At 71.6% G+C, this 54,897-nt stretch carries 44 protein-coding genes and 3 pseudogenes (1 of these 47 cut by a window edge); 22 read left to right on the forward strand and 25 right to left on the reverse strand.

Features of this window, described 5'->3' with window-relative positions; translation table 11 throughout:
* The 3 genes from ACFYNS_RS18240 to ACFYNS_RS18250 form a co-directional block, all read right to left on the reverse strand.
* On the reverse strand, positions 1–279 hold the beginning of the coding sequence (locus tag ACFYNS_RS18240) for a hydroxymethylglutaryl-CoA lyase (protein WP_388603911.1). The gene continues 756 nt to the left of window position 1, outside the view; the window shows 279 of its 1,035 coding nt (coding positions 1–279); its start codon is at positions 277–279; its stop codon lies beyond the left edge, outside the window.
* 98 nt (positions 280–377) lie between these two features.
* The gene (locus ACFYNS_RS18245; RefSeq protein ID WP_388603808.1) at positions 378–2,564 is read right to left on the reverse strand and encodes a biotin carboxylase N-terminal domain-containing protein; all 2,187 of its coding nucleotides are present in this window, start codon (positions 2,562–2,564) and stop codon (positions 378–380) included.
* Between the two features lie 118 nt (positions 2,565–2,682).
* Positions 2,683–4,359, reverse strand: a complete 1,677-nt coding sequence (locus ACFYNS_RS18250; RefSeq protein ID WP_388603810.1) for a carboxyl transferase domain-containing protein — start codon at positions 4,357–4,359, stop codon at positions 2,683–2,685.
* 192 nt (positions 4,360–4,551) lie between these two features.
* Here ACFYNS_RS18250 and ACFYNS_RS18255 point away from each other — a divergent pair, with 192 nt between their 5' ends.
* The 3 genes from ACFYNS_RS18255 (at position 4,552) to tesB (ending at position 7,566) form a co-directional block, all read left to right on the forward strand.
* On the forward strand, positions 4,552–5,241 hold the full coding sequence (locus tag ACFYNS_RS18255) for a TetR/AcrR family transcriptional regulator (protein ID WP_388603812.1): 690 nt from the start codon (positions 4,552–4,554) through the stop codon (positions 5,239–5,241).
* Between the two features lie 164 nt (positions 5,242–5,405).
* A complete protein-coding gene (locus tag ACFYNS_RS18260; protein ID WP_388603814.1) occupies positions 5,406–6,563 on the forward strand; it encodes an acyl-CoA dehydrogenase family protein in 1,158 nt (385 codons plus the stop codon).
* Positions 6,564–6,606: 43 nt separating this feature from the next.
* Positions 6,607–7,566 (forward strand): acyl-CoA thioesterase II, encoded by a 960-nt coding sequence (gene tesB, locus ACFYNS_RS18265; RefSeq protein ID WP_360300488.1) that lies wholly within the window; start codon positions 6,607–6,609, stop codon positions 7,564–7,566.
* Here tesB and ACFYNS_RS18270 read toward each other — a convergent pair.
* Entirely contained in the window at positions 7,533–8,357 is an 825-nt protein-coding gene (locus ACFYNS_RS18270; RefSeq protein ID WP_360300485.1) for a phosphatase, read from the reverse strand. The genes tesB and ACFYNS_RS18270 overlap by 34 nt on opposite strands.
* Positions 8,358–8,469: 112 nt before the next feature.
* On the opposite strand from ACFYNS_RS18270, the gene speB reads away from it, so the two are divergent.
* Positions 8,470–9,462, forward strand: a complete 993-nt coding sequence (gene speB / locus ACFYNS_RS18275) for an agmatinase (protein WP_360300482.1) — start codon at positions 8,470–8,472, stop codon at positions 9,460–9,462.
* 554 nt (positions 9,463–10,016) lie between these two features.
* Positions 10,017–13,811 carry an ABC transporter ATP-binding protein gene (locus tag ACFYNS_RS18280; RefSeq protein ID WP_360300479.1) on the forward strand — a complete coding sequence of 1,265 codons (3,795 nt, stop codon included), beginning with the start codon at positions 10,017–10,019 and terminating at the stop codon, positions 13,809–13,811.
* A 90-nt stretch (positions 13,812–13,901) separates the two neighbouring features.
* Here the strand turns inward: ACFYNS_RS18280 and ACFYNS_RS18285 are convergent, their stop codons facing one another.
* Positions 13,902–14,129, reverse strand: a complete 228-nt coding sequence (locus ACFYNS_RS18285; protein WP_360300476.1) for a hypothetical protein — start codon at positions 14,127–14,129, stop codon at positions 13,902–13,904.
* A 16-nt stretch (positions 14,130–14,145) separates the two neighbouring features.
* Positions 14,146–14,643: an NUDIX domain-containing protein gene (locus ACFYNS_RS18290; protein WP_360300473.1), complete on the reverse strand. Its 498-nt coding sequence runs from the start codon at positions 14,641–14,643 to the stop codon at positions 14,146–14,148.
* Positions 14,644–14,800: 157 nt separating this feature from the next.
* On the opposite strand from ACFYNS_RS18290, the gene ACFYNS_RS18295 reads away from it, so the two are divergent.
* Entirely contained in the window at positions 14,801–16,228 is a 1,428-nt protein-coding gene (locus tag ACFYNS_RS18295) for a S28 family serine protease (RefSeq protein WP_360300471.1), read from the forward strand.
* A gap of 126 nt (positions 16,229–16,354) precedes the next feature.
* Here the strand turns inward: ACFYNS_RS18295 and ACFYNS_RS18300 are convergent, their stop codons facing one another.
* A complete protein-coding gene (locus ACFYNS_RS18300) occupies positions 16,355–17,167 on the reverse strand; it encodes a sugar phosphate isomerase/epimerase family protein (RefSeq protein WP_360300468.1) in 813 nt (270 codons plus the stop codon).
* A 148-nt stretch (positions 17,168–17,315) separates the two neighbouring features.
* Entirely contained in the window at positions 17,316–18,533 is a 1,218-nt protein-coding gene (locus ACFYNS_RS18305) for a LacI family DNA-binding transcriptional regulator (RefSeq protein ID WP_388603818.1), read from the reverse strand.
* Between the two features lie 215 nt (positions 18,534–18,748).
* On the opposite strand from ACFYNS_RS18305, the gene ACFYNS_RS18310 reads away from it, so the two are divergent.
* The 3 genes from ACFYNS_RS18310 to ACFYNS_RS18320 are packed head-to-tail and all read left to right on the forward strand — an operon-like array spanning position 18,749 to position 22,043.
* Positions 18,749–19,987, forward strand: coding sequence for a Gfo/Idh/MocA family protein (locus ACFYNS_RS18310; protein ID WP_388603821.1), 1,239 nt, complete (start codon positions 18,749–18,751; stop codon positions 19,985–19,987).
* Complete coding sequence (locus tag ACFYNS_RS18315; protein WP_388603824.1) at positions 19,984–21,195, forward strand: dihydrodipicolinate synthase family protein; 1,212 nt, start codon at positions 19,984–19,986, stop codon at positions 21,193–21,195. The genes ACFYNS_RS18310 and ACFYNS_RS18315 overlap by 4 nt, the downstream gene beginning before the upstream one ends.
* Positions 21,192–22,043: a sugar phosphate isomerase/epimerase family protein gene (locus ACFYNS_RS18320; RefSeq protein ID WP_360300263.1), complete on the forward strand. Its 852-nt coding sequence runs from the start codon at positions 21,192–21,194 to the stop codon at positions 22,041–22,043. The genes ACFYNS_RS18315 and ACFYNS_RS18320 overlap by 4 nt, the downstream gene beginning before the upstream one ends.
* A 182-nt stretch (positions 22,044–22,225) precedes the next feature.
* Here the strand turns inward: ACFYNS_RS18320 and rbsD are convergent, their stop codons facing one another.
* From rbsD to ACFYNS_RS18345, 5 genes and pseudogenes are all read right to left on the reverse strand, one after another.
* On the reverse strand, positions 22,226–22,615 hold the full coding sequence (rbsD, locus tag ACFYNS_RS18325; RefSeq protein ID WP_360300266.1) for a D-ribose pyranase: 390 nt from the start codon (positions 22,613–22,615) through the stop codon (positions 22,226–22,228).
* Positions 22,612–23,661, reverse strand: a complete 1,050-nt coding sequence (locus tag ACFYNS_RS18330; RefSeq protein ID WP_360300269.1) for a ribokinase — start codon at positions 23,659–23,661, stop codon at positions 22,612–22,614. Before ACFYNS_RS18330 ends, rbsD begins: the two co-directional genes overlap by 4 nt.
* Positions 23,662–23,740: 79 nt before the next feature.
* Positions 23,741–25,673 (reverse strand): annotated as a pseudogene (locus ACFYNS_RS18335) (substrate-binding domain-containing protein).
* Between the two features lie 70 nt (positions 25,674–25,743).
* The gene (locus tag ACFYNS_RS18340) at positions 25,744–27,312 is read right to left on the reverse strand and encodes a sugar ABC transporter ATP-binding protein (protein WP_360300272.1); all 1,569 of its coding nucleotides are present in this window, start codon (positions 27,310–27,312) and stop codon (positions 25,744–25,746) included.
* Positions 27,309–28,316 carry a LacI family DNA-binding transcriptional regulator gene (locus tag ACFYNS_RS18345; protein WP_360300275.1) on the reverse strand — a complete coding sequence of 336 codons (1,008 nt, stop codon included), beginning with the start codon at positions 28,314–28,316 and terminating at the stop codon, positions 27,309–27,311. The genes ACFYNS_RS18340 and ACFYNS_RS18345 overlap by 4 nt, the downstream gene beginning before the upstream one ends.
* A gap of 364 nt (positions 28,317–28,680) precedes the next feature.
* On the opposite strand from ACFYNS_RS18345, the gene ACFYNS_RS18350 reads away from it, so the two are divergent.
* Both ACFYNS_RS18350 and ACFYNS_RS18355 read left to right on the forward strand, forming a co-directional pair.
* Positions 28,681–30,933: an ATP-dependent RecD-like DNA helicase gene (locus tag ACFYNS_RS18350; protein WP_388603828.1), complete on the forward strand. Its 2,253-nt coding sequence runs from the start codon at positions 28,681–28,683 to the stop codon at positions 30,931–30,933.
* A 149-nt stretch (positions 30,934–31,082) separates the two neighbouring features.
* Positions 31,083–32,399, forward strand: a complete 1,317-nt coding sequence (locus tag ACFYNS_RS18355; protein ID WP_360300281.1) for a citrate synthase — start codon at positions 31,083–31,085, stop codon at positions 32,397–32,399.
* Between the two features lie 699 nt (positions 32,400–33,098).
* Here the strand turns inward: ACFYNS_RS18355 and ACFYNS_RS18360 are convergent.
* Positions 33,099–33,422, reverse strand: a complete 324-nt coding sequence (locus tag ACFYNS_RS18360) for a heavy-metal-associated domain-containing protein (RefSeq protein ID WP_388603914.1) — start codon at positions 33,420–33,422, stop codon at positions 33,099–33,101.
* 196 nt (positions 33,423–33,618) lie between these two features.
* Between ACFYNS_RS18360 and ACFYNS_RS18365 the strand changes: the two genes are divergently transcribed.
* Complete coding sequence (locus ACFYNS_RS18365; RefSeq protein WP_388603830.1) at positions 33,619–34,536, forward strand: DedA family protein; 918 nt, start codon at positions 33,619–33,621, stop codon at positions 34,534–34,536.
* Between the two features lie 236 nt (positions 34,537–34,772).
* Here the strand turns inward: ACFYNS_RS18365 and ACFYNS_RS18370 are convergent, their stop codons facing one another.
* The gene (locus tag ACFYNS_RS18370) at positions 34,773–35,696 is read right to left on the reverse strand and encodes a sugar phosphate isomerase/epimerase (RefSeq protein ID WP_360303515.1); all 924 of its coding nucleotides are present in this window, start codon (positions 35,694–35,696) and stop codon (positions 34,773–34,775) included.
* A gap of 275 nt (positions 35,697–35,971) precedes the next feature.
* On the opposite strand from ACFYNS_RS18370, the gene iolC reads away from it, so the two are divergent.
* The 6 genes from iolC (at position 35,972) to ACFYNS_RS18400 (ending at position 44,846) form a co-directional block, all read left to right on the forward strand.
* Positions 35,972–36,955 (forward strand): 5-dehydro-2-deoxygluconokinase, encoded by a 984-nt coding sequence (gene iolC / locus ACFYNS_RS18375; RefSeq protein WP_388603833.1) that lies wholly within the window; start codon positions 35,972–35,974, stop codon positions 36,953–36,955.
* A gap of 93 nt (positions 36,956–37,048) precedes the next feature.
* Positions 37,049–37,936 (forward strand): deoxyribose-phosphate aldolase, encoded by an 888-nt coding sequence (locus ACFYNS_RS18380; protein ID WP_388603835.1) that lies wholly within the window; start codon positions 37,049–37,051, stop codon positions 37,934–37,936.
* Between the two features lie 15 nt (positions 37,937–37,951).
* Complete coding sequence (gene iolB / locus ACFYNS_RS18385) at positions 37,952–38,884, forward strand: 5-deoxy-glucuronate isomerase (protein ID WP_360297762.1); 933 nt, start codon at positions 37,952–37,954, stop codon at positions 38,882–38,884.
* Complete coding sequence (gene iolD / locus ACFYNS_RS18390; protein WP_388603837.1) at positions 38,881–40,776, forward strand: 3D-(3,5/4)-trihydroxycyclohexane-1,2-dione acylhydrolase (decyclizing); 1,896 nt, start codon at positions 38,881–38,883, stop codon at positions 40,774–40,776. The genes iolB and iolD overlap by 4 nt, the downstream gene beginning before the upstream one ends.
* Before the next feature lie 79 nt (positions 40,777–40,855).
* Positions 40,856–42,352: a CoA-acylating methylmalonate-semialdehyde dehydrogenase gene (locus ACFYNS_RS18395; protein WP_360297768.1), complete on the forward strand. Its 1,497-nt coding sequence runs from the start codon at positions 40,856–40,858 to the stop codon at positions 42,350–42,352.
* A 175-nt stretch (positions 42,353–42,527) separates the two neighbouring features.
* Positions 42,528–44,846, forward strand: coding sequence for an FUSC family protein (locus tag ACFYNS_RS18400; protein WP_388603839.1), 2,319 nt, complete (start codon positions 42,528–42,530; stop codon positions 44,844–44,846).
* Between the two features lie 41 nt (positions 44,847–44,887).
* Here ACFYNS_RS18400 and ACFYNS_RS18405 read toward each other — a convergent pair.
* From ACFYNS_RS18405 to ACFYNS_RS18420, 4 genes and pseudogenes are all read right to left on the reverse strand, one after another.
* Positions 44,888–45,580: pseudogene (locus ACFYNS_RS18405) on the reverse strand (contact-dependent growth inhibition system immunity protein).
* 33 nt (positions 45,581–45,613) lie between these two features.
* Positions 45,614–45,928, reverse strand: a complete 315-nt coding sequence (locus tag ACFYNS_RS18410; RefSeq protein ID WP_388603916.1) for an RNase A-like domain-containing protein — start codon at positions 45,926–45,928, stop codon at positions 45,614–45,616.
* The gene (locus ACFYNS_RS18415) at positions 45,925–46,479 is read right to left on the reverse strand and encodes a hypothetical protein (RefSeq protein WP_388603841.1); all 555 of its coding nucleotides are present in this window, start codon (positions 46,477–46,479) and stop codon (positions 45,925–45,927) included. Before ACFYNS_RS18415 ends, ACFYNS_RS18410 begins: the two co-directional genes overlap by 4 nt.
* A 2,039-nt stretch (positions 46,480–48,518) precedes the next feature.
* A complete protein-coding gene (locus ACFYNS_RS18420; protein WP_388603918.1) occupies positions 48,519–49,289 on the reverse strand; it encodes an IS5 family transposase in 771 nt (256 codons plus the stop codon).
* A gap of 332 nt (positions 49,290–49,621) precedes the next feature.
* Here ACFYNS_RS18420 and ACFYNS_RS18425 point away from each other — a divergent pair.
* A pseudogene (locus tag ACFYNS_RS18425) lies at positions 49,622–49,843 on the forward strand (transposase family protein); the annotation flags it as partial.
* A 59-nt stretch (positions 49,844–49,902) separates the two neighbouring features.
* On the opposite strand, the gene ACFYNS_RS18430 reads toward ACFYNS_RS18425, so the two are convergent.
* The gene (locus tag ACFYNS_RS18430) at positions 49,903–50,127 is read right to left on the reverse strand and encodes a hypothetical protein (protein WP_388603844.1); all 225 of its coding nucleotides are present in this window, start codon (positions 50,125–50,127) and stop codon (positions 49,903–49,905) included.
* Positions 50,124–50,321: a hypothetical protein gene (locus ACFYNS_RS18435; protein WP_360297774.1), complete on the reverse strand. Its 198-nt coding sequence runs from the start codon at positions 50,319–50,321 to the stop codon at positions 50,124–50,126. The genes ACFYNS_RS18430 and ACFYNS_RS18435 overlap by 4 nt, the downstream gene beginning before the upstream one ends.
* Before the next feature lie 115 nt (positions 50,322–50,436).
* Between ACFYNS_RS18435 and ACFYNS_RS18440 the strand changes: the two genes are divergently transcribed.
* Complete coding sequence (locus ACFYNS_RS18440; protein WP_388603846.1) at positions 50,437–51,363, forward strand: helix-turn-helix domain-containing protein; 927 nt, start codon at positions 50,437–50,439, stop codon at positions 51,361–51,363.
* Positions 51,254–51,502 (forward strand): DUF397 domain-containing protein, encoded by a 249-nt coding sequence (locus ACFYNS_RS18445; protein WP_388603848.1) that lies wholly within the window; start codon positions 51,254–51,256, stop codon positions 51,500–51,502. The genes ACFYNS_RS18440 and ACFYNS_RS18445 overlap by 110 nt, the downstream gene beginning before the upstream one ends.
* Here ACFYNS_RS18445 and ACFYNS_RS18450 read toward each other — a convergent pair.
* Positions 51,432–52,229 carry a DUF1963 domain-containing protein gene (locus ACFYNS_RS18450; protein WP_388603850.1) on the reverse strand — a complete coding sequence of 266 codons (798 nt, stop codon included), beginning with the start codon at positions 52,227–52,229 and terminating at the stop codon, positions 51,432–51,434. The genes ACFYNS_RS18445 and ACFYNS_RS18450 overlap by 71 nt on opposite strands.
* 133 nt (positions 52,230–52,362) lie before the next feature.
* Here ACFYNS_RS18450 and ACFYNS_RS18455 point away from each other — a divergent pair, with 133 nt between their 5' ends.
* Positions 52,363–52,809 (forward strand): DUF3592 domain-containing protein, encoded by a 447-nt coding sequence (locus ACFYNS_RS18455; RefSeq protein ID WP_388603920.1) that lies wholly within the window; start codon positions 52,363–52,365, stop codon positions 52,807–52,809.
* Positions 52,810–52,889: 80 nt separating this feature from the next.
* Here ACFYNS_RS18455 and ACFYNS_RS18460 read toward each other — a convergent pair whose 3' ends face one another.
* The 3 genes from ACFYNS_RS18460 to ACFYNS_RS18470 form a co-directional block, all read right to left on the reverse strand.
* The gene (locus tag ACFYNS_RS18460; RefSeq protein ID WP_360297788.1) at positions 52,890–53,276 is read right to left on the reverse strand and encodes a hypothetical protein; all 387 of its coding nucleotides are present in this window, start codon (positions 53,274–53,276) and stop codon (positions 52,890–52,892) included.
* 91 nt (positions 53,277–53,367) lie between these two features.
* Positions 53,368–54,171 carry a MerR family transcriptional regulator gene (locus ACFYNS_RS18465; protein ID WP_388603852.1) on the reverse strand — a complete coding sequence of 268 codons (804 nt, stop codon included), beginning with the start codon at positions 54,169–54,171 and terminating at the stop codon, positions 53,368–53,370.
* Positions 54,164–54,700, reverse strand: a complete 537-nt coding sequence (locus ACFYNS_RS18470; protein ID WP_360297794.1) for a VOC family protein — start codon at positions 54,698–54,700, stop codon at positions 54,164–54,166. Before ACFYNS_RS18470 ends, ACFYNS_RS18465 begins: the two co-directional genes overlap by 8 nt.
* Positions 54,701–54,897: the final 197 nt, after the last annotated feature.

Raw genomic sequence — 54,897 nt, forward strand, 5'->3', positions numbered from 1 at the left:
CTCCAGGCCGCGTGCGTTGGGCACCAGCACCGGCAGCCGCACCCCCTCCAGGTCCGCCAGGCGCGGATACAGCTCCTCCGCGTCGGCGAGCTGGGGAACCCACTTGGGGTGCACGAAGCTGGTGGCCTCCACGGTGCTCAGCCCGGCGGCGGCGAGCCGCCGGATGAACTCCGCCTTCACCTCGACCGGGACGAGCGCCGACTCGTTCTGCAGCCCGTCCCGCGGCCCCACCTCGTGGATCCGCACCCGGGCGGGCAGCCCTTCCATGGGGAAGACCATCGGCAGCTCACCCGGGGTGCCGCTCCCTTCCGCCGGGCCGGCGGCCGGAGCCGGGGGGCGCCCCGGAGGGGTGTGTGCCGAGGAGTTCGTCGCGTCCGTCATCCCGTCGCCTCCGTCGCCGCTTCCGTGCCGGCCTCCGGTGCGTCGCCGAGGGCCGGGTCCACGACCGCGAGCACCTGGTCCATCGCCACGGTGCTGCCCGCCGTGACCTCCAGTTCGGCCACCCGGCCCGCGTGCGGTGCCGTGATCACGTGCTCCATCTTCATGGCCTCCACCACCAGCAGGCTCTGGCCCGCGGCGACCTCGTCGCCGACGGCAGCCTTGACCACCGTGACGGTGCCCGGCATGGGCGCGGTCAGCGCGTCGGCGCCGTGTGCGCCACCGGCCCGCCGCAACGCGTCCGCCACCGGGTCGTGGTCGCGCACCTGCCAGGCTTCGCCGTCCCTGCCCAGCCACACGCCCGGGGTGTCACCGTCCCCGCATCGGACGCGGCTGAGGGTGCGGCTCATGCCGTCCCAGTCGAGCCGGACGGTCGGGCCGCCGGTCTCGGTGCCCGGTGCCAGCCGCGCCCGCACCGGGGTGGCGCCGTCGACGCTGACCTCCATCTCGCCCGGGGCCGGGAGTTCCTCGGGGCGCCTGCCGTCCGGTGCGGTGGGCCGGACCCGGACCGCCACGGGGTCGCGGCCCGGTACCCGCAGCGAGTGCACTGTCCAGGCCCGCTGCCCGCCGAGCCGCCACCCGGACGGCACCGAGAACGGACTGACCCAGCCGCCGGTCGCGGGGGAGGCGGCGGCCGCGGGCTGCGGCGGGCCGCCCGGGGTCTGTGCCGTCCCGGTCTCCGGAGTGAGCTCCGCCTGCCGCAGCAGCGCTGCCGCGCCGTACACCTCGTCGGGCACGTTCTCGGGCAGCAGTTCGGTCGCCACGCGATCCACCAGGCCGGTGTCCAGCTCGCCGGAGGCGACCTCGGGGTGGCCGAGCAGGGCGCGCAGGAACGCCGTGTTGGTGTCCACCCCGAGCACCGTCGTGCGGGCGAGTGCCGCGCGCAGTCCGCGCAGCGCGGCGGCCCGGTCGGGGCCCCAGGCGATGACCTTGGAGAGCATCGGGTCGTAGGTCGTGCCCACTTCGGTGCCCTCGGTGAGCCCGGAGTCGGTGCGCACCCCCTCGCCCTGCGGCTCCTCCAGCAGCAGCACCCGTCCGGCCGAGGGCAGGAAGTCCACGTGCCCGTCCTCGGCACCGGGCGTGCGCCGCGCCGTCTCCGCGCAGATCCGGGCCTCCACCGCGTGACCGTCGAGGGCGATCTCCTCCTGCCCGAAGGGCAGCGGCTCCCCGGCGGCCACCCGCACCTGCCACTCCACCAGGTCCAGCCCGGTGATCAGTTCGGTGACCGGGTGCTCCACCTGGAGTCGGGTGTTCATCTCCATGAAGTAGTAGGACCCGGAGCCGTCGCCCGGCACGATGAACTCGACCGTGCCCGCGCCCCGGTAGCCGCACGAGCGGGCCGCGTTCACCGCTGCCTGCCCCATCGCCTCGCGGGTCGCCGCGTCGAGCAGCGGGCTGGGCGCCTCTTCGATGATCTTCTGGTGGCGGCGCTGGAGCGAGCATTCGCGCTCTCCCAGGTGCAGGACGTTGCCGTGGCCGTCCGCCAGCACCTGGATCTCGATGTGCCGCGGCCGGTCGATCCACCGCTCGACGAGCAGCCCGTCGTCGCCGAAGGCGCCCTTGGCCTCGCGCCGCGCCGCGGCGATCTCGTCGGGCAGTGCCGTCTCGTCCCGCACCAGCCGCATGCCTTTGCCGCCGCCGCCCGCCGAGGGCTTGAGCAGCACCGGCAGACCCGTCTGCCGGGCTGCGGCGGCCAGTTCGGCGTCGGTCAGCCCGGTGCCCGAGGAGCCGGGCACCACCGGCACGTCCGCCGCGGACACCGTCTCCTTGGCGCGGATCTTGTCGCCCATCAGCTCGATGGCCTCCGCGGGCGGACCGATGAAGACGAGGCCGGCCTCGGTGCAGCGCTGGGCGAACGCCGCGTTCTCGGCGAGGAATCCGTACCCCGGATGGACGGCTTGCGCACCGCTGCGGTGGGCCGCCTCCAGCAGCCGGTCCGCGCTCAGATAGCTGTGGACCGCCGCCGCGGGGCCGATCCGCACGGCCGTGTCGGCCTCGCGCACATGGCGGGCGTCGGCGTCCGCGTCGCTGTGCACCGCGACGGAGCGGATGCCGAGCCTGCGCAGCGTCCGGATCACCCGCACCGCGATCTCGCCGCGGTTGGCGACCAGCACCGTGTCGAACATCGGCCCTCTCCTCGTCCTCACGACCCCGTGGCTTCCGGTCCCGGGGCGCTCCGCTCCGGTCGTGCTTCCGGCCGCGTCCGCGGCCCCCTTCGCGTTCGGCTGTGTCACGTCCGGCCCCTCACATCCGGAAGACGCCGAAGCGCGGCGCCTCGGGATCGCGTCCGGGCAGCGGGGCGTTGGCACAGGCGGTCAGGGCCAGCCCCAGCACCTGACGGGTCTCCAGGGGGTCGATCACCCCGTCGTCCCACAGCCGGGCCGTGGCGTAGTAGGCGTTGCCCTGGGATTCGTACTGCGCACGGACCGGTGCGCGGAAATCCTCTTCCTCCTCGGCGCTCCACTCCTCGCCGCGTGCCTCCAGCTGGTCCCGCTTGACGGTGGCCAGCACCGAGGCCGCCTGCTCCCCGCCCATCACGGAGATCTTGGCGTTCGGCCACATCCACAGGAAGCGGGGGCTGTAGGCCCGGCCGCACATCGAGTAGTTGCCGGCGCCGTAGGAGCCGCCGATCACGACCGTCAGCTTCGGCACCCGGGCGCAGGCCACCGCGGTGACCATCTTGGCGCCGTGCTTGGCGATGCCGCCCGCCTCGTAGTCCTTGCCGACCATGAAGCCGGAGATGTTCTGCAGGAAGAGCAGCGGGATGCCGCGCTGGTCGCACAGCTCGATGAAGTGGGCGCCCTTCTGGGCCGATTCGGAGAAGAGGATGCCGTTGTTGGCGACCACACCGACCGGATGGCCGTGTACGTGGGCGAAGCCGGTGACCAGGGTGGTGCCGTACTCCGCCTTGAACTCCTGGAACCGCGAGCCGTCCACCACGCGGGCGATGACCTCGCGCACGTCGTAGGGGGTGCGGGAGTCGGCGGGGACCGCGTCGTAGAGCCCGGCCGGGTCCAGGGCGGGCTCCTCGGCGGGGCGCACGCTCCAGGGCAGGGCCGCGGCGTCGGGGGGTGCGGGCAGGGTGGCGACGATGTGCCGGACGATGCGCAGCGCGTGCGCGTCGTCCTCCGCCAGGTGGTCGGTGACTCCGGAGATCCGGGAGTGGGTCTCGCCGCCGCCCAGTTCCTCGGCTGTCACGACCTCACCGGTCGCCGCTTTCACCAGCGGCGGCCCGCCGAGGAAGATCGTGCCCTGCCCGCGCACGATCACCGCCTCGTCGCTCATCGCGGGGACGTAGGCGCCGCCCGCGGTGCAGGAGCCGAGGACCGCGGCGATCTGCGGGACACCGGCGGCGGACATCCGGGCCTGGTTGTAGAAGATCCGGCCGAAGTGGTCCCGGTCGGGGAAGACGTCGTCCTGCATCGGCAGGAACGCGCCGCCGGAGTCGACCAGATAGAGGCACGGCAGCCGGTTCTCCAGGGCGATCTCCTGCGCACGCAGGTGCTTCTTGACCGTCATGGGGTAGTAGGTGCCGCCCTTGACGGTGGCGTCGTTGGCGACGACGACCACCTCGCGGCCGGCGACCCGGCCGATCCCCGCGATCACCCCGGCGGCGGGCGCCGCGTCGTCGTACATCCCGTCGGCCGCCAGCGGCGCGATCTCCAGGAAGGGGGAGCCGGGGTCCAGCAGCGCGTCCACGCGCTCCCGCGGCAGCAGCTTTCCCCGCGCCGTGTGCCGCTCGCGTGCCCGGGCACCGCCGCCGAGCCGGGCGCGCGCGAGTTTCTCCCGGAGCTGTCCGGCCAGCTCGCGATGGGCTCTGCGGTTCTCCGCGGCGGCGTCCGAACCGGGGTCGAGGGCGCTGCTCAGGCGCGGCGCCGCGGGCCCGTGCCCGCTCACGTCCCGCACTGTTCGCTCGTTCATCCGACCGGCCCCCTCGCTCGCACGACACCACGCCCTTCCCGCCGCACCACCTCATGTCCGGCGCGGCGCACCACGAGCCGACGCCGGCACCGCGATGACCGCGAGCAGCGCGGTCGGCGAACGCGGTTAGTCAGCGTTAACTCGATGTCTCAAGGTTAACGCTGACTAACGCGGCTGTCTAGAATGGTCCGCATGAGCACGAAGACGGCAGGCACGGCCGCACCCAGCCGACGGGAGCAGATCCTGCGGGAGGCCGCACGGCTCTTCGCCGAGCGTGGCTTCCACGGGGTGGGCGTCGACGAGATAGGGGCGGCGGTCGGCATCAGCGGCCCCGGCCTCTACCGCCACTTCGCGGGCAAGGACGCGATGCTGGCCGAGCTGCTGGTCGGGATCAGCCGGCGGCTCTACGACGGGGGGCGCCGGCGGGCCGAGGAGTCGGCGGCGGCGGATCTGCCGCCGGGCGCCGCGCTGGACGCGCTGATCGAGGGGCACATCGACTTCGCGCTGGACGACCGCGAACTGATCACCCTGCACGACCGGGAGCTGGACCGGCTGCGGGAGGCCGACCGCAAGCAGGTCCGCAAGCTCCAGCGGCAGTACGTCGAGCTGTGGGTCTCGGCCGTCCGTGCGCTGTACCCGGGGCTGACCGAGCTGGAGGCCCGGGTCTCGGTGCACACCGTCTTCGGGCTGCTGAACTCGACGCCGCACCTGAGCGGCCCCTCGGCGCTGCCGGACCGGGAGACGACGGCGGCGCTGCTGCACCGCCTGGCCCGCGGTGCGCTCTCCTCCGCCGCGCCCCCGCCGGAGGGGCCGGGCGGCGGCTCCGCGGTGCGGGCCGAGTACCCGCCCGCCGGGCACGAGGGGTCGGGCGCCCCGGTCTGACGGGCGGGCGCCCCGGAGCGGTACCTCCTTCCGGGGGGCGAAGCGGGTCGCGGACCCGCTCCCGTCCCTGTTCGCCCTGGACAGCTGAGGTGACTGCTCGGTAGCTTTGACGTGTGTAGGCTGAGCAAGCGCTTAGCCATGCCGAGGCGACGAGGAGGCGTGCTGTGCGCCGCACGGTGTTCAACGAGGACCACGAAGCGTTCCGCCGGACGATCCGCGACTTCATCGCGGCGGAGGTCGTGCCCCACTACCCGCAGTGGGCCGAGCAGGGCTACGTCCCCAAGGACTTCTACAAGAAGCTCGGCGAGCTGGGCGTCTTCGGCATCGAGGTCCCCGAGGAGTACGGCGGTGCGGGGGAGACGAGCTTCAAGTACAACGCGGTGATCACCGAGGAGTGCGCCCGCGCCGGGGTCAGCTTCGGCGGCTCCAGTGTGCACACCGCGCTCTGCCTCCCCTATCTGCTCAAGTACGGCTCCGAGGAGCAGAAGAAGCGCTGGCTCCCCGCCTTCGTCTCCGGCGAGATGATGACCGCGATCGCCATGACCGAGCCGGGCACCGGTTCGGACCTGGCGGGGATGAAGACCACCGCCAAGCTGTCCGAGGACGGCACGCACTACATCCTCAACGGCGCCAAGACCTTCATCACCGGCGGTGTCCAGGCCGACCGGGTGCTGGTCTGCGCCCGCACCGCTGCCCCGGACCCGGCCGACCGGCGCGGCGGCATCTCCATCCTCGTGGTGGACGCCGGGAGCGAGGGCTACGCGGTCGGCCGCAAGCTGGAGAAGCTCGGGCTGCGCTCCTCCGACACCGCCGAGCTGTCCTTCACCGACGTCAAGGTGCCGGTCGAGGACCTGCTGGGCGAGGAGGGCAAGGCGTTCTCCTACCTCACCCACAACCTGCCCCAGGAGCGGCTGGGCATCGCGCTGGGCGCCTACGCGATGTCGTCGGCGGCGGTGCGCTTCGCCCACGAGTACGTCAAGGAGCGGACGGTCTTCGGCAAGGAGGTGGCCTCCTTCCAGAACACCAAGTTCGTGCTCGCCGACTGCAAGTCCGACGTGGACGCGATGCAGGCCGTCGTGGACCGCGCGCTGGAGGCGCTGGACGCGGGTGAGCTGACCCCCGCGGACGCCGCCTCGGCCAAGCTGTTCACCACCGAGACCGCGGCCCGGGTCATCGACAAGTGCCTCCAGCTGCACGGTGGGTACGGCTACATGCTGGAGTACCCGATCGCCAACCTGTACGCCGACACCCGCGTCTCGCGCATCTACGGCGGCACCAGCGAGGTCATGCGTTCCATCGTCGCGAAGTCGATGGGCCTGTGAGCGGCCCGGCCCCGGCACGGCTCCACCGGGCGGCCGCAGCGACATGAGCCAGGAACTGACCGACCTGCTCGATCTGCTCGACCTGGAGCGGATCGAGCAGGACATCTTCCGGGGCGGCAGCCGCGCCTCCCTGGTGCCCCGGGTCTTCGGCGGGCAGGTCGCGGCGCAGGCGCTGGTCGCCGCCTGCCGCACCGTCCCTGCCGGGCGGCTGCCGCACTCCCTGCACGCGTACTTCCTGCGCCCGGGGGACCCCGGGGCGCACATCGTCTACACCGTGGACCGGATACGCGACGGCCGCTCCTTCACCACGCGCCGGGTGGTGGCGGTGCAGCACGGGCAGCCGATCTTCCATCTGTCCGCTTCGTTCCAGACGCACGAGGAGGGGATGGAGCACCAGGAGCCGATGCCCTCGGCGCCGGATCCGGAGACGCTGCCGACCGCGGAGGAGAAGGTGCCGCGCTACCGGGAGCTGTTCGTCGACCCGCAGGTGCCCGAGCGCCTGCTGCGGGCGCGGGCCGCCGTCGATCTGCGGTACGTCGAGGAGCCGCCGTTCGCCCGGGTCGGCAGCCGGAGCGAGCCGCGCTCCCAGGTGTGGTTCCGCACCAACGGGAAGCTGGACGGCGAGCTGGACGACCCGATGCTGCACATCTGCCTGGCGACCTATGTCTCGGACATGACGCTGCTGGACTCCGTGCTGCTCGCGCACGGCCGGGGCGGTTGGGCCGTCGGTGACGTGGTCGGGGCCTCCCTGGACCACGCGATGTGGTTCCACCGCCCGTTCCGCGCGGACGAGTGGCTGCTCTACGACCAGGAGTCGCCCACGGCGCAGGGCGGCCGGGGGCTCGGCAAGGGGCGGATCTTCACCCGGGACGGGCGGCTGGTCGTCTCCGTCATCCAGGAGGGCGTCGTCCGGGTTCCCCGGGCGCGGCGTGCGGAGGCGCCGGGTGCCGCGGTGGGGCAGGCGGCGGATCAGCCCGCGAGCCCCGCGGCGGACAGCAGGTAGGCGGTCATCGGCTCGTAGTAGCGCGGGTCGACCACGTGGTCGTCCAGGGGTACGGCGACCTCCAGCGTGCCCTCCGCCTCGCCCAGGAAGAGTGCGGGGTCGTTGCAGTCGGCGAATCCGACGGTGGTCAGCCCCTGTTGTGCGGCCCGGCCCGCCCAGCCGTGGTCGGCCACGACCAGGTCGGGCAGCGGTTCGCCGGCCTGCTCCAGGCCCAGCAGCACGCCCGCCATCGGCTGGGGGGAGTGCGTGTGCCACAGGGAGGCGCCCCGTTCGTAGACGGCGACGCCCTGGAACTGGACGATGACGCCCTCGTCGGCGAAGACCCGCAGCGGGGTGCGGACGATGTCGCAGCCGGCGGCGCGCAGCGCGGTGGCGAGGGTGCCGTGCATGTCCAGCAGGGCACCGGGGTGCCCGGTGGCGAACAGCACCCGGGCGCGTGCCTCCGCCGCCTTGCGGAGTTCGGCGGCGGCCCGGTCCAGGGCCGCCACGGTCAGCTCCGGGTCGATGGTGTCCTGGCCGCTGCGGTAGTCCGGGTCGTCGTTGACGCCGCAGCGCTCGGCCATCACCGCGAGGACGTCCTGCTCGTCCGCCCAGCGCTCGCCCAGTTCCAGGCCGAGCCAGTAGTGGCGGTCGCCGTTGGCGAGCTTGCGGTAGTGGGAGAGGTTGTTCTCCCGCGGCGTGGCGACGTCCCCCGCGATCCGGGCGCGCACCAGGTGGCTGGTCAGCTCGGCACGGGAGGGCGCCGGGGGAAGCGGCAGGGCCAGGGGCACGGGCGAGAGCGGCTGCGACATGTACCCATTGTGGCTCGTACTGTCGCTCGATGGACGGAGTGTCCAAAAGGCGGGGAGGGCTCCTGCGGACCGTCCAACGGCGGACGGGCGTATTCCGCCTAGGCTCGACGGTATGACCAGCAGCGACATACCCACTCCCGACAGCGCTCCGACCCCCCGCGGCCCCGTCGACTCCTCGCGGGTTCCCCGCTACGCCGGTCCGGCGACCTTCGCGCGGCTGCCGCGGATCGACGAGACGGGCGGCCGTGCCGACGTCGCCGTGGTCGGCGTCCCCTTCGACACCGGTGTCTCCTACCGGCCGGGTGCCCGCTTCGGCGGCAACGCGATCCGGGAGGCGTCCCGGCTGCTGCGGCCCTACAACCCGGCACAGGACGCCTCGCCGTTCGCGCTGGCGCAGGTCGCGGACGCCGGGGACATCGCCGTCAACCCGTTCGACATCGGCGAGGCCGTCGAGACGGTGGAGGAGGCGGCGGGCTCCCTGCTGGACTCCGGCGCCCGGCTGATGACGCTCGGCGGCGACCACACCATCGCCCTGCCGCTGCTGCGGGCGATGGCGCGCAAGCACGGCCCCGTCGCGCTGCTGCACTTCGACGCGCACCTGGACACCTGGGACACCTACTTCGGCGCCGCCTACACGCACGGCACTCCCTTCCGGCGGGCGGCCGAGGAGGGGCTGCTGGACACCTCGGCGCTCTCCCACGTGGGCACCAGGGGGCCGCTGTACGGGAAGCGCGACCTGGACGACGACGCGAAGATGGGCTTCGGCATCGTCACCTCCGCCGACGTGATGCGCCGGGGGGTGGACGAGGTGACCGACCAGCTCCGGCAGCGCATCGGCTCCCGCCCGCTGTATGTGTCGGTGGACATCGATGTGCTCGATCCGGCGCACGCTCCGGGTACGGGCACGCCGGAGGCGGGCGGGATCACCTCGCGGGAGCTGCTGGAGATCCTGCGCGGGCTGTCCGACTGCCATCTCGTCTCGGCCGACCTGGTGGAGGTCGCTCCCGCCTACGACCACGCGGAGATCACGTCGGTCGCGGCTTCCCACACGGCGTACGAGCTGACGACGCTGATGACGCGGCAGATCGCGGCCGCTCGCGGCTGAGGGAAGCGTCCCGGATGAGTGGGTTCCGGCCGTGTTGCGGGCGCGGCCCCTCCGGCCCTTCGTACGTGTGCGGACGGTCGCCGCGCCCGGCGGGCGGACCGCACCCGTTCGGGACGCCGAACGGTCCAGGTCGGCGGGGGCTTGACGGGGTGCCGGAAAACATCCGCTCAGTCACGGAGCGCCACTGGTTTAATACGGGACGTTACTGAATTTGATCGGTCGATGTGCATTTCGTAGAAGTTATCGACAGACTGCACAAGCGATCCCGCGGGAAGACGGCGCGGAGCGGTCGCGGAGCTGGCCTCGTGGGGGGTGCCGGCCCGCACGCACCCAGGGACGCGCCGTCGGGTGGCCGGGGCGGCCATGGTGGAGCCACGCGCTCACCTGGCCGCCTTCGGCCACTCTTCGTCCCCTCCCGACCCCCCCTTCGTCCCCCACCGGCACCCGGTTTCCCCCCGCCCCGGCGCGGTCCGGAATGAAAGCCCGCTCTCCCGATGTTGGGCACTCGGCAGGAACGGTAGGGCGCAGGCCGACGTGAAGGGACTGGGGACGCGGTGACGGAGGAGAGTGCGGGTACGCCGGGCTGGGCCCGGCGGCTGGCCGGGTACTGCTGGCGGTACAGGCGTGCGGTGGTGCTCGCGCTGGGCGCCTCGCTCGGCGGCATGGCCGTCATGGCGCTCGTCCCGCTGCTGACCAAGGTCATCATCGATGACGTGGTGGTCGGCGGACAGGACGGCCTGTGGGCCTGGATCGGACTGCTCGTCGCCGCGGCAGCCGTCATCTACGTGCTGACCTACGCCCGCCGCTACTACGGCGGGCGGCTCGCGCTGGACGTCCAGCACGACCTGCGCACCGAGATGTACCGCTCGATCGTCCGGCTGGACGGCCGCAGTCAGGACGAGCTGTCCACCGGTCAGGTGGTCGGCCGCGGCACCAGCGACCTCCAGCTCGTGCAGAGCCTGCTGTTCATGCTGCCGATGATGATCGGCAACGTGCTGCTGTTCCTGGTGGCGCTCGTCGTGATGCTGCTCCTCTCGCCCCTGCTGACCCTGGTGTCGATCGCGGTCTTCCCGCTGCTGTGGTGGGTCGCCGACCTGAGCCGCAAGCGGCTCTTCCCCGCCACCTGGTACGCGCAGCAGCAGGCCGGAGCGGTCGCCTCGGTGGTGGACGGCTCGGTCAGCGGCGTCCGCGTGGTCAAGGGCTTCGGCCAGGAGGCGCAGGAGACCGGGAAGCTCCGGGCCGTCAGCCGGAAGCTGTTCGCGGGCCGGCTGCGCACGGTGCGCCTCAACGCGCGCTACACCCCGGCTCTGCAGTCCGTACCCTCGCTCGGCCAGGTCGCCATGCTCGCGCTCGGCGGCTGGATGGCCACCCGCGGCGAGATCACGCTGGGCACCTTCGTCGCCTTCTCCACCTACCTGGCCCAGCTGGTCGGCCCGGTCCGGATGCTGGCCATGATGCTCACCGTCGGACAGCAGGCCAGGGCGGGCGTCGAGCGGGTCTACGACCTGATCGACACCGAACCGCAGATGGCCGAGAGCCCGCACGCCCGCGATCTGCCCGCGTCCGCGGACGCCTCCGTCGAGTTCGAGGACGTCAGCTTCGGCTACGCGGCGGACACCCCCGTGCTGGACGGCTTCAGCCTGCGCATCGAACCCGGCGAGACGGTCGCCCTGGTGGGGGCCAGCGGCAGCGGCAAGTCCACCGTCTCCATGCTGCTGCCGCGCTACTACGACGTGACCGGCGGCGCGGTGCGCGTGGGCGGGCAGGACGTGCGCGAGCTGACCCTGGACTCGCTGCGCTCCGCCATCGGGCTCGTCCCCGAGAACCCCTTCCTGTTCTCCTCCTCCCTCCGGGAGAACATCGCCTACGGCGCCCCCGACGCCACCGACGAGGAGATCCGCGCCGCAGCCCGGGCAGCCCAGGCCGACCGGTTCGTCAAGGAGCTGCCGGACGGCTACGAGACCACCGTCGGCGAACAGGGACTGACCCTCTCCGGCGGCCAGCGGCAGCGCATCGCGCTCGCCCGCGCCCTGCTGACCGACCCGCGCCTGCTGCTCCTGGACGACGCCACCTCGGCCGTGGACGCGCGCGTGGAGCACGAGATCCACGAGGCGCTGCGCGAGGTGATGGCCGGCCGTACGACGCTGCTGATCGCCCACCGGCAGTCCACCCTGGCGCTGGCCGACCGGATCGCCGTACTGGACGGCGGCCGGCTGGCCGACATCGGCACCCACGAGGAACTGGTCGAGCGCTGCGCCCTCTACCGGCGGCTGCTGACCGACCCGGACGAACTCGGCGACGTGGAGCGCGACCCGGCCGGCATGGCCGTGCACGACGCGCACGACACCGTCGACGGGGTGACCCCCGAGCTGTGGGTGCGCGAGCAGGAGCCGGGGACCGAGGGCGCTCTGCCGGGCGGCGGCAGCGGAACCGCCGCCGCGCAGGCCGGCCGGCCCGGAGCCTTCGGCACCGAACTCGCGGGCCTGCCCGGCAGCCCCGAACTGCTCGCCAGAGTGGCGGCGCTGCCCCCGGCCGACGACCTCCCCGAGGTGGACGAGGAGCGCGCGGAGCGGCGCGAGGACTCCTACGGGCTGCGTCGCCTGCTGCGCGGCTTCGGCGCCGCCCTGCTGGTCGCTCTGGTCTTCGCCGCGCTGGACGCCGGGTTCGGGCTGGTGCTGCCCGTGCTGATCCGGCACGGCATCGACGACGGGGTGGAGAAGGGCGCGCTGGGCGCGGTCTGGTTCGCCTCCGGGCTGGCGCTGGCCGTGGTCGTCGCCCAGTGGGCCGCCCAGACCGGCTCGCTGCTGCTGACCGGACGCACCGGCGAGCGGGTGCTGTACGCCCTGCGGGTGAAGATCTTCGCGCAACTGCAGCGACTGGGCCTCGACTACTACGAACGGCACCAGGCGGGCGCCGTGATGACCCGGATGACGACCGACGTCGACGCGCTCTCCACGTTCCTGCAGACCGGGCTGGTCACCGCTGTCGTGTCGCTCTTCACCTTCCTGGGCATCCTCGGCGCGCTGCTGGTGCTCGACGTCCAACTGGCGCTGGTGGTCTTCGCGACGCTGCCGCTGCTGGTCGTCGGCACCTACTTCTTCCGCCGGCAGAGCGTCAAGGCGTACGAACTGGCCCGGGAGCGGGTCAGCGTGGTCAACGCCGACCTGCAGGAGTCGGTCGCCGGGTTGCGGATGGTGCAGGCGTTCCGCGGCGAGGAGCGCGGCGCCGAACAGTTCGCCCGCCGCAGCGACGGCTACCGCCGGGCGCGGGTGCGCGGCCAGTGGCTGATCTCGGTCTACTTCCCGTTCGTGCAGCTCCTGGCCGCCGTGGCGACCGCCGCGGTGCTCGTCGTGGGTGCCGGGCGGATCGAGGACAACAGCCTGACGGCCGGGGCTCTGGTGGCCTACCTGCTCTACATCGAGCTGTTCTTCGCGCCGGTGCAGCAGCTCTCGCAGGTCTTCGACGGCTATCAGCAGGCAGCCGTCTCGCTGCGCCGCATCCAGGAGCTGCTGCGCGAGGAGAGCAGCACGCCCGTCGCCGCCTCACCGCGGGAGATGACCGCGCTGCGTGGCGGGATCGAGTTCCGGGACGTGCACTTCCACTACGCCACCGAGGACCCCTCCGGCGCGCAGGACCAGCAGGCGGCGCTCTCGGACATCCGGCTGACCATTCCGGCCGGGCAGACGGTCGCCTTCGTGGGCGAGACCGGCGCGGGAAAGTCCACCCTGGTCAAGCTGGTCGCGCGGTTCTACGACCCGACCCGGGGCGCCGTCCTGGCGGACGGTGCGGACCTGCGCGGCATCGATCTGACCGGCTACCGGCACCGGATCGGCGTGGTGCCCCAGGAGCCCTACCTCTTCCCCGGGACCGTGCGGGACGCCATCGCCTACGGGCGGATGGATGCGACGGACGCGGAGGTGGAGGCGGCGGCCCGGGGGGTCGGTGCGCACGACATGATCGCCTCCCTGTCGGGCGGCTATCTGCACGAGGTGGACGAGCGGGGCCGCAATCTCTCGGCCGGACAGCGGCAGCTGATCGCGCTGGCCCGGGCCGAACTGGTGGACCCGGCGGTCCTGCTGCTGGACGAGGCGACGGCGGCGCTCGACCTGGCGACCGAGTCGCTGGTCAACCAGGCCACCGACCGGCTGGCCGGGGAACGGACCACCCTGGTGGTGGCGCACCGGCTGACGACGGCCGCGCGCGCCGACCGCGTGATCGTCCTCGACCAGGGGCGGATCGCCGAGGACGGCACCCACGAGGAGCTGGTGGCGCTCGGCGGGCGCTACGCGGAGCTGTGGCGGACCTTCGCCGGGGAGACGGCGGGCGGCTCCGAGCACGCCGTGGTCTGAGCCCGTGCGGTCGGGCGCCGCGGGGCCGGGTGGGCGCCGCTCGCCCGGCCCGGCACCGGGCGCCGGTACCGAGCGCTTCGCCCGGAGCGGTCAGCGTCCGCGGTTGCGCGGGTGCGCCCGGGCGGTGCGCTCGTTGCCGCGCTTGTAGTTGCCCGTCCAGCGGGCCATGACCAACTGCTCGTCCCCCGCGGACACTTCCTGGAGGAAGCGCTGGGCCCGCCCGTCGCGCAGCGTGGTGACCGGGTGGCCACGGTGGCTGATCACCACCGTCCCCGCGGGTCCGCGCTGCTCATAGGTGAATCCGTGTGGCTGCGGCATGCGCCGACAGTACGTCTCAGGCGTCGCACAGGCCGACCAGATATTCGTCGACCGTCTGCACCTGGCCGTAGGGCAGCGGCTCCGAACCGCTGCGCCAGTGCAGCGCGGAGATCTCCTCGGTCGGGGTGAAGGGCAGCACCTCGGCCAGTTCGCCGGTGAAGACGGCGCCGTAGAGCACCCGCTGCTCGGGGCCCAGCGAGGTGCGTGCGAATCCGGCGAAGCGCAGGGCCGCCGGGTCGACCGTCTGGCCGGTCTCCTCGCGCAGTTCACGGAGGGCGGCGCCGCGCGGGCTCTCGCCCTCCTCGATCCCGCCGCCGGGCAGCTCCCAGCAGGCGCGGCTGCGTACGTGCACCATCAGCAGCTTCTCGGCGTGCCGCACGACCAGCAGGACGTAGCCGACCGGGGCGTCCGGGAAGCGGCTCTCCTCGGGTCCGGTGTGGAAGGAGAGCAGCCGCATCTCGCGCGGGCCGGTGGCCAGCGGTGCGGGCGGGGAGGGAAGCGGGGAGTCGTCCATGGCGGCAGCGTAACGGCGATCGCCGACAGGGCGGTTCGCACCGCTGAGCGGTGCTCGTTCACCCGTATGCGTACAGCGGGTCGGTGTCGGGGTCTGGCAAAGCCGGTCGGACGCCGATAGGTTCACGACGACTTTTGACGTAGTAAGGGGAGGGTGAATGCGTAAAACGCTCAGATGGCTGCTGTCTCTGGTGGTGCTGATAGGCACCTTCAGTGTCGGCAGTGCCTCGGCGGGGGCCGCCACCGCGGCCGATCCCGCGGCCGGCAAGGACATCAAGGACCGCATCCTCGCGGTGCCCGGGATGAGCCTCATCGAGGAGAAGCCCGTCGACGGATACCGCTTCTTCCTGCTCAACTACGAACAGCCGGTGGACCATCGACGTCCCTGGAAGGGCACGTTCAAACAGCGCATCTCCATCCTGCACAAGGACACGAACCGGCCCACGGTCTTCTTCACCAGCGGCTACAACCTCAACACCAACCCCAGCCGCAGTGAGCCGACGCAGTTGACGGACGGCAACCAGGTCTCCATGGAGTACCGGTTCTTCACGCCCTCCAGGCCCGACCCCGAGGACTGGTCGAAGCTGACCATCTGGCAGGCGGCCAGCGATCAGCACCGCATCTACCAGGCGCTCAAGAAGATCTACCGCAAGAACTGGATCGCGACCGGCGGCAGCAAGGGCGGCATGACCGCGACGTACTACCGCCGCTTCTATCCGCGTGACATGGACGGGACAGTCCCCTATGTGGCGCCCAACGACGTCCGCAACGACGAGGACTCCGCGTACTACCGGTTCTTCCGCAACGTCGGCTCCAAGGAGTGCCGGGACCGCCTCAACGGCGCGCAGCACGAGATCTTCGAGCGGCGCGGCGCGATGGTCTCGCGCATCAAGGCGTGGGCCAAGGAGAACGACTACACCTTCAAGCTGGCCGGCAGCGCCGACCGGGCGTTCGAACTGGTCGCGCAGGACCTCGTCTGGGGCTTCTGGCAGTACCACCTGGAGAGCGAGTGCGACCAGGTGCCCGCCACCGACGCCTCCACGGACACGCTCTACGAGTGGGCCGACGAGATCGGCGGCTGGTCGGCAGGCACCGACCAGGGCATCACTCCCTACGTGCCGTACTACTACCAGGCGGGCACCCAGATGGGGTCGCCCGACTACGAGGAGCCCCTCCTCGACGACGTGCGCAAGTACCCGGGCCTGAACGTGCCGAGCACCTATGTGCCGCGCAGTATCCCGGTGGAGTTCAACAAGCACGACAGGGCGATGCGCGACATCGACCGCTGGGTGCGCCACCGCTCCTCGCAGATGCTCTACATCTACGGCGAGAACGACCCGTGGGGCGCCGAGCCGTTCCGTCCCGGCCGGCACACCAAGGACACGGCCGTCTTCTGGGCGCCCGGACAGGACCACGGCGCGCGGATCGCCACCCTCGAGGACGACGACCGGGCCGCCGCCACCAAGATGGTGCTGGAGTTCGCCGGACTGGACCACGACGCGGACAAGAAGAAGCCCAAGCGCCTGACGTCGTACGACAGGAAGCTGGACAAACCCCGGAAGCACACGCTGGAACTGCGTCCCTGACGCGGCTGCCGGCGGCGCCCTCCCCCTCGCGGCGGGGCGCCGCCGCTCGCGGCCAGGCGGGCCGTCCGCGGCCGCCCGGGCCGTTCACGCTCCGGAGCCGGGCGGTCCACGCCCCGACCGGGCCGGTCAGGCCGCTTCGGCCAGCAGGCCCAGCAGATGGTCGCGGGCCCCGGGCAGCAGCGCCGGCAGTTCACGCGCCTGCGGGAACCAGCGCTTCTCGTACTCCCAGCACAGCCACTCCACGCCCGCGCCGGCCTGCGCGTCCGTCGCCCGGGTCAGCACGTCCGCGACCTCGGTGAGCGGCAGCACGCCCTCGCCGGGCGCCAGCGGCGCGGGGTCCTCCCGCGAGGCGATGTCCTTCACCTGCACATAGCCCAGATACGGGGCGAGCAGCCGGTAGGTCTCCTCCGGGTCCTCGCAGCCCCGCCAGGTGTGCATGACATCCCACAGGGCCCCGGCGCCCGGGTGGTCGACCGCGCTCAGGACCCGCGTCACGTCCGCGCCGGTGGCGTGCGAGTCGTGCGTCTCCAGCAGCACCCGCACTCCCAGATCGGCGGCGATGACGGCAGCCTGCCGCAGCCGCCGCACGGCGTTCGCGTCGCCCGCCGCGACATCCGGGCCGCCGCCGGGGAAGACCCGGGCGTACGGCGCCCCCAGATCGTGGGCCAGCTCCAGCAGGGCGCGCACCTCCTCCAGCACCGGCGCGTCCTCGCTGCTCTCGGCCATCCGCGGGTATCCGGCGACGCTCAGCGGCGCGAGACCGGCCTCCGCGAACTGCTCCGCCACCCGCTGCCGTGCGGCGCGGTCGAGGCCGGGGTGCACAGGTTCCTCCGGGTGGGCGCGCAGTTCGACGCCGTGGAAGCCCGAGTCGGCTGCCAGCCGCAGCACTTCGTCGACGGGCATGCCGGGCACGCCGAGTGTGGAGAACGCGAGTCGCATGCGCTCACCCGACCAGATGCCCTTCCCCGCGGCAAGGCTCCGGGAGCCCGTGTCGGCGCGCGGGCGGGCACGGACGCGGCGGCTCCGACCCTGCCGCGCCCGCGAGGGGCTCACGCGCCCGCGAGGGGCTCACGCGCCCGCGAGGGGCTCACGCTCCGGCGCGGGGCGGAGCGGTGGAGGCGCGGACCACCAGTGCGTGCGGCATGGTCGTCGTCCCGCCCGGCGGGGCCGGCCGGGTGCCCAGGGCGAGCTGTCCTGCGCGGGCACCGGCTTCCTGCAGCGGCAGCCGCACGGTGGTCAGTCCGGGCGCGGCGTCGGCGCTGAAGGGCAGGTCGTCGAAACCGGCCACCGACACGTCCTGCGGGACGCGCAGCCCGGCGTCCCGCAGGGCGGCGCAGACGCCGAGCGCGACCGTGTCGTTGGCGGCCAGCACGGCGGTCGTCTCCGGGGCCCTGCACAGCAGTTCGACGGCGCCCCGGTAGCCGCAGGATCGGTCGTAGCCGCCCGCGTGCACGGTCAGTCGTTCCGCCCGGTCCGGACCGGCGGCCCCGTGCGCCGCCAGCGCGGCCCGATGGCCCGCCAGCCGGTGCCGGGTGGTGGTCCGTTCCGAAGGCCCGGCGACGTAGCCGATGTGCCGGTGGCCCAGCGCCAGCAGATGCGCGGTGAGCGCGTGCGCTCCGTCGCGGTTGTCGAAGGCCACGGTCAGGACGGCACCGCGCGCCGCGCGCCGGGCGCCCCTGCCCCGCGCGGCCGTGGGCGGCTGCCCGTCCGGCCCCGGAATCGCAGCAGCTTCCCTGCCCGGCCCCCGAATCGCAGCAGCTTCCGCGGCCGGCTCCGGAATCGCAGCAGCGTCCGCGGTCGGCTCCGAGGGGTCCAGCGGCGGTCTGCCGCACAGCACGATCCGGGTGCCGCCCGCGGCGAGCCGCCTCAGACGTGCGGCCAGGGACGCGCGGTGCGCCGGATCCTCGACCGCTCCGCCGGTCAGCACGATCGCCGCCGCCCGCTGGCGCTGCAGCAGGGTCAGGTAGCTCAGCTCCCGTTCGGGAGATCCGCCGGTGTTGCAGACCACGGCCAGTTTGCGCGGCACCGGGGCGTCCGCACCGCTGTCCAGCTCGCCCTGCACGGCTCCGGCGATGATGCCGAAGAACGGGTCGGCGATGTCGTTGACGAGGATGCCCAGCAGGTCGGAGCTGGCGGCGGCGAGTGCGCTGGCGGGACCGTCCACCACGTACTCCAGCTCGGCCACGGCGCGCAGCACGCGGCTCCTGGTGGCGCCCGCGACGGGGTAGTCGCCGCTGAGCACGCGGGAGACGGTCGCGGAGGAGACACCGGCGCGTGCGGCGACGTCCGCCAGGGTCACTGCCATCCGTCCGCCCCTCGTTCCTCCGCCGCGCCCCGGGTCGACGACATGTTCCCATGCGCTCCGCCGGCCGTCGTGCCGGCGACCAACTCCCTTGCTGGGCAGTGCTGCTGGAGCTAACGTGAGCCGTTGGCCGCTAGAAAGCGCTTACTACGTGTCGATGCCACCGCGCGGACGCGCTCGCCGGACCGGGCGCCGCGACAGCAGGGAGACGAGTACACGTGTCACGCAGGACGATCCGCATCGCCATGAACGGCGTCACCGGCCGGATGGGTCACCGCCAGCACCTCGTGCGCTCCCTGCTCGCGCTGCGCGAGGAGGGCGGACTCGACCTGGGCGGCGGCCGGACGCTGTGGCCCGAGCCCGTCCTGGTGGGCCGCAGGGAGGACGCGCTCCGCTCCCTCGCGCAGCAGCACGGTCTGGACCCGCGGGCCGTCTCCACCGACCTGGACGCGGTGCTGGCGGACGACAGCATCGACGTCTACTTCGACGCACAGATCACCTCCGAGCGCCTCGCGGCCCTGCGCAAGGCCGTCGCGGCCGGCAAGCACGTCTACGCGGAGAAGCCCACCGCCACCTCGCTCGACGGCGCCCTGGAGCTGGCCAGGGCGGCGGCCCGGGCGGGAGTCGAGCACGGCGTCGTCCAGGACAAGCTCTTCCTGCCCGGACTGCGCAAGCTCGCCCGGCTGGTCAGGGGCGGCTTCTTCGGCCGGGTGCTCTCGGTGCGCGGCGAGTTCGGCTACTGGGTCTTCGAGGGCGACTGGCAGAGCGCCCAGCGGCCCTCGTGGAACTACCGCGCCCAGGACGGCGGCGGCATCGTCAGTGACATGTTCCCGCACTGGGAGTACGTGCTGCACAACCTCTTCGGCCGGGTCACCTCCGTCCAGGCCCACCTGGCCACCCACCTTCCGCACCGCTGGGACGAGCGGGGCGAGCCCTACCGGGCCACGGCGGACGATGCCGCGTACGGCATCTTCACCCTGGAGGGCGGCACGGTCGCCCAGATCAACTCCTCCTGGGCGGTGCGGGTGCACCGCGACGAACTGGTCGAGTTCCAGGTGGACGGCACCGAGGGCTCCGCCGTCGCCGGTCTGCGCGGCTGCCGCTACCAGCACCGGGCCGGCACCCCCAGACCGGTGTGGAACCCGGATCTGCCCGCCGCCGAGCGCTTCCGCGACCAGTGGCAGGAGGTGCCCGACAACGACGGGGACGAGGCCACCAACGGCTTCAAGGCCCAATGGGAGCTCTTCCTGCGCCGCGTCGCCGACCGGGACGGCACCGGTCCGGGCGGGGACGGCGACCACGGCGGTGACGGGGGTGACGGCGGAGCCCGGAGGGAGGCCGCCGGGCCGTGCCCCTGGGACCTGCTCGCGGGCGCCCGCGGCGTGCAGCTCGCCGAACTGGCCCGCACCTCCTCGGCGGAGGGCCGCCGCATCGAGGTACCGGAGCTGGTGCTGTGATCCGGCTGCCCGACCCCGCCTCCGGGGGCCTCCGCACCCGCGAACCCCGCCGCGTCCCCGCACCCGCCGTACGCGGACGCCACCGGGAAGGCACCGGGGCCTGGCCGCAGCCCACCTCCCGCAGGCTCCTGGCCGCCGCCCACGTGGTGGCCGACCCGCTGGCCGACGTGCCGCCCGACGGCCCCGCGGCGCTCGACTGGGACGCCACCCTCGCCTTCCGGCACCACCTGTGGAGCCACGGGCTGGGGGCCGCCGAGGCCATGGACACCGCACAGCGCGGTGCGGGCCTGGACCGGGCGGGAGCCGGCGAGCTGATCCGGCGTACGGCCGCCGAGGCGAAGGCGGTCGGCGGGCAGTTGGTCTGCGGTGTGGGCACCGATCTGCTGGACCCCCGGGCACCGGGCCGGGACCGGTCGGCCGCCGCCTCGCAGACGGCCGCTGTCGTCGCCGCCTACGAGGAGCAGTTGGCGCTGACCGAGGAGGCGGGCGCGCAGGCCGTCCTGCTGGCCTCTCGCGGACTGGCGGCCGTCGCGCGCGGTCCGGAGGACTACGAGCACGTCTACGGCTGCCTGCTGCGCCAGGTGAGCACCCCGGTCGTGCTGCACTGGCTGGGGCCCGCGTTCGACCCCGCGCTGGAGGGCTACTGGGGCAGCCGCGACCCGGACGCGGCCGCCGGCACCCTGCTGCGCATCGTCGCGGCGCACCCCGGGAAGGTGGACGGGGTGAAGGTCTCGCTGCTGGACGCGGACCGCGAAGTGGCGCTGCGGCGGCGGCTGCCGGCCGGGGTGCGCTGCTACACCGGGGACGACTTCCACTACCCGCAGCTGATCGAGGGCGACCGCGCGGGCCACAGCGACGCACTGCTGGGGGTCTTCGATCCGCTGGCGCCGTTCGCCGCGCAGGCTGCGGCACTGCTGGACGCGGGGGACACGGCGGGGTTCCGTGCGGTGCTCGACCCGACCGTCGCGCTGGCCCGGCACCTCTTCCAGGCGCCGACCCGCCACTACAAGACCGGTGTGGTGCTGCTCGCCTGGCTCTGCGGGCACCAGGAGCACTTCACCATGGTCGGCGGGCTCCAGTCGGCGCGCTCGCTGCCGCATCTGGCGCGGGCCTGGGAACTGGCGGACGAGCTGGGCCTCTTCCCCGACCCGGAGCGCGCCGAACACCGGATGAAGCAGCTGCTCGCGCTGGGGGGAGTGGTCCAGTGAGCCGGGCACGCACCACCAGGGAGGGTCTGGCGCGGCTCTCGGTGAACCAGGAGACCGTGCGCCAGCTCTCGCTGCCCGAACTGGCCCGCGGCGCGGCCGAGCTGGGCATCGGCGGCGTCGGGCTGTGGCGCGAGCCGGTGCGGGCCCACGGTCCGGCCGCCGCGGCCCGCCTGATGCGGCGGCACGGACTGGCCGTCACCTCGCTGTGCCGGGGCGGCTTCTTCACCGCGCGGGAGCCCGCGGCGCGCCGCGCAGCGCTGGACGACAACCGCGCGGCGCTCGACGAGGCGGCCGAACTGGGCACCGGTGTGCTGGTGCTGGTCCCCGGCGGGCTGCCGGAGGGGGAGCGGGACCTGGCGGCGGCGCGCGAACGGGTCGCCGACGCGCTCGCCGAACTCGTCCCCGCCGCCCGGGAGCGCGGCGTACGGCTGGCACTCGAACCGCTGCACCCGATGTACGCCGCGGACCGGTGCGTGGTCTCCACCCTCGGTCAGGCCCTCGACCTCGCCGGACGGTTCCCCGCCGAGGAGGTCGGGATCGTGGCCGACGCCTACCACTTGTGGTGGGACGAGCGGGTGCCGCGGCAGCTCGCACACGCCGGCGCGCAGCACCGGATCGCGCTCCTCCAGCTCGCCGACTGGATCACCCCGCTGCCCGCGGGAGTGCTGCTGGGGCGCGGCCAGTTGGGGGACGGTGCGATCGATCTGCGGGCCTTCCGCGGGTGGACCGACGCGGCGGGCTACCGGGGCCCGGTGGAGGTGGAGATCTTCAACCCGGCGCTGTGGGAGCGGGACGGTACCCAGGTGCTGCGGGAGACCGCGGCGCGGTACCTCCAGTACGTCCTGTAGCGCAGCGCGGACCGCGACCGGGCGCCGGGTCCGGGCTCAGCTGTCACCGGCGCGGTGCACCCCTTTCGGACAGTCGCGGGTTCATCCCCCTGCCCACTCTCCCGGGGGCCGCAGCAGGGGCCCAGGGGGATGCGAGGGGCCCGGTCCGCGGACCGGGCCCCTCGAGACGTCCACCTGCCGCGTCAGAACGGCACGCCGCAGCGCAGCACCACGTTCGCGTAGGGCTTGGCCTCGCCGGTGCGCACCACCAGCCGGGCCTGCCGGGTCAGCGCCTTCAGCTCCTCGTGCGGCACCAGTTCCAGCTCCGGGAAGTGCCCCTCCAGCAGTGCGCCGCACTCGGGGTTGGCCTGCCGCACCTCTGCAGCGGCACGGGCACCCTCCACCTCCAGTTCCTCCAGGAGGCCGGCGAGCACCTCGGCGAAGCCGGGCACCCCGGCGCGGAAGGCCAGGTCCACCACCTCGGGGCCCTCCGGGATGGGGAGGCCGACATCGCACAGCACGACCAGGTCGGTGTGCCCGAGCCGGGCCAGGGCGCCGCTGAGGTGGCGGTTGAGGATCCCGGATTTCTTCATGCCGCGCTCTCCTGGCCGGCGGCCTCGACATCCGCCGCGCTCGGGTAGGACTCCTGGGCACCCGGGCGGGTCACCGCGAGGGCGCCGACGCGTACCGCGTAGCGCACCGCTTCCACCAGCCCGTCGCCGCGGCCCAGCCGCCAGCCGAGCGCGCCGGTGAAGGCGTCGCCCGCGCCGGTGGTGTCCACGGCCCGCACCCGTGGACTGGTCACCCGGACCGTGCCGGTGCCGTCCGCCCCCTCGGAGCCCGCGGCTGAGCCCACTCCGGGGCCGGCCACCAGCGCGCCCTCGGCGCCCAGGGTGACCACGACACTGCGCGGGCCCAGCGCCAGGAGCGCACCCGCCCACTCCTCGGGATCCGAGCCCGGGGACAGCCCCGGGGCCGAGTCCGGCGACTGCCCGTCGGCCAGCAGCAGCCGCGCCTCGTGCTCGTTGAGCACCAGCGGATCGCACAGTGCCAGCACGTCCTGCGGCAGCCGGGCGGGCGGTGAGGGGTTGAGCACCACCCGTGCCCCGTGTTCGGCGGCGGATCGCGCCGCCGCGGCAACCGTCTCCAGCGGGATCTCCAGTTGGAGGGAGACGACGGCGGCGGCCTCGAAGAGGTCGCGCGCCGCTGCCACGTCGTCGGGCGTGAGGCGGGCGTTGGCACCGGGGGAGACGACGATGCTGTTGTCGCCGGCCGCGTCCACGGTGATGAGGGCGACGCCGGTCGGAGCGTCCTCGCCCTCGGCGGCACCGCCGGTGCCGCTGCTGTCCACCGTGCCGGGCGCGTCCGCCGCTCCCATCAGGAGCCCCGCCGGGTCGGCACCCGCCGCCCGCTGCGCCTCGGCCAGCATGCGGCCGTACGCGTCGGCGCCGACGCGTGCGAGCAGGGTGGTGCGGGCACCGAGTCGGGCGGCTGCCGCCGCCTGGTTCGCGCCCTTGCCGCCCGGGTGGATCACCATGTCCGACCCGAGCACCGTCTCACCGGGGCCCGGTCGGCGTTCGAGGCCGATGACCAGGTCGGCGTTGGCGGAACCCACGACCAGCAGGTCGTATCCGTGCATCCGGGGTGCTCCTTCTCGTCCCGCGCGGGTGCGGGTGTCCGCGGCGGGCCGTTCAGCCTGTCGTCCGTCCGGCTCCCGGTCAGGAGAACCGGTCGACGTTCTTCTTGGTGACGACCTTCACCGGGACCTTGATCTGCTTGTCGACGCTGGAGCCGTCGATGACGCGCATGGCGTTGCGGACCGCCATCTTGCCGAGCTCGGACGGCTGCTGGGCGACGGTCGCGTTGATGGTGCCCTTCTTGATGGCCTTCATCGCGTCACCGGTGCCGTCGAAGCCGACGATCTTGACGGACTTGCCCGCCTTGGAGCCGAGCGCCTTGACCGCGCCGAGCGCCATCTCGTCGTTCTCCGCGAAGACCGCGTCGATCTCCGGGTGCGACTGCATGGCGTTGGTGGTCACGTCCAGGCCCTTGGTGCGCTGGAAGTCCGCGGGCTGCTTGGTGACGACCTTGATGCCCGGGAACTCCTTCAGGCCCTGCTTGAAGCCCTTGCCGCGCTCACGCGACGCGGAGGTGCCGGTCTGGCCCTGGAGCCACAGGACCTGGCCCTTGCCGTCGAGCTGGTCGGCGATCTCCTTGGCGGCCTTCTCGCCGCCCGCCACGTTGTCGGAGGCGACGGTCGTCTTGACGTCGGCCTTGTTGACGCTGCGGTCGGCGGCGATGACCGGGATCTTCGCGTTGTTGGCGGCCTTGACCGAGGGGGCCGCGGCATCCGAGTCGACCGGGTTGATGATGATCGACTTCACCTGCTGGGAGGTGAAGTTCTGGATCTGGTTGGCCTGCTGGGAGGCGTCGTCCGAGGCGTTCTGGACGCTCAGTTCGGCGCCCTGGGCCTTGGCCTCCTCCTCGGCGCCCTTCTTCATCTGGACCATGAAGGGCTGGTTGAGCGCGGATATGGCGAAGCCGATCTTGGGCTTCTCCTTGCCGTCGCTCGAGTCGTCGCCCGAGCCACAGGCCGTTGCCGTCAGCGCGACTGCCGTGGCCATGACGACGACAGACGTGTTCGTTCTCTTGCTCATTGCTGCATTCCTTGCAGTCGGCAGATGGATGAACTACGCGAGCTCCCCCGTCGCATAAAGATCATGCGCGGCGACGCAGTGTATCGAGGAGCACGGCGAGCGCAATAACTACCCCAATGACGACCTGCTGCCAGAAAGCGGAAACATCGAGCAGGTTGAGTCCATTGCGCAGAACAGCGAGGATAAGGGCCCCGATCAGCGTTCCGGAAGCCTTGCCCACGCCTCCGGCCAGACTGGCACCGCCAATGACGACGGCGGCAATCGCGTCCAGTTCGTAACCTTCGGCAGCCGTCGGCTGGGCCGAGGCGAGCCGCGAGGCCAGGACGATCCCGGCGACGGCGGCGAAGGCGCCCACCAGGGTGTAGATCACCAGCTTCTGGCGGCGGACCCGGATACCGGACAGGTGCGCGGCCTCCTCGTTGCCGCCGATCGCGTACATCGACCGGCCGCTGTAGGTGCGGTTGAGCACCAGCGCCGCCAGCAGCCCCATCAGGATCATCACGATGACCGGCACCGGGAGCCACTCACCGACCGTCTTGCCGATCCAGGAGAGGGAGTCGGGCAGCACGACGGGGCTGCCCTCGGAGACGACCTGCGCCAGGCCGCGCGCCGCCGAGAGCATCGCCAGGGTCGCGATGAACGGGGGCAGCTTGCCGTAGGAGACCAGGATGCCGTTCAGCAGTCCGCAGGCGGTGCCCGAGAGGATCGCCAGCAGCACGCCGAGGAAGACCGGCATGCCCTGGGTGGTGGTGAACCAGCCCAGCATCACCCCGGAGAAGGCGGCCACCGAGCCGACCGACAGGTCGATGCCCCCGGAGACGATGGCGAACGTGACGCCGAAGGCCAGGATCGCGGTCACGGCCGCCTGGACGCCGACGTTGAGCAGGTTCGTCGCGGTGGCGAAGTTGCTGGTCCAGAACGACAGCACCAGCACCAGGACGAGCAGCGCGACCAGCGCGCCGTTGTCCTGCAGTACGCGCCCTGTGCCCTCCACGACGCGACGGGCCGGGTTCGGCCCTCGCTTGCCGCCGGGGCGCTTGTCCAGGCGGTGACCCGGCTGCGTGTCAATGGCCACGGGGAGAGTCCTCCATCTTGCTCGTTCCTGGCGCGGAGGTGCCGACGGCCAGGGCCATGACGGCGTCCTGGGTCGCTTCCCGCGCGGTCAGTTCACCGGCGATCCGGCCCTGGGACATCACCAGGACCCGATCGCTCATGCCCAGCACCTCGGGGAGGTCGCTGGAGATCATCAGCACCGCGTGGCCGGAGGCCGTCAGCTCGTTGATGAGCTGATAGATCTCGACCTTCGCGCCCACGTCGATGCCGCGGGTCGGTTCATCGAGGATCAGCACGCGGCTGTTGGCGAGCAGCCACTTGCCGATCACGACTTTCTGCTGGTTGCCGCCGGAGAGCGTGCGCACGTGCTGGTCCAGTCCGGCCATCCGCACCCCGAGCCGCTCCGCGATCCGGGACGCCGCCCTGCGTTGCCCCGCGCGGTCCACCAGGCCGGCCTTGCTCGCCTCGCGGAGGGTGACCAGGCCGAGGTTCTCCGAGACCGAGGCGTCCGGCAGCAGGCCCTGCCCCTTGCGGTCCTCGGGGACCAGCCCCAGCCCGGCCGAGTGCGAGGCCCACACGTCGCCGCCGGGCAGCCGCTTGCCGGAGACCTCGACGCGGCCGGCGTCGTAGCGGTCGGCGCCGAAGACGGCCCGCACCACCTCGGTGCGGCCCGCGCCGACCAGTCCGGCGATGCCGACGACCTCGCCGGCGCGCACCTCGAAGGAGACGTTGTCGAACACGCCCTGCCTGCGCAGCCCCGTCACCCGCAGCAGCGGGGCGGCGGACCCCGCACCGGCGCCCCGGGCCGGTGCGGCCTGGCGCGGGTACTGCTGCTCGATGCTGCGGCCCACCATCAGCCGCACCAGCTCCTCCTGCCCGGTGCCGGCCGGTACCTGGCCCACGCTGCGGCCGTCCCGCAGCACGGTGACCCGGTCGCCGATGGCGGGGATCTCCTCCAGGTGGTGGGTGATGAAGACGATGCCCACACCCTCGGCCCGCAGCTTGCGGACGATGGTGAACAGGCGGTTGACCTCTTCGGCGGTGAGCACGGCGGTCGGCTCGTCCATGATCAGGATTCGGGTGCGCAGGCTGAGCGCCTTGGCGATCTCGACCATCTGCCGGCCGGCGATGCCGAGCTTGCCCACCGGGGTGCGCGGCGAGGCGGTGATCCCGACCCGGTCCAGCAGCACCTTCGCGTCGGCCTCCATCTTCCTGCGGTCCACGAGGCCCAGGCGGCGCGGCTGCCGCCCCAGGAAGATGTTCTCCGCGACGGACAGGTGCGGCACCAGGTTGAACTCCTGGTGGATGGTGGCGATGCCGAGCTTCTCCGCGGCCTCGGCGTCGGCGATCCGCACGGTTCTGCCGTCGCAGAGCACCCGCCCCTCGTCCGGGCGGTAGGTACCGGAGAGCACCTTGATCAGCGTGCTCTTGCCGGCGCCGTTCTCGCCCAGCAGGACGTGCACTTCACCGGCGCGCAGGTCGAAGTCGACACCGTCGAGCGCGACCACGCCGGGGAAGGTCTTGCGGATGCCTTCCGTGCGCAGCAGTTCCCGTGCCGGGGGCGGGTCTGGGGTGGTCAACGACGCGTCCTTTCGTCTTCGCCGCAGGAGCGGCGCGCTGTGAGGTGGGCGGAGAGCGTGACGGAACCGGCGCTCCGGCCCTCCACCAGGTCGGTCAGTGCGGCGACCGCGCGGTGGCCCAGTTCCTGGGTGGGCTGGGCGATGGCGGTGATCGGGGGGTCGGTGTGCAGGAACCACGGGATGTCGTCGAAGGCGGCGAGTGACACGTCGTGCGGCACCCGCAACCCGAGGGTGCGGAGCTGCTCCATGACGCCGAGCGCCATCAGGTTGTCGGTCGCGAAGACCGCGTCCGGTGGCTCCGGCAGCGCGAAGAACGAGTCCGTCGCCCGCCGCCCGCTCGCGGTCTGGAAGTCGCCCTGTCCGATGAAGCTCTCGGGCAGCGGCAGGCCGTGCGCGTGCAGCGCCGAACGGAAGGCGTCCACCCTCTCGTTGCTGGTCGTGCTGGCCACGGGCCCGGTGATGATGGCCAGCCGCCGGTGTCCGAGCGCGTACAGATGGGCGACGAGATCGTGAACAGCGGGCCGCCCGTCGGCGCGCACCAGGGGTACGTCCAGCCCCTCGATCCAGCGGTCGACGAAGACCATGGGGATGCCGAGCAGTGCGGCCTCGCGCAGTGCGAGGGAGTCGCCGTCGGCGGGGGAGACGAGCAGGCCGTCGATCCGGCGGTCCAGCAGGGTGCGCACGTGGTGGTCCTGGAGCGTGAGCTGTTCGTCGGCGTTGCCGATGATCACGCTGTAGCCCCGGCTGCGGGCCGCGTCCTCGACCGCGCGGGCCAACTCCGTGAAGAAAGGATTCAGCACGTCGCTGATGACCAGCCCGAGGGTCCGGGTCTGGTCGGTACGCAGCGACCTGGCCAGCGTGTTGGGCCGGTAGCTCAGCTCCGAGACGGCCGACAGCACCCGCGCGCGGGTCTCCTCGCGGACTCCGCTGTGGTCGTTGAGGACGCGCGAGACCGTGGCCACGGAGACGCCCGCGCGGGCTGCGACGTCCTTGATGCCTGCCATTGCCGTGCCGTGTTCCAGAGGTGAGGGACGCCGCGTCGGCGCGGCGTCAGGCGGGGAGGGGGGGGGAAGAGCGGTCGGGGCTCCGGGGGCGGGGAGCCGTGCTGGCCTCCGGTCCGGAGCGGTGCGAAGTGCTCCCGGTGCGCACGGGTGTACCAGGGGTGCCGCGCTGCGCATGGAAACGATTACATCGGTAATGGAAAGTGATGTGCGCATGGTGATGCAAGTTGAGGACATCGACGATGCACGATCGTGATGATGCGCGTGCAGACGTAACTGCGGTGGTCGTGCGGACAGTTCCGGAAGGGGCCGCGGAGTTGTCCACAGGGTCGCCCCGGTGTCGGTCGGCGAGGCTACCGTCGGTGACATGACGTTCCAGCCTGCGGTGCTCGAAGGGGTACTAGAGCGCATCACCTACGCCAATGAGGACAACGGGTACACCGTGGCCCGGGTCGACACCGGCCGCGGCGCCGGCGAACTGCTCACGGTCGTGGGTGCGTTGCTCGGCGCCCAGGCGGGGGAATCGCTGCGCATGGAGGGCCGCTGGGGATCCCACCCGCAGTACGGACGCCAGTTCCATGTGGACAACTACGTCACGGTGCTCCCGGCCACCGTCCAGGGCATCCGGCGCTATCTGGGCTCGGGTCTGGTCAAGGGCGTCGGTCCGCGCATCGCGGACCGGATCGTCAGCCACTTCGGCGTCGACACGCTGGAGGTCATCGAGGCCGACGCGCGCAGGCTCATCGAGGTGCCCGGCCTCGGCCCCAAGCGCACCGGACTGATCGCCGCGGCCTGGGAGGAGCAGAAGGCGATCAAGGAGGTGATGGTCTTCCTCCAGGGTGTGGGCGTCTCGACCTCCATCGCGGTGCGCATCTACAAGCAGTACGGCGACGCGTCCATCTCCGTGGTGCGTGGCAACCCCTATCGGCTGGCGGCCGACGTGTGGGGCATCGGCTTCCTGACCGCCGACCGCATCGCGCAGGCGGTCGGCATCCCGCACGACAGTCCCGAACGGGTCAAGGCGGGCCTGCGGCACGCCCTCTCGCAATCCTCCGACCAGGGCCACTGCTATCTGCCCGAGGAGCGGCTCATCACCGAGGCGGTCAAGCTCCTCCAGGTGGACACGGGCCTGGTCATCGACTGCCTGGGCGAACTCGCGGGGGACGAGGAGGGCGGGGTCGTCCGCGAACCGGTGCCCGACCCGGAGCAGCCGGAGCACAGCCTGACCGCCGTCTACCTCGTCCCCTTCCAGCGCGCCGAGGTGGCCCTGGCAGCCCAGCTCAAGCGGCTGGCCCGCACCCCCGAGGACCGGCTGCCCTGGTTCCAGGACGTCGACTGGGAGGCGGCACTGGGCTGGCTGGCCCGGCGCACCGGCGCCCGGCTGGCACCCGAGCAGGAGGAGGCGGTGCGGCTCGCGCTCACCAGCCGGGTCGCGGTGCTGACCGGGGGGCCGGGGTGCGGCAAGTCCTTCACGGTGCGCTCGGTGGTCGAGTTGGCCCGCGCCAAGGAGGCCCGGGTGGTGCTCGCCGCGCCCACCGGCCGGGCCGCCAAGCGGCTGGCCGAGCTGACCGGGGCCGAGGCGTCCACGGTCCACCGGCTGCTGGAGCTGAAGCCCGGCGGGGACGCGGCCTACGACCGGGACCGCCCGCTGGAGGCCGACCTCGTGGTGGTCGACGAGGCGTCCATGCTCGATCTGCTGCTCGCCAACAAACTGATCAAGGCCGTCCCGCCCGGGGCGCATCTGCTGCTCGTCGGGGATGTGGACCAGCTCCCCTCGGTGGGCGCCGGTGAGGTGCTGCGCGACCTGCTGGCCGAGGGCGGTCCGGTCCCGGCGGTGCGGCTGCGCCGGATCTTCCGCCAGGCCCAGCAGTCCGGTGTGGTGACCAACGCACACCGCATCAACTCCGGCACCCCTCCGCTCACCCGGGGTCTGGCGGATTTCTTCTTCTTCGTGGAGGAGGACACCGAGGCCGCCGGGCTGCTGACGGTGGACGTGGCGGCCCGGCGCGTCCCGGCGAAGTTCGGGCTGGACCCGCGCCGCGACGTGCAGGTGCTCGCCCCCATGCACCGCGGCCCGGCCGGCGCCGGGGCGCTGAACGGACTGCTCCAGCAGGCCGTCACCCCGGCCCGGCCCGACCTGCCGGAGAAGCGGTTCGGCGGCCGGGTCTTCCGGGTGGGCGACAAGGTCACCCAGATCCGCAACAACTACGAGAAGGGTGCGAACGGCATCTTCAACGGCACCGTCGGGGTGGTCACCGCGCTGCACCCGGACGACCACCGGCTCACCGTGCTGACGGACGAGGACGAGGAGGTCGGGTACGACTTCGACGAGCTGGACGAGCTGTCCCACGCCTATGCGATGACCATCCACCGCTCGCAGGGCAGCGAGTACCCGGCGGTAGTGATTCCGGTCACCACGGGTGCCTGGATGATGCTCCAGCGGAATCTGCTCTACACGGCCGTGACGAGAGCCAAGCGGCTGGTGGTGCTGGTGGGGTCCCGCAGAGCCCTCGGACAGGCCGTCCGCACCGCCTCCGCGGGGCGCCGGTGCACGGCGCTCGACCACCGGCTGCGCGCCTCCGTGCCGGTTCCGGGAGGCGGGATGGGCGCCGGGGGGTGACCATGACGGCCAAGAGGGTGCACCATGTCCAGATGGACGGCACTCCGTGCCACCATGGAGCCCTCTGGCTGACCCCCAGTGCACCGCACAGCGCTGGATAAGGGAGAGTGGAAAGAGTCAGGGCACCTCGAAGAAGAGGCACTACGTCGGTGAGGGATGACGTGAGCGAACACCGCGACAGCGAGAACTCCGTAGTACTCCGCTACGGGGACGGCGAGTACAGCTACCCGGTCGTCGACAGCACGGTGGGCGACCGTGGCTTCGACATCGGCAAGCTGCGCGCCCAGACCGGTCTGGTGACCCTGGACTCGGGATACGGCAACACCGCCGCCTACAAATCCGGCATCACCTTCCTCGACGGTGAGCAGGGCATCCTGCGCTACCGCGGCTATCCGATCGAGCAGCTCGCCGAGCGCGGCACCTTCCTGGAGACGGCGTACCTGCTCATCAACGGCGAGCTGCCCACCGTCGACGAGCTGAGCGCGTTCAAGAACGAGATCACGCAGCACACCCTGCTGCACGAGGACGTCAAGCGGTTCTACGACGGCTTCCCGCGTGACGCGCACCCGATGGCGATGCTCTCCTCGGTGGTCAGCGCGCTGTCGACGTTCTACCAGGACAGCCACAACCCCTTCGACGAGGAGCAGCGGCACCTCTCGACCATAAGGCTGCTGGCGAAGCTGCCCACGATCGCCGCCTACGCGTACAAGAAGGCCATCGGTCACCCGGTCGTCTACCCGAGCAACGACCTCGGCTACGTGGAGAACTTCCTGCGGATGACCTTCTCGGTCCCGGCGCAGGAGTACGCGCTGGACCCGGTCGTGGTCAACGCCCTGGACAAGCTGCTGATCCTGCACGCGGACCACGAGCAGAACTGCTCGACCTCCACCGTGCGCCTGGTCGGCTCCTCGCAGGCGAACATGTTCGCCTCGGTCTCGGCCGGCATCAACGCCCTCTGGGGTCCGCTGCACGGTGGTGCCAACCAGAGCGTGCTGGAGATGCTCCAGGGCATCCAGGCCTCGGGCGGCGACGTCGACACCTTCATCCGCAAGGTGAAGAACAAGGAAGACGGCGTCAAGCTCATGGGCTTCGGCCACCGCGTCTACAAGAACTTCGACCCCCGGGCGAAGATCATCAAGTCGGCCGCCCACGATGTGCTCTCGGCGCTGGGCAAGAGCGACGAGCTGCTGGACATCGCGCTCCGCCTGGAGGAGCACGCGCTTTCCGACGACTACTTCGTCGAGCGCAAGCTCTACCCGAACGTGGACTTCTACACCGGCCTGATCTACCGCGCCATGGGCTTCCCGACCAGCATGTTCACGGTGCTGTTCGCGCTCGGCCGGCTGCCGGGCTGGATCGCCCAGTGGCACGAGATGATCAAGGAGCCGAACTCGCGGATCGGCCGCCCGCGGCAGATCTACACCGGCATCGTCGAGCGCGACTACGTTCCGGTCGAGGCGCGCTGAGCCGCGGAGGCGTTCACATCCGGCTCCTGACACCGGCACAAACGGAAGGCCCCCGTCCGAGCGGACGGGGGCCTTCCGTTTGTGCGGATTGACGAAGAGACGTAGGTCACAGAAATTAGGGGGTAACCATAAGCGGGGCTCGTAGGTCTAACCGGGTGGCGTCGGCCTCCCGGCGGAGCCTTCGCCACTGCTTCACATCTGTCTTGGGGGACGGATGGGGAGTGAAGAAACGGTGAACGTGCGCGGGGAGCTTGAGCGGCCCTCCCGCAGCACGGACACCCAGAGGCGCCCGGCCAGGATCCCGTGGGGGGAATCCATGACCGGGAATCGGAAGCGCCCCGTCGACGGGCCCGTGGGGGGACCTGGTCGGCGGGGCGCTTTCTGCCGTCCGGGGTGCGGCGTGCGGCGTACCGTTCGTCGCGTGTCTCCGGGTGCCGCGTCCTGCTGGTGCCGCGTCCGCCGGAGCCGCTTGCCGCCCGGTCACGGCCCGGTGCCCTCCGCGCCGAGCCGCGCGCCGGGTGTGGCGCCGTGTGTCTGATGGTGCGTGCCGGCGCCGTCCGGCAGGTGCCGCCCGGATGTGTCGCCCGCGGCAGGCGCCCGGAGGCCCTTACGTCCGCGGGCGCTCTCCGGGCTGCGCGGGAGCCGGTGCGGGTCGATACTGGAAGTGGTCGATGCCCGCGAGCCGGTGCCCGGCCGTTGTCAGGCCCGGCCCACCAGTTCGTACCCGGCCTCGTCGACGGCGTCGCGCACGGCGGTGTCGTCCAGCTCGCCGGAGGAGGTGACGGCGACCTCTCCGGAGGCGGCCAGGGCCTTCACTGCCGAGACGCCCTCGATCCGGGAGATCTCCTCGGAGACCGCGCCCTCGCAGTGGCCGCAGGTCATTCCGGAAATCTTGTAGGTGGTCGTGACGCTGCTCATGACCCGCTCCTCAACTCTCGGTACGCATTTCTCTGCGGGAGTCCCTGCGGCAGACGCTGCACGGAGTCCCGATGCGGGCAGCGTCCGGAGGGCTCGGCCCTCCAGCCGGTGTCCGCGGAACAGACGATATACCCCCGCAGGGTATCCGCCAAGCGCTCCCGAAGCCGCTCCGGCCCCGCGGCGGCCCCGTGACCCCGAGGGTCCGGCACCGGCTCCCGCACCGGCTCTCCGAACCGCCGCCCGCTGCGTCCGGCAGGGGGCGCGCCCGCGGCGGGTGCTCGGCGGAAGGCAGGTGGTCGGCGTGGACGGCGCGCTGCTGATGACCCTCGCGGTGGTGGGTCTGACGACCCTGCCGCCGCTGGTGCCCAACTCCGCACTGATCGCGGCGGCCGGAGCGCTGGCGGCGACGGGCCGGATCCCGCTGCCGCTGGTGCTGCTGACCGTGGCGGGCAGCGCCCTGGCCGGGGACGCGCTGATGTACGGACTCGGGCGGCGCACCGGGGCGCGGCTCCGCCGTCGGCTGTCCCGCGGCCGCCGTCGGGCTGCGTTGGAGTGGGTGCAAGAGCGCGTCGGCCGGTACGGGGTGCCGTTCGTGATCGCCGTCCGCTTCCTGCCCAGCGGGCGGGTCGTCGGCGGCCTGGCCACCGGGGCGGTGGGCTACCCGGTACGCCGCTTCCTGCTCGGCTCGGGCCTGGCGGAACTGCTCTGGGCGGTCTACTCGGTCGGAGTGGGCTACTGGGGCGGACGGGCGCTCGCCGGGACGCTGTCCGGTGCGCTGATCGGAATCGGCGCCTCGGCGGTGCTGGCCGGAGCCGCCGGGTTGGTGCAGCGGCTGCTGCGGCGGCGGGCGCCCTCCCGTTCGGGTCCGCCCCGGCCCGCGCCTCCGTCGGGTCCGCCCCGGCCGTCCTCCCGATCCGGTCGGCTGCCGCTGCCGCACCCGCTGTCACACTCGCACCCGTCTCCGTGCCGGGCGGTTCCGCGTCCGCTGCCGGCGGGCCCTGCTGCCGTGGCGAAGCCCCGGGCGTCGGCCGGGGCGGCACCTGTGGTGCCGCCCCGGGGTGAGGGTGCTCCGGCCGGTGCTCCGGGCGCCGTGCCCGAAGTGGCGGCCGGAGCCGCGTCAGTGGCCGCCGCGGTGGCCCGGCCTGCGGGTCACCCAGTCGCGGACGGTGTCCGCGTACCAGTACGGCTTGCCTCCTTCCACGAGGTCGGGTGGCGGTAGCAGGCCGTGTTTCCGGTAGGAGCGCACGGTGTCCGGTCGCACGCTGATGTGCGCGGCGATCTCCTTGTACGACCAGAGGGTTCGGTCGGCCATCTCTCGCACCTCCCAGGGTGACTGGTGATCACTCAGCCTGTGCCTGGTGAACGACGGAGAGTGACCCTGGGCCGGGCGCTGTGCGGCGCTGTGACACCGAACCCGTGAAACGGTGACATTGGTGACGCGGCTGTCGTCCGGCGTCATGCCCCGCAGCTGCGGAGGAACCGCCGGGTGCGTTCGGCGATGGGGAAGGGCTGGTCCGGCGGGCACGGGTACATGTCCTGCTCGACGATGGCGAACAGGTCCACGCCCAGGTTCTGGGCCGCGGTCAGGACGGGCTCCAGTTCCGGCACACCCCCGGGGGGTTCGCACATCACCCCGCGGCGCACCGCGGGTCCGAAGGGGGTCTCCTCGCGGACGACGTCGGCGAGGATCTCCGGGTCCACCTGCTTGAGGTGCAGGTAGTCGATCCGTTCGCCGTAGCGCTCGATCAGCTCGACGCTGTCGCCGCCGCAGTAGGCGTAGTGCCCGGTGTCCAGGCAGAGATTGACCAGTCCGGAGTCGGTGGCGTCGAGGAAGCGGACGACGTGCTCCTCGGTGTCGATGTGGGTGTCGGCGTGCGGGTGCACGGCGATGCGCAGCCCGTACTTCTCGCCGACCTCCCGCGCCAGCCGCTCGGTGCCCTCGGCGAGGTGGCGCCACTGCCCGGCGGTCAGTTCGGCGGGCTCGATCGGTTCGGCCGTCCGGTCGTCGCGCCAGAAGGACGGGATGACCACGAGGTGGCCGGCTCCCATGGCGCGGGTGAGTTCGGCGACCTGGGAGACGTGGGCCCAGGTCTCGTCCCAGACGTCCGGTCCCCGGTGCAGGGAGGTGAAGACCGTGCCGGCCGAGACCTTCAGGTCGCGTGCGGCGACCTCGTCGGCCAGTCGGGCCGGATCGGTCGGGAGGTAGCCGTAGGGGCCGAGTTCGATCCAGCGGTAGCCCGCCTGCGCCACCTCGTCCAGGAAGCGCTGCCAGGGCACCTGCTGAGGGTCGTCGGGAAACCACACGCCCCAGGAGTCGGGCGCCGAGCCGACCCGGATGCGGTCGAGGGAGGGGGAGGAGGGGGCGGAAGTGCCAGTCATGGCCCAGAGCCAATCCGGTCCGGAGGAGCCGGGTCAAGAGTTTGTCAGGACAACGCTTCATCCTGCCGAAGTCGTCCGGCCCTCGGGGGTCCGGTGTGCACCCGCCGGTGCGCCGCGACGTCAATATGTAAGGACAAATTATTGACACTGGTCGGCACCGCGACGGACGATGAGCCGGGCACCTGCGCACACCGCGGGCCCCACCCGACCGGCGAGGGAAGAGAGGCACCGGCGAGATGACCGAGCCGCAGCCGCGCGCGCCGCACGATCCGGGCATGCCGCACGACGTACTGACCATGGGCCGCATCGGGGTGGACCTCTACCCCCTCCAGAGCGGCGTCCCGCTCCAGCACGTGGAGAGCTTCGGCAAGTTCCTCGGCGGCTCCGCGACCAACGTGGCCGTCGCCGCGGCCCGGCTCGGCCGCTCCGCCGCGGTCATCACCCGCACCGGCGACGACCCGTTCGGCGTCTACTGCCACGAGGCGCTGCGCGGCTTCGGCGTGGACGACCGCTGGGTGACGCCCGTGGCGCAGTACCCCACCCCGGTGACGTTCTGCGAGATCTTCCCGCCGGACGACTTCCCGCTCTACTTCTACCGCCAGCCCAAGGCGCCCGACCTGGAGATCCGCACCGGGGAGCTCGACCTGGCGGGTGTCACCGGCGCCGCCGTCTTCTGGGCGACCGGCACCGGGCTGTGCGCGGAACCCAGCCGGGCCGCCACCCTCGCCGCGCTCGCCGCCCGGGCGCCCGGCCGGGACGACGCGGTCGCCACCGTCCTCGACCTGGACTGGCGGCCGATGTTCTGGGGCGCGGGCGCGGCCGGTCCGCTCACCGAGGAGGAGGCGGCCGAACAGGCGCGGCTCCACTACCGGCAGGCCCTCGCGCACGCCACCGTCGCCGTCGGCAACCTCGCCGAGTGCGAGGTCGCCACCGGAGTCCGCGAGCCGCACGCCTGTGCCGAGGCGCTGCTCGCCGCCGGAGTCGAACTGGCCGTCGTCAAACAGGGCCCGAAGGGGGTGCTGGCCGTGCACGCGGACGGCACCGCCGTCGAGGTGCCCCCGCACCCGGTGGAGGTCGTCAACGGCCTCGGCGCGGGCGACGCGTTCGGCGGCGCGCTCTGCCACGGGCTGCTCTCCGGCTGGGAGCCGGAGTACACGATGCGGTACGCCAACGCCGCCGGCGCCCTCGTCGCCGCCCGCCTGGCCTGCTCCTCCGCCATGCCCACCGCGGCGGAGGTCGAGGAGCTGCTGCGCGCCTGACGGCCACCGGGCCGCCGCTCCCACGCGCCTTCCCCGGCGGCACCCCGGGCCCGCGCCCGTCCCGCACCCCCGACGCCCGAAAGAGAGTCACCCTTGACCCCCAGCAGTGTCAGCATCTCCGAGCTGGCGGCCCTGCGGACCCGTCATCCGGAGGCCATCGCCGAGGCGGCGGCGCGCCGCAGGCGCCGGCCGCTGGTGCGGGACGGCGCCCGGCTGATGATCGTCGCCGCGGACCACCCCGCCCGCGGCGCGCTGGGCGTCGGCGGTGACGAGCTGGCCATGGCCGACCGCGCCGACCTGCTGGAGCGCCTCGTCCTGGCGCTCTCCCGGCCCGGGGTCGACGGGGTGCTGGCCTCCGCGGACATCCTGGAGGACCTGCTGCTGCTGGGCGCCCTGGAGGAGAAGGTGGTGCTCGGCTCGATGAACCGCGGCGGACTGGCGGGCGCCTCCTTCGAGCTGGACGACCGCTTCACCGGGCACCGCGCCGAGGACCTGGCCCGGGCCCGCTTCGACGGCGGCAAACTGCTGCTGCGCATCGACCTCCAGGACCCCGGTTCGCTGCGCACGCTGCACTCCGCGGCCCGCGCCGTCGACGACATGGCGGCGCACCGGCTGCCGGTGTTCGTGGAGCCGTTCCTGAGCACCCGCAGCGGCGGCCGGGTCGTCAACGACCTCCGCGGCCCCGCCGTCGCCCGCTCCGTCGCCATCGCCTCCGGGCTGGGCGGCACCTCCGCCTACACCTGGCTCAAACTGCCGGTCACCGACGACCCGGAGGACATGGCGCGGGTGTGCGGGGCCTCCACGCTGCCCGTCGTGCTGCTCGGCGGAGAGGTGCACGGCGACCAGGAGGGCGCCTACGAGAAGTGGCGCAAGGCCCTCAGTCTGCCGACCGTGCGGGGGCTGGTCGTCGGGCGCTCTCTGCTCTACCCGGCCGGCGGCGACGTCGGCGCGGCCGTGGACACCGCCGTCGGACTGCTCTGAAAGGAGCTGCAGGAGATGACAGACACCAGCTCGGGTTTCCACCTGCGGGCGGGCAGCGCCGCCTCGGGCCCGTACGCGCTCGCCGTCAGCCCGGAGAGCGCCGAGTGGGGCTACTCGTCGCTGCGGGTGCTGGAGCTGGCCCCGGGCGCCGGGCACACCTTCGCGACCGGGCCGAGCGAGTGGATCGTGCTGCCGCTCAGCGGCGGCTGCACCGTGCGGGCCGACGGGCACACCCTGGAACTGCGCGGCCGGGAGAGCGTCTTCGCCGCCGTCAGCGACTTCGCCTACGTACCCCGCGACACCCAGGTGGAGATCAGCAGCGCGGCGGGCGGCCGGTTCGCGCTCACCGGGGCGCGCTGCGAGCGGCGGCTGCCGGTGCGCTACGGCGCCGCCGAGGACGTGCCCGTGGAACTGCGCGGCAGCGGCACCTGCGCGCGGCAGGTGAACAACTTCGCCGCAGCGGGCGTGTTCGAGGCCGACCGGCTCATCGCCGTCGAAGTCCTCACCCCGGGCGGCAACTGGTCCTCCTACCCGCCGCACAAGCACGACGAGGAGCGGGCCGGAGCGGAGAGCGCGCTGGAGGAGATCTACTACTACGAGATCGCCCCGCACGGCGCCACCGAGGGCCTGGGCTACCAGCGGGTGACCCCCAGCGGCCACGGCCGGGGCACCGACGTGCTGGCCGAGGTGCGCGGCGGGGACGCGGTGCTCATCCCGGACGGCTGGCACGGGCCCTCCATGGCGGCGCCGGGTCACGACATGTACTACCTGAACGTGATGGCGGGCCCGGGGGTGGATCGCGCGTGGCTTATCTGCGACCATCCAGATCACGCGTGGATTCGTGGCGCCTGGAGCGAATCGCCTATGGATCCAAGGCTTCCACTGTATGAAGCGAAGGATTCCGCAGAATCGCGCGGTGCTGCGCAGAACGAGGAGGGCGAGCGATGACGACCGTCAGGCTGACCGTCGCACAGGCCCTCGTGCGCTTCCTCGCCGCCCAGCACACCGAACGCGACGGGCAGCGGCACCGGCTGATCGACGCCTGCTGGGGCATCTTCGGACACGGCAACGTCGCCGGGCTCGGCCAGGCGCTCGTGGAGAGCGGACAGGGCTGGTCCTCGAAAGAAGCGCCGCTCCCCTTCCACCAGGGCCGCAACGAACAGGCGATGGTGCACGCCGCCGTCGGCTTCGCCCGCCAGCGCAACCGCCTCTCGGCGCAGGCCGTCACCACCTCCATCGGCCCCGGGGCCACCAACCTGACCACCGGCGCCGCGCTGGCCACCGTCAACCGGCTGCCCGTCCTGCTGCTGCCCGGTGACGTCTTCGCCGGCCGCGCCCACGACCCGGTCCTCCAGCAGCTGGAGGTGCCGTACGCGGGTGACGTCTCGGTCAACGACGTGCTGCGCCCCGTCTCCCGCTACTTCGACCGGGTGCTGCGCCCCGAGGCGCTGATCCCGGCCGCGCTCCAGGCCGTGCGGGTGCTCGCCGACCCCGTCGAGACCGGCGCCGTCACCCTCGCGCTGCCGCAGGACGTGCAGACCGAGGCGTACGACTGGCCCGAGGAGTTCTTCGCCGAGCGCGTCTGGCGGGTGCCGCGCCCGGTCCCCGAACCCGAGGCGCTCGCCGCGGCGGCCGAGGCCGTCCGCGGCGCCCGGCGGCCGCTGCTGATCGCGGGCGGCGGCGTCCACCACAGCGAGGCCGAGGACGCGCTGCGGGCCTTCGCCGACGTGACCGGCATCCCGGTGGCCGCCACCCAGGCGGGCAAGGGCTCCCTGCGGCACGACCACCCCTGCGAGGTGGGCGGCGTCGGCCACACCGGCACCGCCGTCGCCGACGAGTTGGCCCGCACCGCCGACCTGGTGATCGGGGTCGGCACCCGGTACACCGACTTCACCACCGCCTCCCACACCCTCTTCCCGGCCACCGCGCGCTTCCTCAACCTCAACATCACCGCCTTCGACGGGCACAAGCTCGGCGCGACCGCCCTCGTCGCCGACGCGCGCGCCGCGCTGGAGGCGCTGACCGGCGCGCTGCGCGGGCACCGGGTCTCGCCCGACTACGAGGCCGAGTACGGGCGCGGCCGGCAGGAGTGGGAGCGCACCGTCACCGAGGCGTTCGCACCGCACCCGCCGGACGCGCCGGCCCGGCCCTCCCAGACCCAGGTGCTCGGCGCCCTGGACGCCGTCGTCGGGGACGAGGACGTGATCGTCAACGCCGCCGGGTCGATGCCCGGGGACCTGCACAAGCTGTGGCGGGCCCGCTCCCCGCGCCAGTACCACGTCGAGTACGGCTTCTCCTGCATGGGCTACGAGATCCCCGCGGCGCTCGGCGTCCGGCTGGCGGCACCGGACCGCCCAGTGTGGGCGCTGGTGGGCGACGGCACGTATCTGATGCTGCCCACCGAGATCGTCACCGCGGTCCAGGAGGGCATCGACATCAACGTCGTCCTGGTGCAGAACCACGGCTACGCCTCCATCGGCGGACTGTCCGAACAGACCGGCGGCGAACGCTTCGGCACCGCCTACCGCTTCCGGGACGAGGACGGCGGCTACACCGGCGAGCCGCTCCCCGTCGACCTGGCCGCCAACGCCGCCTCGCTCGGCATGGAGGTGCACCGGGCCGCCACCTGCGACCAGCTCCGCGAGGCGCTGGCCGCGGCGCGCGCGTCCGAGCGGCCCACCTGCGTTTACGTCGAGACCGACCCGGACCCGGCCGTCCCCGCCCCCGGGCCGCAGGCGTGGTGGGACGTCGCCGTCGCCGAGACCGCGCAGCGCCCGGCCGCGCGCCGGGCCCGCACGGAGTACGAACGGCAACGCGCCCACCGGCGGCGGTATCTGTGACCGCGCGCCGGCACCGGTGGCCGCGCCGCGGCACCCGCGCCCCTGCTCCCTCACCCGCACCACGAAAGGTCCCGTCCCCATGAAGACCCTCGGCCACTGGATCGGCAACAAGCCGGTGGAGTCCGCCTCCGGCACCGTCGGCCCCGTCTACGACCCCGCCACGGGAGCGCAGCCCACCCAGGTCGCGCTCGCCTCCGTCCAGGAGGTGGACGCGGCGGTCGCCGCCGCGGCCGCGGCCTACCCCGAGTGGTCGCAGTCCTCGCTGGCCCGGCGCACCGGCTTCCTGTTCAAGTACCGCGAGCTGCTGGACGCGCGGCGCGACGAGATCGCCGCACTGATCACGGCCGAGCACGGCAAGGTGCACTCCGACGCGCTGGGCGAGGTCGCCCGCGGCATGGAGATCCTGGAGCTGGCCTGCGGCATCCCGGAGAAGCTCAAGGGCGAGCTGTCCACCCAGGTCTCCACCCGGGTGGACGTCTCCTCCATCCGGCAGCCGGTCGGCGTGGTCGCGGGCATCACCCCGTTCAACTTCCCCGCGATGGTGCCGATGTGGATGTTCCCGCTGGCCATCGCCTGCGGGAACACCTTCGTCCTCAAGCCCAGCGAGAAGGACCCCTCGGCCGCCTACCGGCTCGCCGAACTCGCCGCCGAGGCCGGGCTGCCCGAGGGCGTGCTCAACGTCGTCAACGGCGACAAGACGGCCGTCGACCGGCTGCTGTCCCACCCGGACGTGGCCGCCGTCTCCTTCGTCGGCTCCACCCCCATCGCCCGGCACATCCAGGCCGAGGCCACCGCCCACGGCAAGCGGGTGCAGGCCCTCGGCGGCGCCAAGAACCACATGATGGTGCTGCCCGACGCCGACCTCGACCACGCGGCGGACAACGCCATCAACGCCGCCTACGGCTCGGCCGGCGAGCGGTGCATGGCCGTCTCCGTCGTCGTCGCCGTCGGAGGAACCGGTGACGAACTGGTCGCCAAGATCGCCGAGCGGGCCGCGGCGCTGCGCATCGGCCCCGGCGACGACCCGGCCAGCGAGATGGGCCCGCTCATCACCCGCGAGCACCGCGACAAGGTCGCCTCCTATGTGGCCGGCGCCGCCGACCAGGGCGCGAAGGTCGTCGTGGACGGCACCGGCTTCCGGGTCGAGGACCACCCGGAGGGCTTCTTCCTCGGCGTCTCGCTGCTGGACGACGTCCGGCCCGGCATGGCCGCCTACGACGACGAGATCTTCGGCCCGGTGCTGTGCGTGGTGCGCGCCGAGACCTACGACGAGGGCCTCGCGCTGATCAACGCCAGCAAGTGGGGCAACGGCGCCGCCGTCTTCACCCGGGACGGCGGCGCGGCCCGCCGCTTCCAACTGGAGGTGGAGGCCGGAATGGTGGGCGTCAACGTGCCCATCCCGGTGCCGGTCGGATACCACTCCTTCGGCGGCTGGAAGCAGAGCCTCTTCGGCGACCTGCACATCTACGGCAACGACGGCGTGCAGTTCTACACCCGGGGCAAGGTCGTCACCACCCGCTGGCCCGACCCCGCCGACAGCGGCGGCATCAACCTCGGCTTCCCCAGCAACCACTGACGCCTCCCCGGGATCCCCTGCGGCCCGGGAGGCCACCTCCCGCCGCACCGCCGGGAGTTCGCGGAACCGGTCCGGCCGCCGCCCGGCGGCCGGACCCGGCACCGTGCGGCGCGGCAGGTTCCCGCCCCCGTCCGGCTGCGTCACCAGGACGTTCGCCTTCGGTAGGGTCGATCGCATGCTCGGGTACTTGAAGGCCGCACCACTGCCCTGGCTCCGGGCGCTGAAGGACACCGCGCGCTCCGGACTCAGCGTGGAGCGCGCCTCGCTGACACCGCTGACCGCGGTGCGCGGCGCGTGCGGCGTCGGACTGGTCGTCGGACTGGCGCTGCTGATCGGCACCCCGCAACTGGCCGTCTCCAGCGCCTTCGGCGCCTTCGCCTCCGGCATCGCCACCTTCCAGCGGAGCTGGCGGCCCCGCCCCGTACTGGCACTGGCGGCCTCGACCGGCCTGGCCGTCTCCACCTTCCTCGGCTACCTGCTGATCGGCATGCCCTGGGCGTTCGTGCTGCTGCTGGCACTGTGGGCCTTCCTGGCCGGGATGGCCTGGGGCGTGGGCCCTACCTCCGGCGTGGTGGCCGCCTTCAACATCTCCGTGATGCTGATCACCGTCCACCTGCCCACCAGCACCCTGGGCGCGCTCAACCACGCCGCGCTCATCGCCCTGGGCGGCGTGGTGCAGGCCGGACTCATCGTGCTGTTCCCGGTACGGCCCTGGGGCGCACACCGCGACACCCTCGCCGACGCGCTGGCCGCCGTCGCCGACTACGCGCGGCGGCTCCGCCACGACCCGATGGCGCCCTTCGACCCCGAACCGCTGATCCAGGCCCGCAGCGCCGCCGCCGTCACCCCGCGTCAGGCCCGCCGCAGACCGCGCCAGTTGCACGGCTACCGGGCCATGGCCGAACGCTTCCGCCCCGTGCTGGCCTCCCTCGCCGACCCGGTGGTCGGCGGCGCCCCGATGGTGGGGCCCGAACGGGACCGGGTACGCGAGCTGCTGGCCGCCGCCGCGACCGTACTGGACGCCTCCGCGCGCGCCATCCGGCGCGGCGAACGCGTCCGGCTGTCCGACCAGGCCCTGGACGTCCTCCAGGTGCCCAAGAGCGGCCCCGTCCTCAGCGGCCCCGCACGACGCGCTGCCCTGCGCCTCATCGCCCTCACGGACGACGCGGTGGAAGCGGCGCAGGAGCCCGTGGAGGTCACCCGCGGTGGGGTACTGGCCCGCGTCACCTGGCACGTGGCCGACCGCGAGGGCCGCCGCCGCGGCTTCCCCGACCAGCACCCCGAAGCGGACGCCAGCCTGGACGGCCCCTACGGCCCCGACCCGGACGAGGTGGCCGCCGAGGAGGCCGAGGCCCGGGACGCCGAGAACACCCGCCGCAAGGCCGCCGGCGGCAAGCACACCCCCGCCGCCGGGCACGCGCTCGCCCGCCACCGCCATCTGCACATGCCCACCCTCGCCGGGCTGGTGCCGGTCGCCCTGCGCACCCTGCGCCGCGAACTCCACTGGAAGTCGCTGATCCTGCGGCACGCACTGCGCGTCAGCGCCGTCGTCTCCGTCGGCTTCCTGATCGGCCGGGCCCTGCCGCCCGCACACGGCTACTGGGTGCCGCTGACCGCCGTCATGGTGCTGCGGCCGGACTTCTCCCGCACCTACGAACGCGGCATCGGCCGCGCCGTCGGCACCTTCGTCGGCGTCGCCATCGCGGGCACCGTGATGGCCCTGGCCGGACCCGGCCCCTACCTCAGCGCCGGGCTCGCCGTGCTCAGCGTCGGCTTCCTCTACCTGCTGCTGAGCACCGGATACGTCATCGCCTCCGTCTGCACCGGCGCATACGTGATCTTCCTGCTCGGCATCCTGGGCACCGACTGGTACCAGACCGCCTACGAACGCGCCGGACTCACCGCGCTCGGCGGACTGCTCGCCATGCTCAGCTACGCGCTCTTCCCCGCCTGGCACACCCCGCTGCTGCGCGACCGGCTCGCCGACTGGCTGGCCGCCACCGGCCGGTACGCCATCGCCGTGCTCGACGCCTTCGCGCAGCCCGCCGCGCACGCGCCCCGCCAGGTGCGCGAGGCCCTGCTGGACACCCGGGCGGCCCGGCAGAACTGGGAGCAGACCCTCAGCCGCGCCGAGGCCGAACCCGTCCGCCACCGCGGCCGCCTCTCCCGCCGCTCCGCCAGCGACGCCCAGTCCGCGCTGGTCACCATGGGCCGCGCCTGCATGCTGCTGGAGGCCCACCTCCCCGGCCCGGACGCCCGCCCCGACAGCGCCGCCGCCGACTTCTCCGCGGCGGTCGCCACCGACATGTCCGCCGCGGTCACCGCCGTCCGGGAGAGCGAACCCCTGGAGTGGAAGCGCGTCCACCAGGCCCTGGCCCGCTGGTGGGAGGAGGCCGACCACCCGCCGCCGGTGGCCCTGCGCACGGCCGAACTCCTCACCGACGCCCTGGACGACCTCACCCAGGCGGCAGCCCCGAAGAGCCGCGCGGGCTGAGTCAGCTCCTCCCCGAACTGGCTCGTGCTCCGTCTTCTCGCTCAGCTGTCGTTCTCAGTCCCCTGCGAGGGGCCGTACTCTGCGCGTGGTCCGCCAAGCCGGTCGGCGAGCAGCGCCAGCCAACCGCTGGGGGAGTAGGGGGCGGGCGGGTCCATCTCCTGCCCCAGTTCCGCCAGCCCGACTGCGTAGTCGCTTTCCTCCAGGTCGAGCGCAAGGAGTTCAGCTACTTCCCCCGCGGCCCTTGCGATCAGGTGCCGGTCGGTAGTGTCCAAATAGTCTGCCAATGCCGCCTCATGACCGGTGAACTCATCAGACATGTCCTGCGAGAACCAACCGCCGAGGAGCTGTGCGAGTTCAGGAAATCGGGCCCGCCACTCCCAGTGCGTTCGAGGCGGACCCGGCGCCGGCACTTCGCCGCTGTCCACACTGGCCTTGAGGTGATGGGCGAGGACGAGCAGCCAATCCAGCACTGCTTCTTCCCCGACGCCTACGTCGGGGAGCGGGTAGTACTCGCCGAGCTTCAGCTTGAGACGGCCGGGCGGATTATGCGCGTAGTCGCGCAACTGATGCTCGGCCATCCCGATCGCCTATGGCCGGGTGTGCCAGGTATGCCGAAGGTAAGCCTGAAGCGCGGCGCTGGGCTGCTCGGGTGTGTCATCGGCAGGCTGGCCGAGGAACGCGCTGAGCACTTGGTCCAGTTCGCCGTACTTCCGGTCGTGCTGAAGCTGCTTCATGGGGAGAGTCGCCTTGCTGTACGGGTGATCGGGCTACAGGTAGATCGGGAAGGTGGAGAGCACCCGGAAGCCGTTGGGGCGCGCCGGGTCACGCTTGAGGATGACCCGGGCCGCGTGGGCATCTGCGGGCTCACGCCCGGCCAGCATCATCGCCTGTAGCTGCACCCTCCCCACGGATGGCTTCGACGGCCATGCGGCCTCGACCACCAACCGCTGCCGCGTACCTTGCGCCAGCCACCGGTGAATTGCTTGTTCGTTCCGGGTGACGACCTCTTGAGTGCACCACTGGGCGGTTTCCCGGTCGGGGTAGGTTGCGGCTCTTGACATACGGTCACCTTCGAGTTTCAGATATCGTTGAAGCGCCAGAAAACCCCGACCTCGGAGGGGGAAACCACGACCAGCCCCAGGTCCATGGTGAGATCAGTAAAGGGTGTTGAACCGCTGAACGACTCTGGGTCCGGATTGTCGCGGGCACGGGGAGAGCTGGAGTAGTAATCCGCATCGTTGCCGAATCGGTCCAACAATGTTTCAGCGTCCCTGAAAAACGACTGCTGCCTCTTCGGGTAGTCCGGAATATTCTCTGGCGAGAACCATTCGTCAATCATCGCGACGAGCTGTCTCGCGGCAGCTTCGCGGGTAACTGGATGCAAGTCGTGCTCGACATTTTCCAAGCCCTCCGAGGTAAAAGGGGAAGCTGGATTCTCCATCATGCGATCCGGACTTGCGCCCGTTTCCCAGTCTACCGTCGCCCAACCTCGTGGGTCCTGCGCATTTCTCTTCATGATTTCTTTGGCGTCGTGTCGCCAGAAATCACGGGTTCGAGGTCCTGTGCTCAAGTAGGCGTATTGATCGTCGAACATTCTGAAGGCGGCCGACTCCCAGTCGCTCCGAGAAATCATGAGATGCTACTCTCTTTCTTCTTCATCTCTACACGTGGCCGGCATGGAGGTGAGCAGCACAAACGGCGGATCGAGTGACGGGTCGTACTTGGGAATCGCTTGCACGCGGTCAACGGGATTCGCGTATAAATTGCTTATTGGTTGCCCCCGCTTGCTGGGTGTCTCTCCAGTCGTTCCTGTCCACGCTCCTACCGCTGGAATAATTACTGTCCGGCGTGCCACTCTCAAGAGCTCTTGTTCTTTCCGGTTGATTTTTACTGAGTCGAGCTTTAGTCTCGGTCGAATCCATTTCGGTGCAATACCGGGTCCGCTTTCGGGTGGTTACCATTTCATGGTAGGTGGAGGCCGCCGATGGTTTGTGTCTGCCGTGCGACCAGGTCGGTCTGCGCCTGTCGTCGTTCTGGTCACGAAGCTTCTGGCTCAATTTTGCGTCCGTCTTGTCGGCGTACCGGTCCACTAAATGCGTGCCGGCGATCCATTCCTCGCCGACCAGGTCGATTGAATATTTGTGCTTCTTGCTGTCATCCTCAGGCGGTGAGCTGTTTTCATCCTCGGCTTGAGCAGGTCAGGTGCATGGTGAGGATGGGGGACTGCTGCATGGTCTGGTGACATCTGATCTGGCTTGCCCGTGGGGCGGCCTGGAAGGATGTAGCCGTGCCAGTTCCCTACCCTCAGGAGTTCCGTGACGACCCCTGAGTCAGCCACAAGATGCCCGCACCGCACGTTGTTCTGCGGTCAGGAAGCACGAGCTCCGGCACAGACCACAACAACACTCTCAGCCAGCGCTGTCATAAGCACCAACTCTTGGTGCTTGCGGAACCGTTCCACTGAGACACCGAAAATCTCAGCCGCCAGCCGACGGCGATCCGAAGCCGACCAGTCAGCAGTCTCTTGGCTCAAACCGAACAGCGTCACCGTCGCGTCACGAGAAGTGTCATCAAGGTGATCTATCGCCCGCCGCAGCAGTCGCGTGATAGCCGCTCTCGGAGGGAGGGCATTCTCCGTCCCCGGGGAGGCGAGCATCCGACTGGCAAGCTTCAGGGTGTCCAGTAGGTGCTCTGAGCTACGCAAGAGCCCAACTCGACGCAGCGTCCGAAGCTCTTGTACCAGGGACTGAAGGTCGACCCTTCCGAGGTCAGAGATCCCGGCAACATCCGGTTCCCGGGGACCCACTGAAGCAGCGGTCTTCTCACTGCGGGCTGCATCTCCCCATAGCCGCAGGAACTTCTGACGATCACCCCCAAGGTGACGCACGACAGGGGCGACGTTCTCCCAGGTTGAGATCCGAGGCCCGTTGATCATGTTCTGAACCGTGCCCTGGCTGATCTTGACGTTCCGCTCGCCGAGTTCCATGGCGATCCGCCTGCCCGTGGGGGCACCCCTATTCCACCAAAGCTCATTCAGGCTTTCGAAGAATCGACGAGCGGGCCCCTCGGGCAGCTCCATCCAGGCGCCCCGTGGCATCGCATCTCCCTTGTCCAAGAGTGTTCAACGGTGTTCAACCTGCATCAACCAGCATGCGCGATGCCTTAGGCCTCCACCAGCAGAATCCCCAAAATACAAGAGAAGTTGTGTTCAATGCTGTTCAACCAGCGTGACAACAACTGGTCGGGCCGCCATGGTTGAGGAGCTATCAGCGAAGACGGGGCGCCCAAGGGCCCTCTAGCCCGAGTCACCGCATGGGCGCCGCCACCCAAATTAACCAGCCGAGGTCAGAAGCCTGGCCTGCTGATCAGAGAGGTCGTCGCCAGTATGCCAAGTCGCCCCAGCACTGAGGGACTAGACCTCCGCACCGCAGTGGTCTTGCTCGCCTCCGTTTTCGTCGGAGTAGCAGCTGGCCTCCTCACCTTCGCAGCCAACCACGAGTGGGCCCTCGCCGTACTGGCAGGGGGAGGCTCAGTTGCTGGAGCCTCGTTCTTCTTCGACTGGATCATCAGACAACAGCAATGAGACCCGTGGACGTGTGGGGGCTCGTCCAGAGTCCCCACCACTGGCACGCCAAGGAAGAGCTCTGAGTTCTCTCAGCCAGTGAGCTGTTTTCATCCTCGGTTTGAGCAGGTCAGGTGCATGGTGAGGATGGCTTGGACGAGGGCGGTGATGCGGGTGGTGGAGCATCGGAGTTTGCGCAGGAGTCGCCAGGTCTTGAGGGTGGCCATGGCCTGTTCGACGAGTGCGCGGATCTTCGCGTGCGAGCGGTTGACGGCCTGCTGGCCTGCGGACAGCGTCTCCCAGCGGCCCCAGTAGGGCAGGCGTATGGTGCCGCCTGCGCCGCGGTAGCCCTTGTCGGCCCAGCACTCCACACCCGCTTCGGTCAGAGCGTCGATGATGCCGTGGGTGCGTGCGGCCTTGATGTCGTGGACTGCCCCGGGCAGGGCGGGGGAAGCCCACAGCAGCCGGCCGCGTGGGTCGGTTATGACCTGCACGTTCATGCCGTGTTTCTTGTGTTTCCCTGAGTAGAAGGGGCGGTCGGCGGCTATGCGGTCGATCGGCAGCAGCGTGCCGTCGAGCAGCACGAACGCCTTGGTGGAGGCGGTCTTCACCACTTCGGCGAGGGTCGGCGTGAGGGCGGCCAGGACGTCGATAGCCTCCTTGATGTACCGGTAGGCGGTGGTGGTTCCGACACCGAAGCCGGCCGCGAGCTGGGCGTAGGTGTGACCGCACCGCAAGTGCGCGAGCACCAGCGGGGCCTGCCGTCCAGAGGACAGCCGCCTCCATCGTGTCCCCATCTCGCGGCGCCGGACGCGAAGGCGGGCGGAGAGGTAGCGCAGGGTCGAGGTGGACACATCGACGCCGGACGGGTAGACAAGCACGCGGAAGCTCCTGGTGGGACAGGCGATCTTGGTCGTGAACCCGTCTACCAGGAGCTTCTTCACGTCCGGACACCGCTCCTCCAACCGAACTACGCACCCGCCGCATCAGGTTGGAACACCTCGGTGAGTGTTTTCCAACCCGCCTCGCGGGTGGGGTAGTTGGCGTGCGGACGTAGAGAAGCTCCTGGCAGGCGGGCGAGTGTCGAGTCCAAGCCGTCCTGCCAGGAGCTTCTTCGTGCTTGTCTAGCCAGCCGGCGTCGATCTGTCCACCTCGGCTGTGCGCTTCCTTGCCCGTGAACTGGCCGCACATAGACGCGAAAAGGACACACGGTGGCACCGGCGGCAACGCACGGGTGCCCTACTGGGAGCGCTGAAAGACGCTCTCTGCAGCTCAGCAAGCGCACAATCGCTCGCACGCGAAGATCCGCGCACTTGTCGAACAGGGCATGGCCACCTTCAAGACCTGGCCACTCCTCCGCAAGCTGCGATACTCCACCGCCCGCCTCACCGCTCTCGTCCAGGTCGCCCTCTTCCTCCATCAGGCCAGCTCAGACGCAAGGTGCAAAGGCCTCACTGGCCGAGAGCCCTACCCGGGGCGCGGCGTGGGCTCCTGCTACGGCCTGGTGCGTCTGCTCAACCTCTCGCCGGGCCGCGTTGTCCCAGCTACCGGGCGCAACTGGTCGCCGTAGCGGTAGATCATGATGGGCGGCCCGCCGGTGTCGTCCTCCTCCACCAGCACCCGGTAGATGAACGGCGCCGGGCCGGTCACCTGCACCACCGTCCCCGGCTTGCCCGTCTTCGCGTCCCGCACCCTGTCGCCCTCGGCCCACACGGTCACACGCTCCGCAGCCCGGGCCCGCCGCCCATGTCGCCCCCGCCCTCGCCGTCGCCGCTGCCGTGTTTGCGGCGCAGATGCGCTGCGAACAGCGCCTCCAGGTCGGCACGCGGCTGCGGGTCCCACGCCGCCCGCCTGATCATCGTGCGGAACCATGCACAGTCCTGGCAGTCAGGCACCTGCGGCCCGTCGTTCATGAATCGTCCTCGCGCTGGAATTTCCGGCTCACGGCAACAAGAGTGCGTGACGCGACGTAGTCTCAACAGCACTGACAGCTTTACTCGTTCCGTAATAGCCAGCCGGGGTGAGCCCATGGCCAAAACTCCACTCGACCCGTCATCGAGCATGGCGGCCCTCTACGGTGTCCACCTCAAACGGCTCAGAGAACAGCGCGGCTGGACCCAACGCGACCTCGCTGCCCGGGTGTTCGTCAGCTCCGGCCGGGTCGCCCAACTGGAATGCGCCTCCGGAGCCCGCCCCACCGCGGAGCTGACCCGCGCCCTCGACGACGCCCTCGAGGCGGGCGGCCTGCTGGTCGACCTGTGGCCGCACGTGTACCGGGAGAGCTTTCCGGACTGGGCACGCAGGTTCATGGAGCTCGCCGCCAAGGCGGTACTCATCCGGGAGTACGCCTCGCAAGCCGTGCCGGGACTTCTCCAGACCGAGGCGTACGCGCGGGAGGTTTTGCGGGTCGGAAAGGGCGTGACAAGTACCCAGGTGCTCGAGGAACGCGTCTCGTTGCGAATGGCGCGACAGGAACGACTTCAGGGGCCTGACGCCCCCACACACTGTGCAGTGCTTGATGAGGCGGTTCTTGCTCGTCGAGTAGGCGGTGATCTGACGATGCACAAGCAACTGGACCGCGTCCGGCGAGCATGCGAAGGACAGGCGATTCAAGTGCTCCCGTTTGTCTCAGGTGCGCATCCGATGCAAGGGGGATCACTCACCCTGTTGACCATGCCCGATGGGTCAGAAGTGGCTTACGCGGAGGGCGCCAATCACGGACAATTGTTTGAAGAGCCCGAAGACGTGGACAGGTTCAATCATGTCTACGATCAATTGCGTGCGGCGTCGCTACCTGAGCCGATGTCTGCGCAGATGATCGCCGAAGCAGCGGAAGGCTACGAACATGGTCGATCTGAGCGACGCGCGCTGGCGCGCAAGCAGCTACAGCAATCCGGACGGTGGCAACTGCGTCGAGGTGTCGGACGGCTTCCCGGGCGTCGTTCCGGTGCGTGACAGCAAAGATACGGCTCGGAAACCCTTGGTGTTCTCGGCGCACAGCTGGACGGCGTTCGTCATGGACCTCAGCAGCAGCGGATCTTCGCCTCGGCCCGGTGGAAGTCGCCTGCCGCGAAGGCACCGGCCGGGATCGTGAAGTAGAGGGTTCCGGCGTCGCCCCAGCCCCAGCCGAGATCCATGTCCTCCGCGAGCTGGAGCAGGTGGATCTCGGGGCCGTCGGCGTCGCGTTCGGTGACGTCTGACGCGTACGAGGTGTCGGGCCAGCCGAAGGCACGGTGCCGCCCGGCGGTGTTCCCGTCGAGGTCGGCCATCTCGGTCAGGATGAGCGAGGTGAGCCCCCAGTGCTGCGCGGGATCGTAGGCGATGTCGTCATCGGCGAGATCCCAGCAGTCCGGGAGCATGGTGACCTCTGCGGCGTGCAGGGGGGTGTCCGGATAGCTGTTGGCCGGTTCGGGTGCCCCCGCCTCGGAGGCGAGCGCCGGGTCGGCGGTCAGGACCCGGCATGCCTCGGGGCCGAACAGGTCCAGGTGGCGGTACTCCTCGTACGGCACATCCGGATCGAAGCAGAAGAAGTTGAGCAGGCCCGGCCGGGTGGGCAGTTCGTCGCCGAGCCAGGGAGCGAGTGCCTCGGTGTCGAGTACGGCATGGAGGGACAGCGGGAAGCCGCCGTAGCGGGGCCAGGGGGTCCCCGGTTCGAGCAGGGCCGGACCGCCGAGCCGGCAGCGTCCGGTGGCAGGCGCCGCGTCCGTCGGACGGTCGAGCCGGAAGCCGCGGCGGGCCATGGCCGTGAACTGGCGGCCGGACTCGTCGCCGAGCCGTTCGGCGCAGATGCGCCGCATCGCGGCGGTGTCGTCGAACTCCATGCGCGGGATCTTCTCAACCCGCAGCCCGCGAGAACCGGTCGGGGCGGGTGGGCGGAGCTGAGTCGCACGATAGGCTCTGCGCCGCCTCTGCCGCCGATCCCCGGAACTGCCCTGTGTCGCCTTCGGTCTGTCGCTGCTCTTCTCCGCCGTCTTCATGCCGGTTGGTGCGATGGTCGGGGCGCTCGCGTACGGGCGGGTGCGCCGGATCCGAAGCCTGCTGGCGGACGGGGCGCAGGCGCGAGGTGTGGTGACCCGCCTGGAAGCCCGGGAGATGAGCGGCCCCTCCGAGTCGGGAGGCGTCACCTTCCGGAGCTACGGCACCACCGTGTACCACCCGGTCGTCTCCTGGACCACGGAGGCGGGGCGACCGATGGAGACCAGGAACATGATCGGCCGCCCGCTGCACCGCACCCCTCCGGTCGGCACCGAGGTGACGGTCTTCTACGACCAGGCCAAACCGTCCCGTTGGACGATGGCATCCGAAGGCACGGCCATCCCCCGGGTCTGCGTCGCTGTGGGCGCGGTCTTCCTGGCGGTCGGAACAGGCTTCCTGCTGGGCGGGGTGCTGCGGGTGTTCTGAACGTTTCCCGCAGCGGAGCGGTACCGGTCGGTGCCATACGGCTCGTCACGTGGTCTAGCCGAGTCCTGCTGGCTGGTGCGTCAGCGGCTGAGATACCGGGTGACCGCCTCCGCCAGTTCACGGTGCCACTGCTGCACGCGGGAGACGCGGCGGGCACTGATCTCGCTCTCGAAGGCCGAGCCGTCGTGCAGCGTGACGGTGACGTGCAGTCGGGACCTGCGGACGATGCCATGGGTGACGTCGGCGATCTCCGGCCAGGAAAGCTCGATCCTCGCGCCGTCCTGGTCGAGGTCCTCGTCGGTCTCGATCTGGTCCCACGGCAGCCCGCGCCCGTCCAGTGTCAGCATGATCCCGTCGGCATCGACGATGATGCTGGAATCCGCGTCCGCCGCGATGAACGACTCGTCGTCCGGGACGGGCGTCTGTTCGGAGCCGCGGCTCGTCGATGCCTCGGCGAGGGTAGGCACGTACGGGGGGACGGACGGGCGTGGTGGGGCAAGGCGACAGTCCGGCCTCGGTTCCGGCGGGCGCTCGGGGCAGGGGCGCGGCCGGTCCCCGTCACTCCCAGGTCGCCGTGTCGGGGTCGATGCCGTGGGCGCGGGTGTCGGCGTCGACGATGCTGCGGAACCAGGTGGCGAGGCCGGGGCGGAGGGCGTCGTAGTGGGCGGCGAAGCCCGGATCGGCCTCGTATCTGCGGGCGAGGCAGACCTGCATCTGCCGGGTCAGGGGGAAGTACGCGGCGAAGACCTCGCGGTGCCGTTCGACGAGGTGGCTCGCCTTCGGGCTGCCAGGGGCGACCCCGGCGTCCATCGCCTCGGCGAGGGCGCGGTCGAGGTCGGCGACCGCTTCGGCGACGGACTGCCATTCCTCCGGAGTCCGCGAGGCCGAGCGCTCGGCGAACTGCCGCCACTGCGCGGTGTCTCCGTACTGTTCGCGGGCCTGCGCGGTCCAGTCCGGATTCCACTCCGGGCCGAAGAGCGCGGCCTGCTGCTCGGCGGTCAGCAGCAGGCCGTTCTCGTGGGCGTCGATCATCCGGTCCAGTCCGGCGCTCAGCCGCTGGAGGCGGGCGATGCGTTCCGCCACCTGGGCGCGCTGCGCGCGCAGCGCGCCGGGCACGTCCGCGGCCGAGTCGTCCAGGACGGCCTGGATCCGGTCCGGGCCGAGACCGATCTCGCGGTAGACGACGACGCGGTGCAGACGTTCCAGATCGGCCGCGGTGTAGAGCCGGTATCCGGCAGGCGTGCGCAGCGACGGACGTGCCAGGCCGATCTCGTCCCAGTGGTGCAGCGCGCGTATCGTCACCTCCAGCCGGGCCGAGACCTGCCCGACGGTCAGGCCCTCGGCGTGGGTTTCCTCAGGCATGCTCCCCATTGTCGCCGCCACCGGCGTCCGGTGCGGTGATCCCGACGGCCGCGAGGTTGCGCGCCTCCTCGGTGTCCGGGTCGAAGGGCTTCGCCGCGGTGAGGACGATCCGGGCGTTCTCCGGCGTCGTCACCGTCACGTCGCGGGTGTTCCACGGGGTGTCCCGCGGGCCGTCGACGGAGTCCGGGCGTACCGCACGGCAGGTCTCGACGAGGGAGTCGAGCTGGCTGAGCACGCACGCGAAACTCACGCTCATCGCCGGTGTCTGCTCCGGAACGCTCGTCGCCGGGACGAGGAGCACGTCCTGGAAGGCCCAGCGGCGCAGATGCACCACCGCGCCAGGGATGCTGAACAGTTCGAAGAACCCGAGTCCCCGTGTCCAGAAGTCCACCGAGGCGGCCAGGTCGTCCGTGGGGATCGTCACGAAGGCGGGCATGCCGTAGATGCCGCGGAAAGGCTCCGGCGGAACCGCGTCCGGGCCGGGCGGGGGGACAGGGCTCATCTCGAACGCGTTGTAGTAGTCGCTCATGGGCCCCACCTTTCAGCCTCACGCAACGTGAGGGTCAAGCCGTGTCCCTGTGGGGCCGCATCCGGTGGGCACACACGCGGCTGTGGCGGGGGGGCCCCCCCCCCGGGGGGCCCCCCCCCCCCCGGGGGGGGGGGGTTTGGGGGGGGGGGGGGGGGGGTTTTAGCCCCCCGGGGGGGGCACGCAGTAAAACCCCGTTT

Origin of the sequence: Streptomyces sp. NPDC006925 (assembly GCF_042869575.1) — a bacterium.
GTDB lineage: Bacteria > Actinomycetota > Actinomycetes > Streptomycetales > Streptomycetaceae > Streptomyces.

Excerpts from the sequence above, each read along its gene's own strand:
- ACFYNS_RS18245 (WP_388603808.1), bottom strand. The coding sequence starts at position 2,564 with ATGTTCGACACGGTGCTGGTCGCCAACCGCGGCGAGATCGCGGTGCGG.
- ACFYNS_RS18250 (WP_388603810.1), bottom strand. The coding sequence starts at position 4,359 with ATGAACGAGCGAACAGTGCGGGACGTGAGCGGGCACGGGCCCGCGGCG.
- ACFYNS_RS18255 (WP_388603812.1), top strand. The coding sequence starts at position 4,552 with ATGAGCACGAAGACGGCAGGCACGGCCGCACCCAGCCGACGGGAGCAG.
- tesB (WP_360300488.1), top strand. The coding sequence starts at position 6,607 with ATGAGCCAGGAACTGACCGACCTGCTCGATCTGCTCGACCTGGAGCGG.
- ACFYNS_RS18270 (WP_360300485.1), bottom strand. The coding sequence starts at position 8,357 with ATGTCGCAGCCGCTCTCGCCCGTGCCCCTGGCCCTGCCGCTTCCCCCG.
- speB (WP_360300482.1), top strand. The coding sequence starts at position 8,470 with ATGACCAGCAGCGACATACCCACTCCCGACAGCGCTCCGACCCCCCGC.
- ACFYNS_RS18285 (WP_360300476.1), bottom strand. The coding sequence starts at position 14,129 with ATGCCGCAGCCACACGGATTCACCTATGAGCAGCGCGGACCCGCGGGG.
- ACFYNS_RS18290 (WP_360300473.1), bottom strand. The coding sequence starts at position 14,643 with ATGGACGACTCCCCGCTTCCCTCCCCGCCCGCACCGCTGGCCACCGGC.
- ACFYNS_RS18295 (WP_360300471.1), top strand. The coding sequence starts at position 14,801 with ATGCGTAAAACGCTCAGATGGCTGCTGTCTCTGGTGGTGCTGATAGGC.
- ACFYNS_RS18300 (WP_360300468.1), bottom strand. The coding sequence starts at position 17,167 with ATGCGACTCGCGTTCTCCACACTCGGCGTGCCCGGCATGCCCGTCGAC.
- ACFYNS_RS18305 (WP_388603818.1), bottom strand. The coding sequence starts at position 18,533 with ATGGCAGTGACCCTGGCGGACGTCGCCGCACGCGCCGGTGTCTCCTCC.
- rbsD (WP_360300266.1), bottom strand. The coding sequence starts at position 22,615 with ATGAAGAAATCCGGGATCCTCAACCGCCACCTCAGCGGCGCCCTGGCC.
- ACFYNS_RS18330 (WP_360300269.1), bottom strand. The coding sequence starts at position 23,661 with ATGCACGGATACGACCTGCTGGTCGTGGGTTCCGCCAACGCCGACCTG.
- ACFYNS_RS18345 (WP_360300275.1), bottom strand. The coding sequence starts at position 28,316 with ATGGCAGGCATCAAGGACGTCGCAGCCCGCGCGGGCGTCTCCGTGGCC.
- ACFYNS_RS18350 (WP_388603828.1), top strand. The coding sequence starts at position 28,681 with ATGACGTTCCAGCCTGCGGTGCTCGAAGGGGTACTAGAGCGCATCACC.
- ACFYNS_RS18370 (WP_360303515.1), bottom strand. The coding sequence starts at position 35,696 with ATGACTGGCACTTCCGCCCCCTCCTCCCCCTCCCTCGACCGCATCCGG.
- iolC (WP_388603833.1), top strand. The coding sequence starts at position 35,972 with ATGCCGCACGACGTACTGACCATGGGCCGCATCGGGGTGGACCTCTAC.
- iolB (WP_360297762.1), top strand. The coding sequence starts at position 37,952 with ATGACAGACACCAGCTCGGGTTTCCACCTGCGGGCGGGCAGCGCCGCC.
- iolD (WP_388603837.1), top strand. The coding sequence starts at position 38,881 with ATGACGACCGTCAGGCTGACCGTCGCACAGGCCCTCGTGCGCTTCCTC.
- ACFYNS_RS18395 (WP_360297768.1), top strand. The coding sequence starts at position 40,856 with ATGAAGACCCTCGGCCACTGGATCGGCAACAAGCCGGTGGAGTCCGCC.
- ACFYNS_RS18400 (WP_388603839.1), top strand. The coding sequence starts at position 42,528 with ATGCTCGGGTACTTGAAGGCCGCACCACTGCCCTGGCTCCGGGCGCTG.
- ACFYNS_RS18415 (WP_388603841.1), bottom strand. The coding sequence starts at position 46,479 with ATGATTTCTCGGAGCGACTGGGAGTCGGCCGCCTTCAGAATGTTCGAC.
- ACFYNS_RS18435 (WP_360297774.1), bottom strand. The coding sequence starts at position 50,321 with ATGAACGACGGGCCGCAGGTGCCTGACTGCCAGGACTGTGCATGGTTC.
- ACFYNS_RS18440 (WP_388603846.1), top strand. The coding sequence starts at position 50,437 with ATGGCCAAAACTCCACTCGACCCGTCATCGAGCATGGCGGCCCTCTAC.
- ACFYNS_RS18445 (WP_388603848.1), top strand. The coding sequence starts at position 51,254 with ATGGTCGATCTGAGCGACGCGCGCTGGCGCGCAAGCAGCTACAGCAAT.
- ACFYNS_RS18450 (WP_388603850.1), bottom strand. The coding sequence starts at position 52,229 with ATGGAGTTCGACGACACCGCCGCGATGCGGCGCATCTGCGCCGAACGG.
- ACFYNS_RS18465 (WP_388603852.1), bottom strand. The coding sequence starts at position 54,171 with ATGCCTGAGGAAACCCACGCCGAGGGCCTGACCGTCGGGCAGGTCTCG.
- ACFYNS_RS18470 (WP_360297794.1), bottom strand. The coding sequence starts at position 54,700 with ATGAGCGACTACTACAACGCGTTCGAGATGAGCCCTGTCCCCCCGCCC.